Genomic DNA, 57047 nt, shown 5'->3' with positions numbered 1-57047 from the left:
TGATCGTGTTCCCGGCCCTCAACAGCATGGGCCTGCTGATCGGCACGGTGATCTTCATCGGCCTGATGACCTACGCGATCCGTGGCCTGTACTGGGCGATCCTCGACAACTGCGACATCCCGCTGCGCATCACCGGCCTGGCCATCGGCATCGTCTCGGTGGTGGGCTACATGCCCGACGCCTTCATTCCGCTGATCAACGGCTACCTCACCGAACAGTACCCGGGTGCGCTCGGCTACAAGCTCTACTTCGGCTACATCGCCGGCGTCGGCCTGATCGGCACCTGCGCCGCGCTGGCCCTGCGGGCCCGGATCAATCGCAAATCCTCGAACAAGGCAGGTGCCTGAGATGAAAATCGTCGCCCTTGAAACCCACATCGTCGCCGTACCGCCACCGCACATCGGCGGCATGTACTGGCTGTTCGTCAAGCTCAGGACCGCCTGCGGCATCGAAGGCGTCGGCGAGATCTACGCCGCCACCTTCGGCCCCAAGGCCATGCTGCCGATCATCGAGGACGTGTTCGAGCGCTACCTGCTCGACCAGGATCCGCACCACATCGAGCGCTTCTTCCGCCAGGCCTATTCGAGCGGTTTCACCCAGCGGCCCGACCTGACCATGATGGGCGTGGTCAGCGGCCTGGAAATGGCCTGCTGGGACATCATCGGCAAGGCCGCGAACAAACCGGTCTACGAACTGTTGGGCGGCAAGGTGCACGAGCGCCTGCGTTCCTACACCTACCTGTACCCGCTCAACAGCCGCGGCGAATACGACTACGACGACCCGGACCTGGCCGCCGAGTGCGCGGTGCAGAACATGCAGAAGGGCTTCACCGCCGTGAAGTTCGACCCGGCCGGCCCGTACACCGCGTACTCCGGGCACCAGATCTCGCTGGAGGTGCTGGAGCGCTGCGAAACCTTCTGCCGCAAGATCCGTGAGGCGGTGGGCAACCAGTGCGACCTGTTGTTCGGCACCCACGGGCAAATGGTGCCGTCTTCGGCGATCCGCCTGGCCAAGCGCCTGGAGAAGTACGACCCGCTGTGGTTCGAGGAACCGGTGCCGCCGGGCCAGGAAGAGGCCATGGCCCAGGTCGCGGCCAAGACCAGCATCCCGATCGCCACGGGCGAGCGCCTGACCACCAAGTACGAGTTCTTCAAGCTGCTGCAGGCCGGCGGGGCGTCGATCCTGCAGATGAACGTGGGGCGCTGCGGCGGCCTGCTCGAAGGCAAGAAGATCGCCAGCATGGCCGAAGCGCATTACGCGCAGATCGCGCCGCACCTGTACAACGGCCCGATCGGCGCGGCGGCGAGCTTCCAGTTGGCGGCCTGCACGCCGAACTTCCTGATCCAGGAAAGCATCGAGACCTGGGGCGGCTTCCATGCCGAAGTCCTGAAGAAGCCGTTGCAGTGGGAGGACGGCTACATCATCCCGTCCACCGAGCCGGGCCTGGGGGTGGAACTGGACATGGACGTGGTGCGCCGGCATTCGCCGTACACCGGAGAGCGCCTGCACCTGCAGATGGCCCCGACCCCGGCCGACGTGAAAGACACCTCGCCGGCCAAGGGCTGACAGGGCGGATGCGGTCCTGTGGGAGCCCACCTGTCGGCCCCCGCAGAGAACGCCATTGCCCATTCGATTTTCGTACAACGACTGACGCGGTAACCGTGCATGACATACGACTACATCATCGCTGGCGCAGGCGCCGCCGGCTGCGTGCTGGCCAACCGGCTCTCGGCCTCGGGCGAACACTCGGTGCTGCTGCTGGAGGCGGGCGGCAAGGACAGTTCGCCGTGGTTCAAGATCCCGGTCGGCTTCGCCAAAATGTATTACAACCCGACGTTCAACTGGATGTACTACAGCCAGCCGCAGAAACAGCTCGGCAACCGTGAGATCTACGCCCCGCGTGGCAAGGTGCAGGGCGGATCGGGTTCGATCAACGCGATGATCTACGTGCGCGGACAGGCCCATGACTTCGACGACTGGGCCGCCAACGGCAACGACGGCTGGGGCTTCAAGGACGTGCTGCCGTACTTTCGCAAGCTGGAGAACCATCCGCTGGGCGACAGCGAGTACCACGGCGGCAACGGCCCGATCAGCATCACCCCGATGGCGGGCCAGACCCACCCGATCTGCGACGTGTTCCTCAAGGGCTGCGATGAGCTGGGCTATCCGCGCAGCGACGACTTCAACGGGCCGACGTTCGAAGGCGCGGGCATCTACGACGTCAACACGCGCAACGGCCAGCGCTGCTCCAGCAGCTTCGCGCACCTGCATCCGGCGCTGGGCCGGCCGAACCTGAGCGTGGAGCATTACGCGCTGGTCGACCGCGTGCTGTTTGACGACAGCGCGCAGCGCGCCACCGGCATCGCCATCACCCAGCACGGCGTGACGCGCACGTTCACCGCACGCAAGGAAGTCATCCTGTGCGCCGGCGCCGTCGATACGCCGAAGATCCTGCAACTGTCCGGCGTGGCCGACCGCACCTTGCTGGCCAAGCACCGGATCCCGGTGGTCAAGCACCTGCCGGCGGTGGGGCGCAACCTGCAGGACCACCTGTGCGTGAGCTACTACTACAAGGCCAACATCCCGACGCTGAACGATGAACTCAGCTCGCTGTTCGGCCAGCTCAAGCTCGGCATCCGGTATTTGTTCACCCGCAAGGGCGCGCTGGCGATGAGCGTGAACCAGGCCGGCGGCTTCTTCCGCGGCAACGAGCGGCAGGCGCATCCGAACCTGCAGCTGTACTTCAACCCGCTGTCGTACCAGATCCCGAAGAACAACAAGGCCAGCCTCAAGCCCGAGCCGTATTCAGGCTTCCTGCTGTGCTTCAACCCGTGCCGGCCCACCAGCCGCGGGCACATCGAGATCGCCTCGAAGAACCCGCGTGACGCTGCGCTGATCGACCCGAACTACCTGAGCACGCAGAAGGACATCGACGAGGTGATCCAGGGCAGCCGCCTGATGCGCAAGATCATGGGCGCGCCTGCGCTCAAGGGCATCACGGTCGATGAAGTCCTGCCGGGGCCGGCGGTGGAGAGCGACGAGCAGATGCTGCAGTACTTCCGCGACAACTGCGGCTCGATATACCACTTGTGCGGCTCGTGCGCGATGGGGGCGGACGAGCAGGTCTCGGTGGTCGACAAGCGGCTCAAGGTGCATGGCCTGCAAGGGCTGCGGATCGTCGATGCGTCGGTGTTCCCCAACGTGACATCCGGCAACACCCACGCGGCGGTGCTGATGGTGGCGGAGAAGGGGGCGGACCTGATCCTGCAGGAGGCGTAAGGCCCGGTGCCTGCGCAATGAGATGTGACACTTGGCCCGGGGCGGTTTCGCTGCCTGGGCTAGGCTTCGGATGCCGGCTCCTTTGGGGGCCGGCATCGTCATTGAGGGAGGTCTGTTTTCTGTTTTGAGGAGCCGCGGATCATGGATGATCTGGTGAAGGAAGTGATTCCGTTGTTGCAGTACCTGATCCCCGGGTTCGTCTCGACCTGGGTGTTCTACACCCTCACGGCGTTCAGGCGGCCCGACACGTTCGGGCAGATCGTGCAGGCACTGATCTTCACGTTTGTGATCCATGGCGTGGTGATGGGGATTGGCGCCGTCTGCCGGTGGGTGGGGGCGTGGGGTTTTTCCGTAGGAAAATGGGACGGCGGGGCGCAGGCGTTCTGGGCGTTTGCCGTGTCGCTGGTGCTTGGGTTGTTCGCCTGTTGCCTGGCCACCAATGACCGATTGCACCGTTGGCTGCGCAGCAGAAACGTGACGAAACAATCTTCTTACCCGAGTGAATGGTTCAGGGCGTTCGTGCAGTTTGACCGGATCATCACCTTGCATCTGCATGACGAAAGGCGCGTCCTAGGCTGGCCCGTCGAGTGGCCGCCGGAGTCGAGCAGCGGGCAGTTCCTGATGCAATCACCCTGTTGGCTGAACGATGATGGCACTGAGGTACCTTTTGGCGCCGAGTTCTTGCTGATAGATTCCGCGAAAGTTAAGTGGGTTGAGTTCAACCCGAAATCAGAGGGTTCATCATGACCGCCAGAGCACCACAACCCATGCCGCCCCATATCGTGCGCCTGTTTTACGGACCGGACGGAAAAATGCTGGAGAAACCGCTGGTGAAGGGGCCGAAGGCGCCACCGCCGCTCAAGCGCTGATCAGTCCTGCCTGCACCTTTTCACCCCCAACCTTCCTTCACCGCCCGGCGAATGCCCTCCAGCAGCATCGCGAACGCCGGGTTGTCGTTGTTCTCCCGCCAGATCAGGTGCAGCTCGCTCTGCACCCCGTCACCCAGGTCGATCTCGCGGAACACCACATTCCTGAACACCACGCTGGTGGCGCAACGCGGCACCAGGGCCAGGCCCATGCCGGCGTTGACCAGCGCCAGGATGGTCAATGAAGACCCCAGCCATTGCACGTAGTCCGGGGCGACCCGGGCCGAGCGCAGGGTGCCGGTCAGCAGTTCGTTGAACGGCGGGTAGGCGGCGTGGGAGTACATCAGGAACGGCTGGCCGTCGAGGTCGCTGACTGACACCTCAGCCGCCTCCGCCAGGCGATGGCCGCTCGGCACGGCCAGCACGAACGGTTCGCGAACCAGGCATTCGGTGGCGTAGCCCGGCTCCAGCAGCGGCGCGCGGACGATGCCCAGGTCAATGCGCCGGGCCCGCAAGGCTTCGTGCTGCTGGTAGGTGTTCATTTCCGTCAGGTCGATTTTCACCTGGGGCTGGTTCAGCCGCGCCTCGGCGATGACCTTGGGCAGAAACTCATACACGGCGCTGCCGACGAAACTGATGTTGACCGAACCGATGTCGCCCTCGGCGAACCGCCGGGCGGTGACGGCCGCCTGCTGGGCGCGCTCCAGCAGGTTCTGCGCTTCGATGAAGAACGCTCGGCCGGCGGCGGTGAGCGCCACGCTGCGGGTGTTGCGGGTGAACAGTTCGACGCCCAGGTGATGCTCCAGCAGCTGGATCTGCCGGCTCAGCGGCGGCTGGGTCATGTTCAGCCGCTCGGCGGCGCGGCGGAAATTCAGTTCGGTGGCGACGGTGGTGAAGCAGCGCAGCTGGGTCAGTTCGAACATTGATCCAATCCGGGTATCAATCAAGTGCCAAGTTAGATTAGACGGGATCAATACCGGCGTCCATGATCGGGCTGTGCCTCAAGCTTCCCTAAAAAAACAATGATCGGGAGTCGCCCCTTGAATACCCTCCAGAGTCCGCCGGACATCACGGTCCTCGCCAGGGCCGCCGCCAAGGTCAAGCGCCATGTGCTGCCGCTGTTCGTGGTGATGTTCATCGTCAACTACATCGACCGGGTCAACATCGGCTTCGTGCGCAGCCACCTGGAAACCGACCTGGGCATCGGCGCGGCCGCCTACGGACTGGGCGCCGGGCTGTTCTTCATCGGCTACGCCCTGTTCGAAGTGCCGTCCAACATGCTCCTGCAGCGCTACGGCGCCCGCGCCTGGCTGACACGGATCATGTTCACCTGGGGCGCCGCCGCCATGGCGATGGCGTTCGTGCAGGGCGAGATCAGTTTCTACGTGCTGCGCTTCATTCTCGGCGCCGCCGAGGCCGGGTTCTTTCCGGGGATCATCTACTACTTCACCCAGTGGCTGCCGGCGTCCGAGCGGGGCAAGACCATGGCGGTGTTCCTCAGCGGCTCGGCGATCGCGTCGGTGATTTCCGGGCCGGTGTCCGGGGCGCTGCTGCACATCAGCGGGATGGGCCTGCACGGCTGGCAGTGGATGTTCCTGATCGAAGGCGCCGCGTCGGTGGTGCTCTGCGGGTTCGTCTGGTTCTGGCTGCAATCGCACCCGCGCCAGGCCCGGTGGCTGAGCGAAGAAGAGCGCGAAGCGCTGGTGGCGGCGATCGCCGACGAGCAGCGGGCCCGGGAAGCGGCCCAGGCGGTCAAGCCGTCGGTCTTCAAGCTGTTGGCGGACCGGCAGATCGCGCTGTTCTGCTTCATCTATTTCTCTATCGCCCTGACCATCTACGGCGCGACGTTCTGGCTGCCGAGCATGATCAAGAAGATGGGCAACCTCGGCGATTTCCAGGTCGGTCTGCTCAATTCGATCCCATGGATCATCTCCATCGCGGCGATGTACGGCTTTGCCGCGTTGGCCGGCAAATGGAAATTCCAGCAGGCCTGGGTGGCGTTGACCCTGGTGATCGCGGCGGTCGGCATGTTCATCTCTACCACCGGCGGACCGGTGTTCGCCTTCGTCGCCATCTGTTTTGCCGCCATCGGCTTCAAGGCGGCATCGGCGCTGTTCTGGCCGATTCCGCAGAGTTACCTGGATGCGCGCATCGCGGCGGCGGTGATCGCGCTGATCAACTCCATCGGCAACCTGGGCGGCTTCGTCGCGCCGACCGCCTTCGGTTTCCTCGAACAGACCACCGGTTCCATCGAGGGCGGCCTGTACGGCCTGGCCGCCACGTCGCTGGTGGCGGCGGTGGTGATCTTCTTCGCCCGCATGGCGCCTGGCGCCAAGGGCCAAACCCCGGCAAAGCCCGGCCGTGACACCGCCGTCGCAACGGCGGCGAAAACGGCTGCCAGCCACTGATCCCGATCCAGCAGGAGCGTTCCCTTGAAAATCACCCGCGTGACCGTCACCCCGATTGCCTTCCGGGATCCGCCGCTGCTCAACGCCAGCGGCATCCACGAACCCTTCGCGCTGCGTTCGATCATCGCGATCGAAAGCGACAACGGCTACATCGGCCTGGGCGAAAGCTACGGCGACGCCCCGGCGCTGGCGATCCAGCAGCAGTTGCAGGCGCAGCTGATCGGCCTTGACCCGTTCAACCTCAACCAGCTGCGCCGCATCGTGCAGGCCACCGTCGCCGCGAACAAACCCGCCAGCGTGGCCGGCGCCGAACTGGCCCCCGGCTCCCACGCCAGCAAAGCGGTGAGCAACGCCTATTCGGCATTCGAAGTGGCGTTTCTCGACCTGCAGGCGCGTTACCTGAACGTGCCGTTGGTGGATCTGTTGGGCGGTGCGTTGCGCGATGAGGTGCCGTTCAGCGCTTACCTGTTCTTCAAGTACGCGCAGCACGTGGATTCGCCCTACAGGCCGGACAACTGGGGCGAGGCGCTGAGCGAACAGCAGATCGTCGCCCAGGCGGCGCGGATGATCGAGGCCTACGGCTTCAAGAGCATCAAACTCAAGGCCGGCACCTTGCCGCCGGAGCATGAGGTGGCGTGCATCAAGGCGCTGAAGCAAGCGTTTCCCGGTTTGCCGCTGCGCATCGACCCCAACGGCAACTGGTCGCTGGAGACGTCCATCCGCATGGCCGAACTGCTCGGCGACGATCTGCAGTACTACGAGGATCCGACCCCGGGCCTCGGCGGCATGGCCGAGCTGCACAAGCGCACCGGCCTGCCGTTGGCGACCAACATGGTGGTCACCGATTTCGACGAGTTTCGCCGCAGCATCGAGCAGAACAGCGTGCAGATCGTGCTCGCCGACCACCATTACTGGGGCGGCCTGCGTGACACCCAGACCCTGGCGAAGATGTGCGACACCTTTGGCCTCGGCGTGTCGATGCACTCCAACTCGCACCTGGGCATCAGCCTCATGGCCATGGCCCATGTGGCCGCGTCGGTGCCGAACCTGGATTACGCCTGCGACACCCACTATCCATGGCAAGAGCCGGACGAAGAGGTGATCAAGGGCGGCAAGCTGCCGATCGTCGACGGCTGCGTGAAGATTACCCGCGCGGCGGGGCTGGGCGTCGAACTGGACTACGCGCAGTTGGGCAAGCTGCATGACCAGTACCTGACCTGCGGGATCCGCCAGCGTGACGATGTGCGCCAGATGCAGCGCTACAAGCCGGACTGGAAAGCGGTCAAGCCGAGGTTCTGAGGGCGCTGGCCCGGGCCTCTTCGCGGGCATATGCACGACGCGTATCCAATGTGGGAGCAACTGTCTCGCGCCGGTCCTGCGGTGCCAGGACTGACGCTATCACCAGCAGGCTGGCTCCCACAGAAGATCTCCCACAGAGGATCTCGGGTGAAGGCAGGGGTTGTGGTCACCGCACAATCCGGTGGGAGCGGGCTTGCCCGCGAACGCGGCTCCAGGGTCAGAGCGTTTGCACCAGCCAGTCCCGGAACGCCTTCAGCGACGGCAACGATTCGTTGCGCGCCGGGTACACCAGGTAATAGCTGCGGCGACTGGTGATCGGTTCGCCCAGTTGCAGCAGCTCACCGTTCTGCAGTTCGTCTTCCACCAGGATCCTGGGCACCAGGCCGACGCCGATGTTGGCGCGCACGGCCTGGATCAGGTGCGAGGTCATCTCGAAGCTCGGGCCGATGCGCATGCGGCGGTGGGGCAGGGCGTGGTGGCTGAACCATTCGGCCCAGGCCTGGGCGTTGCTGCTGACGTTGAGCAGCAGCTGGTCGGCGATCTGACGCTCGGCGGCCTGGCGTTCGGTTTCGCTCAGTTGGGCGCTGGCGATGGCCACCAGTTCCTCGGTGTGCAAGGGAAGGGCCGTCAGGCCCGGCCAGTCGCCGCCGCCGACGCAGATCGCCGCGTCGATCTCGCTGGTGTCGAAGTCGATGGCTTCGATGCGCGAATGCAGGTGCACGGTCATGCCGGGGTGGGCGGTGTAGAAGTCCTTGAGGCGCGGCAGCAGCCATTTCGAGCCGAAGGTCGGCAGCGTCGCCAGCCGCAGGCTATGGATGCCGGAGCCGAACGCCATGGCCTGCAGGGTGGCGCTGCGGATCTGGCCGAGGGCTTCGGCCAGTTCGCGCTGGTACATGCGCCCGACGTCGGTAAGGATCACCCGCCGGCCTTCGCGGGTGAACAGGCGCATGCCGAGCATCTTCTCCAGGATCTGCACCTGACGGCTGACTGCGCTCTGGGTCAGCGACAGCTCGTGGGCGGCGCGGGTATAGCTTTCGTGGCGGGCGGCGGCCTCAAAGGCCAGCAGCAACGACATCGAGGGAGTGAGGGTTCGCGGATTCATTCGTTTTAGTCATTAAAGTCGGGTCGAATTTACGTTTGTCGCAGACCGCCCCTGCAATGAACATGGGCACCATGAGATGGCGGAGCCTGACGCAATCATTCGTTGCCTACAAGTGTTTACCGCCGCAATGCCTTTTCGACCGAGACGCCCGACCCATGATTGCCCAGCTGTCGCCTGTTGCCGCCCTGAACGCCGATTACCAACGATTCCTTCAGGCCCTGAAGGATCAGGGCTTCAAGGGGGAAATCAGCGCCGACTACGCCAGCCGCGTAGTGCTGGCCACCGACAACTCGATCTACCAGCGCCTGCCCCAGGCGGCGGTGTTCCCCCGGGATGCCGACGACGTCGCGCTGCTGGCGCGCCTGATCGCCGAACCTGTCCATCGCCAGGTGGTGGTGACGCCCCGGGGCGGCGGCACCGGCACCAACGGCCAGTCGCTGACCGACGGCCTCGTCGTCGACCTGTCGCGGCACATGAACCGCATCCTTGAGATCAACGTGGAGCAGCGTTGGGTGCGGGTGCAGGCGGGCGTGGTGAAAGACCAGCTCAATGCCGCCCTCAAGGCCTCCGGGCTGTTTTTCGCCCCGGAACTGTCCACGTCCAACCGCGCCACGGTCGGCGGGATGATCAACACCGACGCCAGCGGCCAGGGCAGTTGCACCTACGGCAAGACCCGCGACCATGTGCTGGAACTGCACATGGTGTTGCGCGGCGGCGAGCGCCTGCACGGCCATCCGTTGGCTGAGCCGCAGTTGGCCGAGCAGTGCGCCCGCCAGGACCGCGTCGGCGAGGTCTACCGCTGCGCCCGGCAGATCATCGACGAGCAGGGCGAGTTGATCCGCGAACGCTTCCCCGACCTGAACCGTTGCCTGACCGGCTACGACCTGGCGCACCTGCGCGAGGCCGACGGGCGCTTCAACCTCAACAGCGTGCTGTGCGGCGCCGAGGGCTCGCTGGGGTTCGTGGTGGAAGCCAAGCTCAATGTGCTGCCGATCCCCAAGCACACGATGCTGGTGAACATCCGCTACGCCGGCTTCATGGAAGCCCTGCGCGATGCCCGGGCGCTGATGGCGCTCAAGCCGCTGTCGATCGAGACCGTGGACTCCAAAGTGCTGATGCTGGCGATGCAGGACATCGTCTGGCACGGCGTGGCCGAATACTTCCCGGAAAGCGCCGACCAGCCGACCCGGGGCATCAACCTGGTGGAGTTCTGCGGCGACGATCCGGACGACCTGCAACGCCGGGTCGAAGCCTTCCTCGGGCATCTGGGCAGCGACGCCACGGTGCAGCGCCTGGGGCACACGCTTGCGGTGGGCCAGGCGGCGGTGAACAAGGTCTACGGCATGCGCAAGCGGGCGGTGGGCCTGCTCGGCAACGTCGCCGGCGAAGCGCGGCCGCAGCCGTTCGTCGAGGACACCGCCGTGCCGCCGCAGCACCTGGCCGAGTACATCGGCGAACTGCGCGACCTGCTCGACAGCCACAAGCTGCAGTACGGCATGTTCGGCCATGTCGATGCCGGCGTGCTGCACGTGCGGCCGATCCTCGACATGAAGGATCCGCAGCAGGCGGCGCTGGTGCGCCCGGTGTCCGACGGCGTGGCCGCGCTGACCCAACGCTACGGCGGCCTCCTGTGGGGCGAGCACGGCAAAGGCCTGCGTTCGGAATACGCGCCGGCGTTCTTCGGCGAGCTGTACCCGGCGCTGCAAGCCCTGAAGGCGGCGTTCGACCCGTTCAACCAGTTCAACCCCGGCAAGATCGCGACCCCGGACATCCCCGGCGCCGCCTTGCTGAAGATCGACGAAGTGACCCTGCGCGGCGAGCTGGATCGGCAGATCGAGGAAAAGGTCTGGCAGGACTACGGCGCGGCGATGCACTGCAACGGCAACGGCGCCTGCTACAACTTCGATCCGGACGACGCTATGTGCCCGTCGTGGAAGGCCACCCGCCAGCGCTCGCAGTCGCCCAAGGGCCGGGCGTCGCTGATCCGCGAATGGCTGCGCCTGCAAGGTGAGGCGGGGGTCGATGTGCTGGCCGAAGGCACACGCCGGCCGCCGTTCTTCGCCAACCTGCTGCAGCGCTGGCGCAACGGCCGAAGCCCGGCGGCGGACTTCTCCCATGAGGTGTACGACGCCATGGCCGGGTGCCTGGCGTGCAAGTCCTGCGCGGGGCAGTGCCCGGTCAAGGTCAACGTGCCGGACTTCCGTTCGCGTTTCCTGGAGCTGTACCACACCCGTTACCTGCGGCCGCTGCGCGATTACCTGATCGCCTCGCTGGAGTACAGCATGCCGTTCCTGGCGCGGGTGCCGCTGATCTATAACGGGTTGATGGGGTCGGCGTTCAGCCGGCGGATGCTGGAGCGCGTCGGCGGCATGGTCGATGTGCCGCTGCTCAGCCGCTTCGATTTCCACGGGGCGATGCGTCGCTGGCACGTGCAGCCAGCCACGGTGCCGCTGCTGTCGGCGCTGACCCAGGCGCAGCGCGAACGCAGCGTGGTGCTGGTGCAGGATGCGTTCACCCGTTACTTCGAGGCGCCGTTGCTGGCGGACCTGGTCGAGCTGATTTCGCGCCTGGGCTATCAGGTCTACCTGGCGCCGTTCAGCGCCAACGGCAAGCCGCTGCATGTGCAGGGCTTCCTGTCGGCGTTCAACCGCGCGGCGCTGCGCAACGCCGGGCAATTGCGCGAGTTGGCCGATCTCGGCGTGCAGTTGGTGGGGCTGGATCCGGCCATGACCTTGGTCTATCGCCAGGAGTACCTCAAGGTGCCGGGGATGGAGCACTGCCCGGAAGTGGCGCTGGTGCAGGAGTGGCTGCTCAAGGTGATGCCGGAGCGCAGCGGTCTGCCGGCGGCGGAGGGCTTCCGCCTGCTGGCGCACTGCACCGAGAAGACCAACGCTCCGGCGGCGACCCGGCAATGGGAGCAGGTGTTCGAGCGCGTCGGCCTGAAACTGGCGACCCAGGCGACCGGCTGCTGCGGGATGTCCGGCACCTACGGCCACGAGGCGCGCAACCGCGGAACGTCGGCGGTGATCTACGAGCAGTCCTGGGCCCGGCAGGTCGAGGCACCGGCGGAGCGGGGCGAGGCGCTGGCCACCGGCTATTCGTGCCGCAGCCAGGTCAAGCGTCAGTCGGAGCGGGCGCTGCGCCATCCGTTGCAGGTGTTGCTGGAGCGTCTGCGCACCGTTTGAGGGCGGCTGGCCGTTCATCGAAAAATTAGTGTTATAAGGTAACGCAAATTCGGGGCCCTCCGCTGTCGGCCCCGGTCGGATTCTCTTTTCGATTGCGATACCGCCATGACTCTTGCCGCTTCCCCACCCGTTCCGCCTGTGACCGGCCGCCTGCTGTCCATCGATGCCCTCAGGGGCCTGGTCATCCTGTTCATGCTGCTGGATCACGTGCGCGAAACCTTTCTGCTGCACCGTCAGGTCAGCGATCCGATGGACATCGCCGCCACGGAGCCTGAACTGTTCTTCAGCCGCACCCTGGCGCACCTGTGCGCGCCGGTGTTCGTGCTGCTGACCGGGCTGTCGGCCTGGCTGTTCGGCGAAAGGCACGCGGGCAAAGCGGCGGTCAGCGCCTTTCTGTTCAAGCGCGGGCTGTTTCTGGTGGTGCTCGAATTCACCCTGGTGAACTTCGCCTGGACGTTCCAGCTGCCGCCGAGCGTGATTTACCTGCAAGTGATCTGGGCCATCGGCCTGAGCATGATCGCGCTGTCGCTGTTGGTCTGGCTGCCCCGTTGGTTGCTGCTGACGTTGAGCCTGGTGCTCATCGCCGGGCACAACCTGCTGGACGGCGTGCACTTCGCCAAGGAATCCGCGCTGCATGTGCCTTGGGCGATCCTGCACGACCGCGGCTGGATCGAACTGGGCGAAAGCCTGCGCCTGCGCACGTCCTATCCGCTGTTGCCGTGGATCGGCGTGATCGGCCTCGGTTACGCCTTGGGGCCCTGGTTCGCCCGTGACGCCGATGCGGCTGTGCGCAGGTCCTGCCTGCTGTTGGCCGGCATCGCGGGATTGCTGGGGTTCGCCGGGCTGCGCCTGCTCAACGGCTATGGCGAGAAGCCCTGGGCGTTCGGCGACAGCGCTGCGCAAACCCTGATGAGCTTTCTCAACATCACCAAATACCCGCCGTCGCTGCTGTTCATCGCGCTGACCGTGAGCATCGGGCTGTTGCTTTTGCGCGGCTTCGAACGCGCAGGGGAGCGGCGCTGGATCCGCTGGCTGACGGTGTTCGGTTCGGCGCCGATGTTTTTCTATCTGCTGCACCTGTATGCGCTGAAACTGCTGTACCTGATGGGCGTGGCGCTGTTCGGGCTCAACCAGGGCAGCCATTTCGGCTTTTCGTCCGTGGCGGCGGTCTGGCTGGCGGCGGTGGCGCTGGCGGTGGCGCTGTTTCCGGCGGTGCGCTGGTTTTCGCTGCTGAAGGCCCGGCGCAAGGACATCGCCTGGCTGAAGTACCTGTAGCCGCCTCAGCCGGCCTTGCCCGTGCGGGCGAAGTCGATGAAGGCCCGCAGCGGCGCCGGCACATGGCGTCGGCTGGGGTAGTACAGGTGCAGGCCGGGGTAGTGCGGGCACCAGTCGCCGAGCACCTGCACCAGACGTCCGGCGGCCAGATGCTCGCTGACCATGCCCTCGAACACATAGGCCAGCCCCGCGCCCTGCAGTGCCGGGCCGACCATCAGGCTGACGTCGCCCAAGGTCAGCGGGCCGTTGACTTCGATTTCCTGGGCGATGCCGCCGCGCTCGAACTCCCAGCGGTACAGCGTGCCGCTGGGGAAGCGGTGACGGATGCACGGCAGCCCGTGCAGGTCCTCAGGCTTGTGCGGTGTGGCATGGCGCTCGAAAAACGCCGGCGACCCGACCACCACCGAGCGCAGGGACGGGCCGATGGGCACTGAGACCATATCCGCCTCCAGCCGGTTGCCGAAGCGCACGCCGGCATCGAAGCCGCCCGCGACGATGTCCAGCAGGGCGTCGCTGTCGATGACTTCAAGGCGAATGTCCGGATAGGCCCGCAAAAAATCGCTGACGATGGGCAACAGCACCAGTTCGCAGGCCTGGCGCCCGGCGCTGATGCGCAAGGTGCCGGAGGGCGTGTCGCGGAACCGGTTGAGGTCCTCCAGCGCATCGTCGATGTCGCGGAACGCCGGTTGGAGCCGCGTCTGCAAACGTTCGCCGGCCTCGGTCAGGGCCACGCTGCGGGTGGTGCGGTTGAACAGGCGCACGCCGAGGCGGCTTTCCAGGGTGCGCAGCGCATGGCTCAGGGCCGAAGGGGTCAGCCCCAGTTCCACCGCTGCGCGGCTGAAGTTCAGGTGCCGGGCGATGCACAGGAACATCGACAGATCAGCGGTGGACGGTTGTTTCATTTGTGAGTGCCTTTCACAAAGCCATGCGAATTTGCTGGGATTATCACATCAGTAGCACGGCCTTACAGTTCGCTCAACTCATCGAGAAGGCCCGGCACGTTCGCCAAGGCCACTGACAGGAGGAGTTGATATGCGTACCTGGCTCATTACTGGCGCTTCCCGTGGTTTCGGCTCCCTGATCGCCGAACACGCCCTGCGTGCCGGCGACGCGGTGATCGCCACCGCCCGCAAGCCGCAAGACATCACCGACCGCCTCGGCGAGCACCCCCACCTGTTGGCGGTGCGGCTGGACGTCACCCGCGAGGACGAAGCCCATCAAGCGGTGGCGGAGGGCATCAAACGTTTCGGCCGCATCGACGTGCTGGTCAACAATGCCGGTTTCGGCGTGCTGGGGGCGGTGGAAGAAACCAGCGCCAGCGAAACCGAGCGGCTGTTCGCCACCAATGTGTTCGGCCTGCTCAACGTGACCCGCGCGGTGCTGCCGCACATGCGTGCCCAGCGCAGCGGGCGGGTGATCAACATCTCGTCCATCGGCGGCTACCAGGCTTACATGGGCTGGGGCGTGTACGGCTCCACCAAGTTCGCGGTGGAGGGCATCAGCGAAGCGCTGCATCAGGAACTGGCGCCGTTGGGCATCCATGCGACGGTGGTCGAACCGGGCTTCTTCCGCACCGATTTCCTGGACGAGCAATCGTTGATCAAGACCGCGCTGGTGCTGCCGGACTACGACGACACCGTGGGCAAGATGCGCACCTTCGCCGAAGCCGCCAACCATGCGCAGCCGGGGGATCCGGTGAAGTTCGCCGAAGCGATGCTGGCGCTGGCCGATGCCCCGAACCCGCCGCAGCGGCTGGCGCTGGGCAGCGACACGGTGGCGCGGATCGAGGCGAAGAACCGCCTGGTGGCGCAGGAGCTGGCCGAGTGGCACGCGTTGGCGCTGTCTACAGACTTCAAGGACTGAAGGGGTCCAACAGGTTTCTGTGGAATACAGGGATCCCTTGTGGGAGCCAGCCTGCTGGCGATGGCGGTGGCTCAGTCAACAGAGATGTTGGCAGTGCCGGCCTCATCGCTGGCAAGCCAGCTCCCACAGGTTTTGGCGGTGTACATGAATCTTGCGAACGCTTGGGATACTTGTGGGAGCTGGCTTGCCAGCGATGGCGGTAGGTCAGGCAACGGAGATGTCGGCTGAACTGGCCTCATCGCTTGCAGGCAAACTCCTACAGGTTTTGTGGTGTGCCTGGATCCTGCGGACATCGGGGATCCCTTGTGGGAGCCAGCCTGCTGGCGATGGCGGTGGCTCAGCCAACAGAGATGTCGGCAGTGCCGGCCTCATCGCTTGCAGGCAAGCTCCTTCAGGTTTTGGCGGTGTACATGAATCCTGCGGACACCTGCGATACCTGTGGGAGCTGGCTTGCCAGCGATAGCGGTGGCTCAGCCAGCAGAGATGTCGGCAGTGCCGGCCTCATCGCTTGCAGGCAAGCTCCTACAGGTTTTGTAGTGTGCCCGCGAAGAGGACCTCGCTGATCAGCGGCGATCCAACCATACGGTCTGCGCGTTGCAGAACTCGCGCACGCCGAAGTGCGACAGCTCACGGCCGAACCCGCTTTTCTTCACGCCGCCGAAGGTCACGCGGGGGTCGCTGGCGGAGTAGCCGTTGATGAACACGCCGCCGGTCTCCAGCTCACTGGTCAGTTGCTGGGCCAGTGGGACGTTGGCGGTGTAGATCGTCGCGGTCAGGCCGAACTCGCTGTCGGTGGCCAGGGCCACGGCGTGGGCGCAGTCGCGGGCGGTGATGATCGACGCCACCGGGCCGAACAGTTCCTGCCTGAACGAGGTCATGCGGTCGGTGACGTTGGCCAGCACGGTCGGCTCGTAGTAGTTGCCGGCCCCTGGGGCCTTGCCGCCGCCGAGCAGCAGGGTGGCGCCTTCTTCGAGGGTGGCGCGCACTTGCCCGTCGAGCTCGTCGCGCAGGTCGAAGCGGGCCATCGGACCGATGTAGGTGTCGGCCGCCAGCGGATCGCCCATCACCAGTTGGCGGGTGGCCTCGACGAACCGGCGGGTGAATTCCTCCACCACGCCTTCTTCGACGATCAGGCGTTTGGCTGCGGCGCACACTTGCCCGGAGTTCTGGTAGCGGCCGATCACGGCGGCCTGCACGGCTTCGTCGAGGTCGGCGTCGTTGAGCACGATGAACGGATCGGAGCCGCCGAGTTCCAGCACGCATTTCTTCAGCGCGGCACCGGCCTGGGCACCGATGGCCATGCCGGCGCGCACGCTGCCGGTGAGGGTGACGGCAGCGATGCGCGGGTCGGCGATGGCTTTGGAGACGCCTTCAGGGGTGACGTTGATGACTTCGAACACACCGTCGGCGAAACCGGCGCGGGTGAACGCATCACGCAGCAAGTAGGCGCTGCCCATCACGTTCGGCGCATGCTTGAGCACGTAGGTGTTGCCGGCGATCAGCGCCGGCACCGCGCCGCGCAGCACTTGCCAGATCGGGAAGTTCCACGGCATCACCGCCAGGATCGGGCCCAGCGGACGGTATTCGATGCGCGCCTTGCCGCCTTCGACCAGGGTCGGCTCGGCGTCGAGCATGGCCGGGCCGTGTTCGGCGTACCACTCGCAGAGCTTGGCGCATTTCTCGATTTCGCCGCGGGCCTGGGCGATTGGTTTGCCCATTTCCTGGGTGATCATGGTGGCCATGGCGTCGGCGTTGTCGCGCAGGGCGCAGGCCAGGGCGGTCAGGGCGCGGGAACGGTCCTGCAGCGGCTTGCGCTTCCACTTGCCGAAACCGAAGGCGGCGCGGGTCAGGGCGGCGTCGAGGGCGGCATCGGATTCGAACGCGTAGTGGCCGATCTGCTCGCCCGTGGCGGGGTTGACGGAAATGGCGTGGGTCAGGCTGGAAATCGGGCTCATGGCATCGTCCTGCGAGGTCAGTGGATGGGCCCAAGAGTAGGGTGGCATTCGTTTTCTGGAAACTGAATAATAAAGATCGTTTCTTTCACGACTGGAGAATGATCATGGATCTGGTGCAGCTGGAAATCTTCAAGGCCGTGGCCGAGCACGGCAGCATCAGCGCTGCGGCGGCGCAGATCCATCGGGTGCCGTCGAACCTGACAACCCGGATCAAACAGCTCGAAGAGGATCTGGGCGTCGAACTGTTCATCCGCGAGAAAAGCCGTCTGCGCCTGTCGCCGGCGGGCTGGAGTTTCCTGGAGTACGCCCGGCGCATCCTCGACCTGGTGCAGGAAGCCCGGGCCACCGTGGCGGGTGAGGAGCCCCGAGGTGCGTTCCCGCTGGGGTCGCTGGAGAGCACGGCGGCGGTGCGCATTCCCGGGTTGCTGGCGGCCTACAACCAGCAGTACGCCAAGGTCGATCTGGACCTGTCCACCGGACCGTCCGGGACGATGATCGATGGCGTGCTGGCCGGCCGGTTGGCGGCGGCATTCGTCGACGGCCCGGTGCTGCACCCGGCCCTGGAAGGCGTACCGGCCTTCGAAGAAGAGATGGTCGTGATCGCGCCGTTGCACCACGGGCCGATCCGGCGGGCGGCGGACGTCAACGGCGAGAGCATCTACGCCTTCCGCGCCAACTGCTCGTACCGCCACCACTTCGAGAAATGGTTCAGCACCGACGCCGCGGTGCCCGGCAAGATCTTCGAGATGGAGTCCTACCACGGCATGCTCGCCTGCGTCAGCGCCGGGGCCGGCCTGGCCTTGATGCCGTTGAGCATGCTGCAGAGCATGCCCGGTTCCGCGACGGTCAGCGTATGGCCGTTGGCCGCGGATTTCCGTTACCTGACCACCTGGCTGGTGTGGCGGCGGGGGACGGTGTCGCGCAGCCTGGCGATGTTCGTGAAGCTTCTGCAAGCGCAGGGCGGCGACGTCCCGCCGGGCGGGGCAGGCTAGAACAGAGGGCCGCCGGTCCACACCGGCGCGTTCTGGAACTTTTGTTGGCCAGCCACGGCGTTGTTGTACTGCTCGACCAGGTCGTAGGCGCCCAGGTCGATCATCTCGACCGAACTGCCGTCGATCACCGATTTGGTCATGGGCTGGATGACCAGGCCCTTCACCTCCGGCGGGCCCGGATTGATCATCGCATCGAGGATCTTGTTCACCATGGACTTCTTGGCGAATACGTCGGTGGTCGACGTGCTGGCCAGTTTGCCGTTCGTGCCCAGCAGGCCGATCAGGCAGTGGAACACCCACGCGGTGGACATCTGCCAGCCGTAGCTGGCTTCACCCAGTTCGGCATCCACGCTGCCCTTGCATTCGACGATGATGTATTGCTCGATGACCCCGCTGACCAGGTTGCGCTTGACCCAGATCTGGTCGATCCCGTTGGTCCGCCCTGACGACGACTTGCCCAGCTTCATCTGATAGTCCTCGCCCAGAACCGTGATCAGCAGTTTGGCGGCGGCGTATTCGCCGCGGGTTTCGCTGGCGAAATGCTGGGCGTTGGAGTTTTCGAGGTTCTGCAGGTGATTTTTGATCCTGTCTCCGGACCTTTGGTCATGCCTGGCGAATTTGTCTGACGCCCAGCCGTATTTTCCCAGCCAGTCGTAGACCTTGGCCTGTGCGGCAGGGTCGGAACCCAGCAGGTTCCAGTAGTTCAGCGCCGTTTGGTCGGGTTGGGCCTGGCACAACGCGAGCCTGCGCTCGACGACTTGCTGGGCGGCGTAGGTGGTGATGGCGTGGGTCGTTCCGAACGCGCTGGCGGCGTCCGGAATGAGTATGCTGCCGCCGGTGAACTGCCTGTCGCGCGCGACCGCTTCCTTGATCTTCACGGCGTCCAGCGTGTCGAGCAGCACCAGTTGGTCGGCCCGGTCAGGATTGCCGATGTCGGTCGTCAGGCCATGCCGGTTCTTGAACTGATTGAGGATGTACAGCCATTGCTTGCCGGAGATGTCGACCGATGAAGTGCCGATGCTACCCAGTGGCGTGAAGGGATAGACGCCGCCCGTGAGGGTCAGCGGCGGTGCGTTGTACTGGGGCTGGGGCGAGAAGTAGAGCGTGGTTTTTTTTCCGTCGCGCCGTTCCTTGGGCGCCAATTCCATGATCTTGGCGTTCAGCGCATCTGTCGGGTCGGTGTAGCTCGTCAAAGTGACCATCGCCGCATTCCCTTCCGGTGAGAGCGGATTTGACTCTAGCCAAGGCTGTCTTCAACGTCCAGGCGGCCCGGTGCCTTTCCATTTGGGTGCTCGCAATATAAAAATGTATATAGCGCATGGTGTGTGCGTTCCGGCAAAGGGAGTCAGCGATGGATATGGCATTGAGCGGCAAAGAAGCGGTAGGCGAACGGTTTGCGCTGGAGTCGATGGGGCAGGCGCAGCGCTTGACCTGGGAGGCGGTCGACCGGATCGCGCAGATCATCAGGCCCGGCATGCCGGAGTCCGAGGCGCTGGCGCAAGGCAAGCGGATCCTGGCGGACCTGGGCATGGAACGGATCTGGCACCCGCTGCTGATCCGCTTCGGCGCCAACACCCTCAAGACCTTCAAGCAGCGCTCCGACGGCGACCCGGTGCTGGGCGAGAACGACATCTTCTTCATCGACATGGGCGTGGTCTGGCAGGGCCACGAAGGCGATGCCGGGGCAACGTTCACCACCGGCTCCGATCCGCAGATGATCGCCTGCGCCGCGGCCGCCAAGGAGCTGTTCGACCGGGTCGAGGCCTACTGGCGCGAAGGCGTCGCCGGCACTGAGCTGTACCGGTACGCCGCCGATCAGGCACAGGCCATGGGCTGGACACTGAACCTGGACATCAAGGGGCATCGGGTCAGCGATTTTCCCCACGCGATCCATCGGGGCGGCGATCTGGGCCATTTCGATGGGGCACCAAGCCCCGGCGTGTGGATCCTGGAAATCCAGATCGCCCACCCCGAGCTGCCTTACGGAGCGTTCTATGAGGATCTGCTGATCTGATCCCTCTCCCTTCAGGACGCTTGTTTCCGGCGTTCGGCCTGACCGGATGCGAAAAAGCCCGATCCGACTCTGCGTCGGACCGGGCTTTTTCATGGCTGGGAATTAAAGGCCGCCGGCCAGCTTCGCCCCCGACAGCCGCCGACGGTACGCGCTGTCCCGCGTCGCCAGCCAGAAGTACAGCGGCGACGTCACCAGTAGCCCCACCAGCCACGACAGATCCGCGCCGTCGATGTGCACCGACACCGGGCCCACGTACAGCGGCGTGTTCATGAACGGGATCTGCACCGCGATGCCGATGGCGTAGGCCAGCAGCGCCTGGGGGTTGTAGCGGCCGTAGCGGCCGCCGTCGACCCGGAAGATCGAGCCGATGTCGTACTGGCCCTTGTGGATGGCGTAGAAGTCGATCAGGTTGATCGCCGTCCACGGCACCAGTACCACCAGCAGCACCAGCACCATGTCGACGAAGTGGCCGATGAAGTCCGCCGAGGCGCCGACGGCGGTGAAGCAGCAGGCCGACAGGACGATGACCGAAATCACCGCACGGCTGCGGGCGGTGGGGATCCAGCGCCAGGCGAAGGTCTGCACCAGGGTGATGATCGACAGCACCGCGCCGTACAGGTTGAGCGCGTTGTGGCTGATCACGCTGAGCAGGAACAGCACCAGCATCAGCGGGCCGATGGCGCCGGTGGCGAGTTTCACCGCGTCCATGGTGTCCATGCCGGCCGGCGTCGCCAGCACCGCGACGGCGCCGAACACGAACGACAGGCTGGAGCCCAGCGCCGACCCCAGGTAGGTGGTCCAGAACGTGGCGGCCACCGGCACGTCGGCCGGCAGGTAGCGCGAGTAGTCCGACACATAGGGCGCGAATGCGATCTGCCACAGCGCCGCCAGCGACACCGTGGCCAGCCAGCCGGACAGGTTGAAGCCGCCGCGGGTGAGGAAGTCGTCGGTCTGGATGTGGGTCAGGATGTAGCCGAAGCCGACCATGATGCCGATCCCCAGCACCCAGGTGCCGATGCGGTTGAGCACATGGATGAAGCGGTAGCCGATGATGCCGATGACGCCCGAGCCGAGGGCGCCGATCACGATGCCGACCGGCACCGGCACGCTGTCGGCCACGCCGTGCAGGGACTTGCCGGCCAGGACGATGTTGGAGGCGAAGAAGCCGATGTACATCACGCCGGCGATCACCACCACCAGCAAGGCGCCGAGGGAGCCGAACTGGGCGCGGCTCTGGATCATCTGCGGAATGCCCATCTGCGGGCCCTGGGCCGAGTGCAGCGCCATCAGCACGCCGCCCACCAGGTGGCCGACCAGGATGGCGACGATGCCCCACACCAGGTTCAGGTGGAACAGTTGCACACCGAGGGCGCCGGTGACGATGGGCAGCGGCGCGATGTTGCCGCCGAACCAGAGAGTGAACAGGTCGCGCACCTTTCCGTGGCGTTCCTGCGGCGGCACGTAGCCGATGGTGTGCTTTTCGATGAGCGGTGCGGCGTTTGTTGCTGAGGTGGCCATGACGAACTCCAAGGCAAGGACGAGTACGTGGACGTACTTCGGTGAGCGACGGCGCGGCCGGCGCATTTCTTGTCGGGTCGATCATGTGCAATGGCGCGGGGGAGATAAATTAGTAGATTTGTTGCTTCAGACCTTAAAAAAACTGGCCCCGCAGATCGGTTCACGAGGCTCTGGGCCGGGGCTTTCAGGCGCACAAGCGACAACGCAGCCGGCCCCGGGCGGAGGCGGCTGTCGCTTGTGCGTCACGCGGTTCAGCCGCGCAGGGAGGCCAGCATCCGTTGCAGCATCGCGTCGCAGGCGTCGAGCTGCGCGAGGCTGACGAACTCGTCCGGCTTGTGCCCCTGATCCATGCTGCCGGGGCCGCACACCACGGTGGGGATCCCGACCGCGTCGAACAGGCCGCCCTCGGTGCCGAACGCCACCGTGCCGAAGTCCCCAGAGCCGCAGAACGCGGCGATCAGTTGCGCGGCCTGGCTCTGCGCGTCGGTGGCCAGGCCCGGATAGGCCGACAGCTCGCTGAAGCGGATGTCGCTCTGCGCGCTGACCGCCCGCATGCGGGGCAGCACCTGCCGTTCGGCGTAGGCCTTGAGCTGCGAGGCGACCTCGGCCGGATCCTGCGAGGGCAGGGCACGGATCTCGAAATCGAAACGGCAGTCGGCGGGTACGATGTTCAGCGCCTTGCCGCCGCTGATCACCCCGGTCTGCACCGTGGAGAAGGGCGGGTCGAAACGCGGGTCGTGATGCTCAGGCGCCTTGAGCCTCTGGCCGATGCGCCCCAGTTCGCCGATCAGCTCGGCCGCGCACTCGATGGCGTTCACCCCCTGCGGCGCGTAGGCCGAATGGCAGGCGTGGCCGTGGACATCGCAGCGCATCGCCAGTTTGCCCTTGTGGCCGAGCACCGGTTTGAGCTCGGTGGGTTCGCCGATGATGCACAGCAGCGGTTTGACCGGGCGTTGCTCCAGCACCTTGAGCAGCGAGCGCACGCCGAGGCAGCCGACCTCTTCGTCGTAGGACAGGGCGATGTGCACCGGTTTGCTCAGCGGCGCCTCGACCAGCGACGGCACCAGCGCCAGCACGCAGGCGATGTAGCCTTTCATGTCAGCGGTACCGCGCCCGTAGAGCTTGCCGTCGCGACGGGTCAGCTCGAACGGCGGCACCGTCCAGGGCTGGCCGTCGGCGGGCACCACGTCGGTGTGCCCCGACAGTACGATCCCCGGTCGGTCACAAGGCCCGACCGTGGCGAACAGGTTGGCCTTGCTGCGCTCGTCGTTGTAGACCAGCTCGCAGGGCACGTCGAAGCGCGCCAGGTAATCGCGCACGAAGCCGATCAGTTGCAGGTTGGATTCGCGGCTGGTGGTGTCGAACTCCACCAGGGTCGCCAGCAGCTCGGCGCTGGCGCTCATCGGTCGTCTCCGGCCACGCCGTAGCCCGGCGCCTTCGCAGGATCCAGGGCGCGGTCGATGTAGTCCTGCAGCTGCGGGCGATAGGCCTCCCACAGGTTCTGCAACTGGCCGATGGGGTCTTCGTCGGCCCAGTCCACTCGCAGGTTGACGATGGGCCAGGTCAGTTCGCCGACCACAACGACCGCCGCCGAATGCACCGGACCCGCTTCGCCGCCCAGGGCCTGGCCGGCCTGCAGCGCGCCGATCAGCCGGTCGGCCAACTGGCCTTCGCCGTCCTCGAACGCCCGCACCATGGCTTCGATCACCGAGGGGCCGGCGAGCATGTTGCCGGCGGCCACGCATTGCTCGCCCGCCACGGCGTTGTGGGTGCCCAGGGTCTGCCCGCCGCTGAAGTGGGCGGTCTGGCCGAGGTGGTTGATCGCGGTGATCTGGCGGTACTGGCTGTAGCCGTTGCGGGTCAGCGCCTTGTCCAGCGCGGCGTCCGGCGTCAGCCCCTGTTCCATCAGCGCGAGGACTTCAGGGCCCAGGGACGGCAGGGTGATGTTCTGGGTCGATACCGCGCCCACGCCCGGCAGCAGCCAGGGGCAGCGGGCGCCGACGGCGATGCTCGACGAGCTGATGGCGATGCCGAACTGGCCGGTCTCCGGGCAGCGGGCGGCGATGGAAAATGTCATGTCTCTAACTCCTGTTCGACTTGAGAGCGGGGGGGCAGGCAAACCCGCTCCCGCAGGGTTCAGCGGTGGCGGTCTGTCGTCTTACTCGGGGATCACCGCCACCACGTCGATCTCCATCAGCCACTGCGGCTGCCCCAGCGCCGACACCACCAGCCCGGTGGAGATCGGGAACACGCCCTTGAGCCACTTGCCGACTTCCTGGTACACCGGCTCGCGGTAGCGCGGGTCGATCAGGTAGGTGGTGGTCTTGACGATGTGGCTGAGGTCGCTGCCAGCCTCTTCCAGCAGTTGCTTGACGTTGCGCATCGCTTGCTCGGCTTGGGCGCGCGGGTCGCCGAGGCCGATCAGGTTGCCGTCGAAGTCGGTGCCGACCTGGCCGCGCACGTACACGGTGTTGCCGGCGCGCACGGCCTGGCACAGGTCGTTGTCCAGGGTCTGGTTGGGGTAGGTGTCCTTGGTGTTGAACATGCGGATGCGGGTGTGGGTGGGCTGGGCCATGTGAAACTCCTGACGAAAAGGGGCCCGGCGCGACGGGCGCCGGGATGCGAAGGCAAGGTCAAGCGTCGACGGTGTCGGTGTTCTTGCGGGGGGCCGCCGCGCGCTGGTCGGCGTCGCGGTAGGCCAGGTACTTGCGCTGGGTGGCGATGTGGTCGGCCACGTGCTTGGCGTCGTGCCACACGCCCCAGATGAACGAAGAGCCGCGCCGGGACTGCCACGGCAGGCCGAGGAAATACACGCCCGGTTCGCTGGACACCCCGCGCTGGTGCTGCGGCTTGCCCTTGTCGTCGAACGCGCCGACCTTCAGCCACGAGTAGTCCACGGCGAACCCGGTGGCCCAGATGATCGAGGTGACGCCGGCGGCGGCCAGGTCCAGGTTCGCCAGCGGGTGCTTCACGCACTCGGGATCCGGATAGGTTTCCCGGGCCTCGGGCTCCGGCGGCAAATCCAGGCCGTTGCGTTCGATGTAGGCGTCGGCGGCGTCGAGCAGCGCCAGGTAGTTCTCGTCGCCGCGCTTGAGGTTGTCCGCCAGATCCTGCCTGAACGTCACCACGCCGTCCTTGAACGACTCGGTCACGCCCACCAGGGTCATGCCACGGTGGGCCAGGCCCCGGAAGTCGATGGTGCGCCCGCCGTGGGCGCCGCTTACGGCAATCGTCACGTGCTCGCGGCCCGGTTTCATGGCGGCCTGATCCCATTCGCCGAGCACGCCCAGCCACCAGCAGAAATCACGGTTGCGGTAGGCCCGGGGCGGGCGGTCGTGGGCGCCGACCGACAGGAACACCTGCCGGCCCGAACGCTGCAGCTCATCGGCGATCTGCACCCCCGAGGAACCTGCGCCGACCACCAGCACCGCGCCGTCCGGCAGTTGCTGCGGGTTGCGGTAGTCGGCCGAGTGGATCTGCTGCAGGCGTGGGTCCTGCGGGGCGATCGGCGGGATCACCGGCCGCTGGAACGGGCCGGTGGCGGCCACCACGCGGGCGGCCTCGATCACGCCCTCGGAGGTCTCGACGGTGAAGCCCGGACGCCCGACATTGCGCACCACGCTCTTGACCTCGACGCCGGTGCGGATCGGCGCGTTGAATTTTTTCGCATAGGCCTCGAAGTAATCCGCCACGCGATCCTTGTGGGCGAAACCGTCAGGATCCACATCGTCGAATTCCATCCCCGGAAAGCGGTCGTGCCAGGCCGGGCCGTTGGCCACCAGCGAGTCCCAGCGCCCGGTGCGCCAGCGTTCGGCGATGCGGCTGCGCTCCAGCACCAGGTGCGGGATGCCGAGCTTGCCCAGGTGTTCGCTCATGGCCACACCCGCTTGACCGGCACCGACGACAAGCGTGTCTGTTTTTATTGTTTCAGTGGTCATCTCTCATCCCTTTTCACGAGGCAATTGGATTCAGGCGGCGTGCGGCCTGCTCTCTGTGCTTGGGATCAGACTAGGGTCGGGGTGCCCATCGGTAAAATATTATTAAGCTGGGATCTGAGCATAAATTGCTGATGCAGCCGCTCGCCCGCCACGGCCCGAAACGCCGAAAGTGTTCGGTGATCGACCGTTCGACGGGCCGCCGATTGTCGCTGCCGCCACGCCGGCGTACTGTGGACGGCATCCGTGAAAACCTGACAAGAACGAGTGCCCTCCATGGACAGCCGCCTGCTGAGCGAGCGCAGCAGCGTGTTTCACCACGCTGACCCGTATGCCGTGTCCGACTACGTCAACCGGCACGTCGGTCAGCACCTCATCGGCCTCGCCAAGACCGCCCATCCCCAGGCCAGCCTCAACCACCGCAAGTTCGCCGACCTGGACCTGTGCCGCATCAGCTACGGCGGCAGCGTACGGGTCACCTCCCTGGCGCTGGAAACGGTCTACCACCTGCAAGTGCTGCTGCAGGGCAACTGCCTGTGGCGCGGGCACAAGCGCGAGCAGCATCTGGTGCCGGGCGAGCTGCTGCTGATCAACCCGGACGATCCGGTCGATCTCACGTATTCCGACGACTGCGAGAAATTCATCCTCAAGGTGCCGGTCAGCGTGCTGGAGTCGGTGTGCGACGAGCAGCGCTGGCTGCGTCCGTCCGGCGGCATCCGCTTCCGGCGCAACCATTACCGGCTCGACGACCTGGAAGGCTTCACGCCGTTGCTCGGCATGATCTGCCAGGAAGCCGAAGCCAGCGATCCGCTGCTGCGGGTGCAGGAGCACTATGTGCAGATTATCGGCAGCAAGCTGCTGTCGCTGCTCGACACCAATGTCAGCCGCGAATCCTTGAGCGCGCCGTCGGCCAGCCTGGAGCGGATCCTGGAGTTCATCGAACGCAACCTCAAGCAGAACCTGAGCGCCGAAAGCCTGGCCGCGCAGGCGTGCATGAGCCCGCGTTCGCTGTACGCGCTGTTCGAACGCCAGTTGGGCGTCACACCGATGCAGCACATCCGCCAGCGCAAGCTGGCGCGCATCCACGCCTGCCTCACCGACCCGAGCTGCCCGGTGCGCAACCTCACCGAACTGGCGCTCGACTACGGCTTCCTGCACCTGGGCCGCTTCTCCGACAGCTACCGCCAGCAGTTCGGCGAGCTGCCGTCCCACACCTTCAAGCGCCGCCACTGAGTCCCCGCACCCTCTGAAACACCTGCCGCGCCGTCCTGCGCAAAACGGATAGCGATGTGCAGGAATCGGCTATTGCGCCCGCCGTCGCCTCCCTAACCTGACCTGGACTGAACAATAACAATGGAGGCCCTGGCCATGTCCCTGGGAATCGACTACCTCACTGCCTTGCTCGAAGAAGACAAGGAGCAGGGTGCCTACCGCTGCAAGCGGGAGATGTTCACCGATCCGCGGCTGTTCGAGCTGGAAATGGCGCACATCTTCGAAGGCAACTGGATCTACCTGGCCCACGAAAGCCAGATCCCCCGCAACAACGATTACCTGACGCTCACCATGGGCCGTCAGCCGGTCTTCATCGCGCGCAACAAGGACGGCGTGCTCAACGCCTTCCTCAATGCCTGCAGCCACCGCGGCGCCATGCTCTGCCGGCACAAGTCCGGCAACCGCTCCAGCTACACCTGCCCGTTCCACGGCTGGACGTTCAACAACAGCGGCAAACTGCTCAAGGTCAAGGATCCCGCCGAGGCGGGCTACCCCGAAGGCTTCAACTGCGAAGGCTCCCACGACCTGACCCGGGTGGCGCGCTTCGAGTCCTACCGCGGCTTCTTGTTCGGCAGCCTCAACCCCGACGTGAAGCCCCTCGCCGAACACCTGGGCGAGTCGGCGCGGATCATCGACATGATCGTCGACCAGTCCCCCGAGGGCCTGGAAGTGCTGCGCGGCTCCAGCTCCTACATCTACGAGGGCAACTGGAAACTCACCGCCGAAAACGGCGCCGACGGCTACCACGTCAGCTCCGTGCACTGGAACTACGCCGCCACCCAGAACCAGCGCCAGCAGCGCGAGGCCGGCGAAGAGATCAAGACCATGAGCGCCGGCAGATGGGCGAAGAAGGGCGGTGGCTTCTACTCCTTCGACCACGGCCACCTGCTGCTCTGGACCCGCTGGGCCAACCCCGAGGACCGTCCGGCCTACGAGCGCCGCGACGAACTGGCCCGGGACTTCGGCCAGGCCCGCGCCGACTGGATGATCGAGAATTCGCGCAACCTGTGCCTGTACCCCAACGTGTACCTGATGGATCAGTTCAGTTCGCAGATCCGCATCGCCCGGCCGATCGCCGTGGACAAGACCGAGATCACCATCTACTGCATCGCCCCCAAAGGCGAGAGCGCCGAGGCTCGGGCCAAGCGCATCCGCCAGTACGAGGACTTCTTCAACGTCAGCGGCATGGCCACCCCGGACGACCTGGAAGAGTTCCGTTCCTGCCAGACCGGCTACGGCGCCGGGCGCGGCTGGAACGACATGTCACGCGGGGCGGCCCATTGGGTCGACGGCGCGGATGCCGCCGCCGAAGAGATCGGCCTCAAGCCGCTGCTGTCCGGGGTGCGCACCGAGGATGAAGGCCTGTTCGTGCTGCAGCACAAGTATTGGCAGGAAACGATGCTCAAGGCCGTGTCCGCCGAACCGCAGCTGATCCCTGTGGAGGCCGTGCCATGAACAGCCTCTACGACACCGTGCGCGATTTCCTCTACCGCGAGGTCCGTTATCTGGACGACGCCGAGTGGGACCGTTGGCTTGAGCTCTACGCCGCCGACGCCAGCTTCTGGATGCCGGCCTGGGACGACAACGACACGCTCACCCAAGACCCGCAGAGCGAGATCTCGCTGATCTGGTACGGCAACCGCGGCGGCCTCGAAGACCGGGTGTTCCGGATCAAGACCGAGCGCTCCAGCGCCACCGTTCCCGACACCCGCACCTCCCACAACCTGAGCAACATCGAGATCGTCGAGCAGGGCGAAGGCCAGTGCCGGGTGCGCTTCAACTGGCACACCCTGAGCTTTCGCTACCAGGTCACCGACAGCTATTTCGGCACCAGTTTCTACACCCTCGACCTGCGCGGCGAGCAGCCGCTGATCAAGGCCAAGAAGGTCGTGCTGAAAAACGATTACGTCCGTCAGGTCATCGACATCTACCACATCTGACCGAGACGGCGCGGGCCTTGGCCGTTGGCCGGACCGGCGCCGTGAGCGAGGTGCAACATGGGTTTTCGCATCGCATTGAATTTCGAGGACGGGGTGACCCGCTTCATCGAGGCCGACGGCCAGGAAACCGTCGCCGACGCGGCGTACCGCCAGGGCATCAACATTCCGCTGGACTGCCGCGACGGCGCTTGCGGCACCTGCAAGTGCTTCGCCGAATCCGGGCGTTACGCCCTGGGCGACAACTTCATCGAGGACGCCTTGAGCGAGGACGAACTCGCCCAGGGCTACGTGCTCACCTGCCAGATGCGCGCCGAGAGCGATTGCGTGGTGCGGGTGCCGGTCGGCTCCCAGGTCTGCAAGACCGGGCAGGCCAGCTTTGAGGCGGCGATCAGCGATGTGCGCCAGCTCTCCGAGAGCACCATCGCCTTGTCGGTCAAGGGCGAGTCCCTGAGCCGGCTGGCGTTCCTGCCGGGCCAGTACGTCAACCTGCAAGTGCCGGGCAGCGACCAGAGCCGGGCCTATTCCTTCAGCTCGTTGCCGAAGGACGGTGAAGTCAGCTTCCTGATCCGCAATGTGCCCGGCGGTCTGATGAGCCGCTTTCTCACCGGGCTGGCCAAGGCCGGCGACAGCATGACCCTGGCAGGCCCGCTGGGCAGTTTTTACCTGCGCGAGATCAAGCGGCCGCTGCTGCTGTTGGCCGGCGGCACGGGGCTGGCGCCGTTCACGGCGATGCTGGAGCGGATCGCCGAGGAGGGCAGCGCCTACCCGGTGCACCTGATCTACGGCGTCACCCATGACTTCGACCTGGTCGAGCTCGACCGCCTCGACGCCTTCGCCGCGCGCATTCCCGGCTTCAGCTACGGCGCCTGCGTGGCCAGCCCCGAGAGCCGGCACCCGCTCAAGGGCTACGTCACCCAGCACATCCAACCGCGCCACCTCAACGATGGCGACGTCGACGTGTACCTGTGCGGCCCGCCGCCGATGGTCGAGGCGGTCAGCCAACACATCCGCGAGCAGGGCATCACCCCGGCCAATTTCTACTACGAGAAGTTCGCCGCCGCGGCGGCCTGAGCCCTGCGCCGAACCTGAGCCTGATGCTGGAGAACACCATGAACAACAGATTCGCCGACAAAGTCGCGCTGGTCACCGGCGCCGCGCAAGGCATCGGTCGCCGGGTGTGCGAGCGCTTGCTGGAGGAGGGCGCCCGGGTGGTGGCCGTCGACCGTTCGGAGTTGGTCCATGAATTGCAGGGCGGGCACGTCCTGACGCTGACCGCCGACCTTGAGCAATACGCCGATTGCGCCCGGGCGATGGCCGCCGCCATCGATGCCTTCGGGCGTCTCGACATCCTGGTCAACAACGTCGGCGGCACGATTTGGGCCAAGCCGTTCGAGCACTACGAAACCGCGCAGATCGAAGCCGAAGTGCGCCGCTCGCTGTTCCCGACCCTGTGGTGCTGCCACGCGGCGTTGCCCCACATGCTCAAGCAGGGGAGGGGCGCCATCGTCAACGTGTCGTCGATCGCCACCCGCAGCGTGAACCGCGTGCCCTACGGCGCGGCCAAAGGCGGCATCAATGCGCTCACCGCGTGCCTGGCGTTCGAGAACGCCGAGCGCGGCATCCGCGTCAACGCCACCGCCCCCGGCGGCACCGAGGCGCCGCCGCGGCGCATCCCGCGCAACGCCGCGCAGCAGTCGGCGCAGGAGCAGGCCTGGTATCAGGAGATCGTCGCGCAGACCCTCGACAGCAGCCTGATGAAACGCTACGGCACCCTCGACGAACAGGTCGGCGCGATCCTGTTCCTCGCCTCCGACGAGGCCTCTTACATCACCGGCGTGACCCTGCCGGTCGGTGGCGGCGACCTCGGTTGAACACGTTGAAACGGACATTGAAATGAACCCAATCCTGATCGAAAGCCTGACGGCGGTGATCGTCGACCTGCCGACCATCCGCCCGCACAAACTGGCGATGCATACGATGCAGAACCAGACCCTGGTGATCCTGCGCCTGCGTTGCAGCGACGGCATCGAGGGCATCGGCGAGGCCACCACCATCGGCGGCCTGGCCTACGGCAACGAGAGCCCGGAAAGCATCAAGGCCAACATCGACGCGCACCTGGCGCCGGCCCTGACCGGCCTGGACGCCTGCAACATCAACGCCGCCATGCAGACCCTGGACAAAGTCGCCAAGGGCAACACCTTCGCCAAGTCCGGCATCGAAAGCGCCTTGCTCGACGCCCAGGGCAAGCGCTTGGGCCTGCCGGTCAGCGAACTGCTCGGCGGCCGGGTGCGCGACAGCCTGGAAGTGGCCTGGACACTGGCCAGCGGCGACACCGCCCGGGACATCGCCGAAGCCGAGCAGATGCTGGAGGCGCGCCGGCACCGCATCTTCAAGCTGAAGATCGGCGCCAACCCGCTGGAGCAGGACCTGGCCCATGCGGTGGCGATCAAACGGGCCCTGGGCGACCGCGCCAGCGTGCGGGTCGATGTCAACCAGTACTGGGACGAGTCCCAGGCGATCCGTGGCTGCCGGGTGCTCGGCGACAACGGCATCGACCTGATCGAACAGCCGATCTCGCGGGTCAACCGCGCAGGCCAGGTGCGCCTCAACCAGCGCAGCCCGGCGCCGGTCATGGCCGACGAATCCATCGAAAGCGTCGAGGACGCCTTCAGCCTCGCCGCAGACGGCGCAGCCAGCGTGTTCGCCTTGAAGATCGCCAAGAACGGTGGTCCCCGCGCGGTGTTGCGCACCGCGCAGATCGCCGAGGCCTGCGGCATCGCCCTGTACGGCGGCACCATGCTCGAAGGTTCGGTTGGCACCCTGGCCTCGGCCCACGCGTTCCTCACCCTGCGGCAGCTGACCTGGGGCACCGAGCTGTTCGGCCCGTTGCTGCTGACCGAAGACATCGTCACCGAAGCGCCGCAGTACCGCGATTTCCACCTGCACATTCCCCGCACGCCGGGCCTGGGCCTGACGCTGGACGAAGCGCGCCTGGCGCGGTTCCGCCGTGCCTGAACCGAAGGAGAGAGCACCATGCTGTTCCACGTAAAGATGACCGTGAAACTGCCCGCCGACATGGATCCGGCCGTCGCCGCGCGGCTCAAGGCCGACGAAAAGGAACTGGCTCAGCGCCTGCAGCGCGAAGGCCTGTGGCGGCACCTGTGGCGCATCGCCGGGCACTACGCCAACTACAGCGTATTCGACGTGCCCAGCGTCGAGGCGCTGCACGACACCCTGATGCGCCTGCCGCTGTTCCCTTACATGGACATCGAGATCGACGGGCTCTGCCGCCATCCGTCGTCGATCCACGAGGACGACCGCTGACCCTGTGCACACCAGTTCCCCCCTGTGGGAGCGGGCTTGCCCGCGATTGCGGTGGACCTGTAACGAATACTTCGACTGACACGCCGCCATCGCGGGCAGCCCGCTCCCACAGGGGACGGTGCACTGCTCCGGGACTTTTGCGACCCGCACAACAACAAAATGAGGTGAACCCCATGACCGTGAAGATTGCCCACACCGCCGAGCTGCAAGCGTTCTTCGAAGAGGCCGCCGGCTTCTCCAACGACCTTGGCAGCACCCGTTTGAAGACCATCGTCCTGCGCGTGCTCCAGGACGCCGCCCGGCTGATCGAAGACCTGGACATCACCGACGCCGAATTCTGGAAAGCCGTCGACTACCTCAACCGCCTCGGCGAACGCTCCGAGGCCGGGCTGCTGGTGGCGGGGCTCGGCATCGAGCATTTCCTCGACCTGCTGCAAGACGCCAAGGACGCCCAGGCCGGCCAGACCGGCGGCACGCCGCGCACCATCGAAGGGCCGCTGTACGTGGCGGGTGCGCCGCTGTGCGAAGGCACCTGCCGGATGGACGACGGCAGCGAGGAGGGCAGCGCCACGGTGATGTTCCTCGAAGGCCGGGTGTTCGACCTGCACGGCGAGCCGCTGGCCGGCGCCACCGTCGACCTGTGGCACGCCAATACCCGAGGCACCTACTCGTTCTTCGACCCGAGTCAGTCCGAGTTCAACCTGCGCCGACGCATCGTCACCGACGCCCAGGGCCGCTACCGCGCCCGCAGCATCGTGCCGTCGGGCTACGGCTGCGATCCCCGAGGCCCGACCCAGGAATGCCTGAACCTGCTGGGCCGCCACGGCCAGCGCCCGGCCCATGTGCATTTCTTCATTTCGGCGCCGGGCCACCGGCACCTCACCACCCAGATCAACCTCGCCGGGGACCGCTACCTGTGGGACGACTTCGCCTACGCCACCCGCGAAGGCCTGGTCGGTGAAGTGACGTTCCGCGAGGACGGCGCCCGGGGCGTGGCGGGGCGTTACGCCGAGCTGAACTTCGACTTCCGGTTGCAGCCGGCCACCGATGCGGCGGCCGAACGGCGCAGCGCCCGTCCGCGGGCGTTGCAGGAAGCCTGATCGCGTTCGATGCGGCGCTAGGTTCGCGCCCGTCCGACAGGTAGCATGGGTGCATCCATGTCACAGAGCGGACCGCAAATTGATCGAGCGTCGCCACTTCAGCGGAGGCATGAAAGGCAAGAACCTCCGCTACCTCAACGAAAACCCGGACGGGCCGGTCTCCCGGCTCCGCACGGGTTTTCTGTTGCTGGAGCATTTCTCCCTGCCGGCGTTCACCCAGACGCTGGACACGATCGTCACCACCAACCTGCTGCGCCCCGGCCTGTTTTCGTCCCGCACGTTCGGCCTGAGCGACGGCGAAGTGATCAGCGACCTGGGCCTGGTGATCCGCCCGGACGAGCGTCTGGACGCCTCGTCGATCCAGGCGCTGGACCTGTTGGTGATCTGCGGCGGCTACCGCACCGAACTCAAGGCCGGCGAAGAACTCATCCAGCTGATCAAGTCCGCCGCCGCCCAGGGGGTGGTGCTGGCCGGGCTGTGGAACGGCGCGTGGTTCCTCGGCAAGGCCGGGGTGCTGGACGGCTACCGCTGCGCCATCCACCCGGAACACCGCCCGGCGCTGGCGGAAATCAGCAAGGCGACCCAGGTCAGCAGCGAACCCTACGTGATCGACCGCGACCGCCTCACGGCCTCCAGCCCCTCCGGCGCGTTCCACATGGCGCTGGACTGGATCAAAGGCTTGCACGGCAAGGCGCTGGTCGAGGGCATCGAAGACATCCTCGCGTTCGAGGAATCCCGTTACCGGCGGATCAAGCCGAGCGAGAACATCTGCGTCAGCGCGCCCCTGCGCGAAGTGGTCAAGCTGATGGACGCCAACCTGGAGGAACCGCTGGAGCTGGAGCAACTGGCGGCCTACGCGGGACGCTCGCGGCGCCAGCTCGAACGCCTGTTCAAGGAGCAACTGGGCACCACCCCGCAGCGCTATTACCTGGAGCTGCGCATCACCGAGGCCCGGCGTCTGCTGCAGCACACGGAGCTGTCGCAGATGGAAGTGCTGGTGGCCTGCGGCTTCGTGTCGCCGAGCCATTTCAGCAAATGCTACAGCGCGTTCTTCGGCTACCGGCCGTCCAAGGAAAAGCGCCTGGTCAAATAGGCAAAAAAAGGCCGGGAGCACCCGGCCGAAAAGGAAGGAAAACGGATCAGTCGCAGACCGCACTCAGCGGTTGAGGAACGCCAGCAGGTCTTCGTTCAGCGCTTGGGCGTGGGTCACCGCAAAGCCGTGGGGCGCGCCGGCATAGACTTTCAGTTCGGCGCCCTTGATCTGCTCGGCGGCCAGTTTGCCGGTGGTCTCGAACGGCACGATCTGGTCGTCGTCGCCGTGGATCACCAGGGTCGGCACATCGATCTTGGCCATGTCCGGACGGAAGTCGGTTTCCGAGAACGCGGTGACGCAATCCACGGTGCCTTTGAGCGAGGCCAGCAACGCGATGTTGAGGGTCTGGGTCAGCACGCCGTCGGAGACCGTCTGGCCCTTGTTGGTGCCGTAGAACGGCGCGGCGAAATCGGCGATGAACTGCGCACGGTCCTTCAGCAGGCCGGCCTTGATCCCGTCGAACACCGGCTTGCCGACGCCGGCGGCGAAGTCAGGCTTCTGGCCGAACAGCGGCGTCACCGCGCCGAGCAGCACCAGCCCGGACACCCGCGCGCTGCCATGGCGGGCGAGGTAGCGGCTGACGTCGCCGCCACCCATGGAGAAGCCGACCAGGGTCACGTCACGCAGGTCCAGGTGGTTGATCAACTGCGCGATGTCGTCGGCGAAGGTGTCGTAGTCGTAGCCGTTCCACGGCTGGTCGGACCGGCCGAAGCCACGGCGGTCGAACGCGATCGTGCGGTAGCCGCGGCTGCTCAGGTACTCCATCTGGTATTCCCACATGTCGGCGTCCAGCGGCCAGCCATGGCTGAACAGGACGGGCCGGCCGCTGCCCCAGTCCTTGTAGTAGATCTCGGTGCCGTCTTGGGTCAGGAACGTGCTCATGGAAACTCCTTGTGTTCGAGGGGAGGGGATGAAGGCAGCGATCACTATCCACGCAAAGCGCGGCGGCTTCTTGTACGCAGGTGCTAAGTTTTCGGCGGGTGGGCTACAGGGCGGAAAATTCGCCGTCTCCGGGGGGCGGTTTTTCCCGTCCTATCTGGGAAACATCCTGCGTCCCTGTCGGAGTCGGACGATTTCGCCGATACCGTTCGTCGGCGACACTGAGGCGGTGAATCGATTAATTGACGCCAGAATAGTGGCTCCCTATGATGCGCCACCATTTTGATATCATTCTCCGTCTCGAGGGATCGAACATGTACCCACCCGCCCTCGCGGCGAGACTGGGCGTAGCTTTGCTGTGCCTTTCTCCACTTGCTTTCGCTGCCCCCACCCCCGGCGACACCGACCTGATCCGCGACCGCCAGAACCGCCTGCTCGAAGAACAGCAGCGGCGCCTGGAGGAGCTCAAGGACCTGCCGGGCAAGTCGGCCGAGCCGGCCAAGCCTGCCGCGCCCGCCGACACCCGCTGCTTTCAGATCGACGACATCGAGCTCAAGGGCGCCGACAGCCTGTCCGAGGGCGAGAAGGCCGGGTTGCTCAAGCCTTACATCGGGCAGTGCCTGGGCGTGCCGCAGCTCAACGAGCTGCTCAAGGTCATCACCGACCGCTACATCGAGAAGGGCCTGGTGACCAGTCGCGCCTACCTGCCGCAGCAGGATCTGTCCGGCGGGCACCTTAAGGTGCTGGTGGTCGAGGGCCGCCTCGAAGGCCTGAAGGGCGCCGAGAGCAGTGGGCTCTCGGAGCGCGAGCTGGCCATGGCGTTTCCCGGCAAGAGCGGCGAGCTGGTCAACCTGCGCGAGATCGAGCAGATGGTCGACCAGCTCAACCGCCTGCCGTCCAACCAGGCGAAGATGGAGCTGGCGCCGGGCAAGAACGTCGGCGGCAGCGAGGTGCTGGTCACCAACACGCCGCAGAAGCCGTGGCGGGCGGGGTTGTCGCGCAGCAACGAGGGCCAGCGCAGCACCGGCGAGCAGCAGTGGGGCACCACCTTCGACTGGGACAGCCCCCTGGGCCTGGCCGATCAGCTGTCGCTGCGCGGCGGCCACGACGCGATGACCGACCACCAGCACACCTCCAACAACGCCATGCTGTCCTACAGCGTGCCGTGGGGCTGGTGGAACTTCAGCTACACCTACAGCCAGAGCGAGTACCGCTCGCAGATCGCCGCCAACGGCTACAACTTCAAGCAGACCGGCGACAGCGAAAACCATCAGTTGCACGCCGAGCGGGTGATCCAGCGCGATTCGGTGAGCAAGACCTCCCTCAGCGGCGGCCTGTCTTACCTGCGCAGCAACAACTTCATCGAAGACAGCAAGCTGCGCCTGAGCAGCAACCGCATCAGCGAGGCGCAGCTGGGCTTCAACCACGGCCGGCGGATCGGCGGCGCCTTCGTCAACTTCGACGCGGGCGTGCAGCAGGGCATCGGCGCCTTCGACGCCCAGGGCCGCCACGACCCGGGCCCCGGCGAGCCGGACGCCCGCTACCGCAAGTACACCGCGACCCTGAGCTACCTGCAGCCGTTCAAGCTGTGGGGCGAGTCCTTGAGCTTCAGCAGCCTGATGACCGGCCAGCGCAGCGAAGACGTGCTGTTCAGCCCGCAGCGCACCAGCCTCGGCGGGCTGTCGTCGATCCGCGGCTATAAGGATCAGTCGCTGTCCGGCGACAGCGGCGGCTACTGGCGCAACGACCTGCGCTGGACGCGGCCGGTCGACGTCGAATGGCTGCGCCCGGTGTTCGCCGAATACGGCACCAGCCTCGGCTACGACCAGGGCGTGATCCGGCGCGACCGCTACAACGGCGACCAGCACGGCCGCATGTCGAGCAACTCGCTGGAGCTGTTCGCCCGTGGCCAGCACGTCGCCGCGACGGTGACCTTCGCCCATTCCCTGGAACGCCCGGACGCGCTGCCCGAGCGCGAAGCGCCGATCTGGTTCCGCCTGGACTTCTTCATCTGATATTTGCCTGACCCCGAGACTCCAATATGAACATTCGTCAACCGGCCTTCCTGGCCGGTCAGCCTACTGCTGCCGTCAATCCGCGCGAGCGCTTCCTGGGCATGCCCAAGCGCGGGCTGGCGTTCCTGCTGGCGAACGTCATGTTCTGGCAGCCGTTGTGGGCGCAGGCGGACGGGATCGTGGTGGCCAACCCCGGCACCGGGCTGGACCGGGCCGGCAACGGCGTGCCGATCGTCAACATCGCGACGCCCAACGGCACGGGGCTGTCGCACAACCAGTTCAACGACTACAACGTCGGCGCCCAGGGGGTGATCCTCAACAACGCGGCCACCCAGACCGCCGCCACCCAACTGGGCGGCCACATCATCGGCAACCCGAACCTGAAGAACAGCGGCTCGGCCCAGACCATCCTCAACGAAGTGGTCGGCGGCAGCCCGAGCCAGCTGCGCGGCTACACCGAGGTGGCGGGTCAGTCGGCGCGGGTGATTGTGGCCAACCCCTACGGCATCACCTGCAGCGGCTGCGGCTTCATCAACGCACCGCGGGTCACGCTGACCACCGGCAAGCCGGTGCTGGACAACGGGCGCCTCGACCGCTTCCAGGTCGACCAGGGCAGCGTCGCCATCGAAGGCGAGGGCCTGAACGCGAGCAACGTCGACCGCTTCGAGATCATCACCCGCAGCGCGAAGAGCAGACTTCGACGCCAGTTCAGCTGAATGCCGGCGGCAACATCACCCTCGATGCGAAAAACGACCTGACGCTGGTTGGAACCCAGGTCACTGCCGAGCGGGATATCACGCTCAAGGCCGCCAACGATCTCAATATTCTGTCGGCACAAAACGCTCACAGCAGTTCCAATGACCGTCGCAGTTGGGGAGCCGAAGGCGGGATCATGCTCGGTCAGGACGGATTCGGCATTTATGGTTCGGCGAACATCGGCATCGGCGATCTCAATCGCGAGGGGGTCGAACAACAGGAGGCCTACCTTTACGCCGGCAACAAACTGACCTTCGAAAGCAAGCGCGATACCACCATCGCAGGTGCGACCTTGCGCGGTGATGAGGTCACTGGCGTCGTTGGTCGCAACCTGGCTGTATCGTCAGTACCCAACACCGGGAAGGTCAGTGGGCAAGAGTTCGACTTGAGCGTTACCGGTTCGTTTGGCGGTGCAAGTGGTTCGGTGGGTTATGGCAAAACCACCGGGAAAACCAATTGGGTCGAAAACCAGACTGTCATCAGCGGCAAGAGCAAGGTCGATATCCGCACAGAGGATCACACCCAACTCGACGGCTCGGTCATCACCGCCGACAACGGCAATCTGAAGCTCGATACCGGAACTCTCGGTTTCCGCAACATCACCGGCAAGGACAACGAGCACAGTTACTACCTGAACGTCAGCGGCAGCTATAGCTCCAATGGCAACGCCCAGACCGACAAGCCGAACAAAGGCATGGAAGGCGATGAAAAAAACAGCTGGGCAGTGGAGGGGTACAAGTACGACAAGGATCGTGAGCAGACTCTGAACGCGACGGTGGGCACCGGCCAGATCACCGTCCGCAACGATAAGGTCACAGGGCAGGACTCTACGGCGGGTCTCAATCGTGACGTGAAAAAGGCGTACGAGATTACCAAGGATGAGGAACATCGTACGGATCTGTATGTGAGCAGCAGCTCTATCGATGCGATCAGACACCCGTTCGACACGCTGGATAAATGGGAAAAAAACGCCACCCATTTCACGGAAAACATGCGCAAGCAGGCCAAGGCCAGCGTCAACTTCCTGAACAACCTCAATCAGGCGATCGATGCGCAACTGGTCGATATCAACGACGTTTCCCCAACGCTGCGTAAGGACCTGGGGGATGAGCAGGCGCTTGCGATCACCAAGAACTTTGTTCGACAAGGACTCAGTCCGGATCAGATCGATGCCTTGCCTGAAAATGTCCTGACGGAGCTTGCGGAGTTTGCGAAAGAGGCTGCGGATTACGAAAGTCGGGTCAAGAGCTGCAAAGAAGACAATACGTGCCCGAACATTGCCGTGTCCGAGATGCCGGATGATCCGAACGTAATCAATTTGCCGGCGACCGAGATCGAGGCGCAGCTGGCCACGCGTGGGCAAGTCGCTCTGGACAAAGTGGTGGGACTGATCCGGCTTACCAAAAACTTTTCATCGGAGAAAGTTGAAGCTACGGCCATCGCCATACAAGCGGTCATGGGGCCGATGAAGTTCCTGCTTGCCATGACGGCCAACGGTCTGCTCAACGCCGCTTATGGCGACAAGATCGATGAGTTGAAAGATGCGGCTGCGATTGCGTTGGCGGCACAAATTGTGAAAGGCGACGAGGAGGTTCTGAAGAAGGACAACGACTACGCGAAAGAGCAGCATAGACAGGGCAATCCCGACTACGAGTTTGAGGGTGACAATTATGTGGTCGCGACGCGTTTTCTGATTGACGCCGTATTGGGTGAGTTCAAGGCGCTCGGCATCAAGAGCGGTGGGCGAATCCTCCAGATCGTGGACAAAAAAGGCCCTCTGGACGGAACTCCCCGTCGAGAGATGAGCAAAGAAACTCTGGACGCGCTGGAGAAAAAGTTTGGCGCGGACCTGGCGAAGCAGGCGGGCGGTCTTTCGCCTGAAACGACAGCCTTGGCCCTTTCCAATCTCTCACGTGTGGATCATTCGGCACGACACTTGATTGACGCGGGCATCATCACCGCCAATGCCGGTTCGAAAGCCGCGAGGGAAAGTTTCAGGGAAATCGCGGAAAACGTATTGACCAACCCGACAAAGACCTTCGATCACGTCATGTCCCAGGGTGGGCAGGCGGTGAAGGGGTACTACGGGAAGATCGATGGCAAGGATGTGGTAATTTACGTTGCGAAAGAGCCGAAAGGAAAGATCAAGGTAGGTGATCTCGTGACGGCTATTCAGCCAACACCTCAGCAAATGGTGAATTTTGGATTATGAAAACGGCTGAATGTCTCGGAATTTTCTGGAGCAGCAAGGATCCGGCTACCGGCAATGTTTGTCAGGATGAAGTCAGTGGCCTGATATTTTATGGTTACTGGTCACAAGGCTTTTCGTCTGAATTCGCCAACCGGTTGGCGGCATTCGAGGCCATCTGGCAGGGGCGGGCGCAGTTCAATCCACGGTTATGGGAGGATGCCTCCCTGAGCGATCTTTCGGTGGAGGTCAGGATTCTCGCCTGGCCTTCCGACAGCGAGTGGCCTTCGCTGATTGAGCGCTCGCTGGCGTGGTTCGTCAGTCTGGGCGCCACCATCGCGTGGTGCGGAACGGAATACAGCAGCCCGTCAATTGAAGTGTTCAGCCTTGATGACGATCAATGGGCCGGGAGTGTGTATGCCGCCTACAGCAACGCAACCGGACTGCTCCTGGGCTCCGGTTTGTCCGCCGATTACAGGGAGCTCGAAGCGGTCGAGCTGAATCATGCCTACAAAGCAGCGTTCGGGCTTGTCTGAAAAGCGCCTTTCGTCTGGTTCTTTGAGTAGTCCGGGCTACTTGGGGTAGAGCGGCGGCAACCCGCTGTCGCCCACCGAAAAAGAAAGGGGACGAATCTATTTAATGCCAGTACCTTGCCTGCCGACAAGGTGGAGCAGATGAAGACGGTTGCCATCGGTGCGCAGGCGATAGTGGGGCCGATGAAGTTTGCACTGAACCTGGCTGCCAACGGCATCATGAATCTGGCCGCTGGCGAGCAGATTGAGGAGTACAAATCAAAAGCGGCCTTCAATCTGACCGTGTTTTTTACCGGGAGAAACACAGAAGAAGACATTAAAGCCCTGGACGCGAGCAATGAGCTTGCGAAGATCGAACACGCCAAAGGGAACAAGGACTACCCTCTCGATGGCGATGGACAGGTTGTCGCTTCACGGTTTTTGATTGATGCTGTGTTGGGTGAATTCAAGTCGATTGGCGCCAAGGCTGGCGGTCGGGTAGTGGAAGTCACCAGGAAAAAGAGTCCAAAAGGCATACAGAAGATTCCTGGCTTTGGAGAGATAGATGATTTCATTGCATCACAATCGACTAACCTTAACAAAAAGCTTGGAGCAAAAATTGGTGAAGGTCGGTTACCCTATGAAAGAAGTAGGGCTGGGGTAGAGCAGGCTAAAGCGACAGTTAAAGAAACTTTGGAGAACGCCACCTCTGTGAGTCCACTGATCCCCAGCTCAACTGTTCGAGGAGGTTACGATCTAATTCATGTATACAGCTCCAAGACGAATAGCACCGTAAGTCTGCGAGTGTTGCCGGGCGGAAAGTATGAATTTGATACATTGATTCCAGAAAAGTCATCCAAATTCTAATATAGGGAGCGAAATCCTGTGCTGATTAATGAATTGTTGCGTGATGTCAGGTTTCGCTCGTTTTTTATGAGTGGAAGTTTGGTTTGTGAGTTTTTAGTATTGTTTTTTAAGGTTTCTATTTCTGGGTGGGTGTCTCTAACGATTAGCGAAGGAGTATTAAAGTTTGTAGCGTTGGATTCAGATCCGGAATTGCTGGAATTGTCGGAAATAAATGATGATTTTGCGTACCCTATTAAGTCGTTTAATGGGTTGGATAAGTTTCTGGGGTTGAAGATTTTGGCGGTGTATGAATACAGGTTGAACGGTGTCGATGAAGGTTGCATTGGAGTGTATTTGGATTTTGGCGACTGCGGGTTTAGTGTGGTTGAGTCTGATGGCTGTCTGTCAGTTATAGATGGCGCTGTTCAATTTTTAAGTGATAATGTTTTGCTGTGTAAAATTGGAGTTTAGTTGGTGGTAAAGGGTTTGGTTCTGACCCAGCATCGCCTCCTGTTCGGTCTGATATTTAAAAAATCATACTGATTGGTAAAAGGCTAAGCAAGCAAGGAAGTGTAAATGGCTAGAAAATAGAATGAAGGAGGGGTGAGTCTATTTAATGTGATGAGCAATTAAATAGATCTATCCCTTTATTAGTCTTCAACGTTCACAGGGCAATCTTCCGCGTCGTTGACTGTAGAGTGGGTGAAAAACCAACTGTGAAAATCAGGTTTTCAGGAGAGTAGTCGTGGCTGTTTTGAAAGTTGAAGATAAAGCTTTGAATTCTTTTATTGATAGACTGTCAGGTGTCATAAACTTTAATAAAGACTTGCCGATGAATATTTTTGTTGGTGGTGGATTTCTGTTTTGGTTTTTTGAGAGACCATTGCTCTGCTTTTTTGAAATCTTTTCGGGATTGGTATCGAATAGCGTTTCCAGCTTTAAGTCAGATGTGTTTATAAAGTTTTCAGGAGGTGAGCGATTAGGTAACTCTTGTTTTTCCTTCGATGGAAGCGATTTAGAGAAAGATGTTCGTTGGTTGAGTAAACAGTTTGAAAGTTTTTTTGATGGGACGGTTGGTTATCCAATAGTTCTATGCGATAGCGCGTGCAAATGGGTTGCCTTTGAAAGCGCATATGAGGAATTTGGCATTCTTGCTGTGAAAAAATCAGAGCTTCAAGAGGGGTTTTACGAGTATTTAAACTCAAATTTTATCTCCATGGATGAGTTGGCTAAGCTGGCATCCGGTTGCACCGCGGAAGGTATAATCGCAAAGGCTCTGATTTCTTCATATTCTAGCTAGTCGGTCCAAAAGAGATAGCGGTAGCGAGTACCGGGCCGAAGGTACCGAAAAAATTGCAACCATTCACTAATCCACCTCAAGGGCCGGTAATTCCAGTGGGGTGGATAGGTCGTCCAGGTAGGACTCCCGGGAGCACCATTTATTATCCGCCAGGCACTGATCCAAGCGCTCTTGGGAGCACCTATATTTCAGGTTCGACCCTTGTTCCTGGTTTAGAAAATGGATATTGGATTTCAGTGAAAAATGGGCAGCCGATAAACCCAGAAACTTTCTGTAGCGAGGCTATATGATCTGCCCAAGGTGTCAGCAGGATTACATTTCTCATGCAAAAATAAAAGCGACCGGGGTTTGTGTTTTTATTTGTCCGGAGTGCGATGCAGTTTGGTTTGCGCGAGAAGATATTGGTATCAAACCTTTTTTGGATTATGGAGCTTATATGGAGAGTGCTGGGCTTTCCGTATTGTGGGATGAGTTGGAGATTATGGTGGAAAGAATATAGTGGTGGGTGAACGGGATGGCGAGCTTGTTGTAACTTTAGCTTTTTGGTGGGAAACAAAAATGTCACGTTCAAAAGAGTTTCATGATGCATAGATCTGCTCCCGTTCTTTTTGTACCCTTTGTTCGTTAACCCACCCAAAATCTGAATCGCCGACCTTGACCAGAGCAAACGGAACTCTCTCATTGCATCATTCGAACTACCCCCGCCTAAAGGTATTCCTGGCCTTTCTTCTGTGCCCGTTGATCCCTGGCTTCATGGCCGGGATCGTCAAGACCGTTGCGGCGGTTGCCCATCTGGCCATGAACCCGAGGTTGATCGGCGAAGTGGGGCCGGAGTTGATGTTGATGCCGTTCCTCGCGCCCGTGCTGGCGTTGTTGATTTTCATCGTGCCGTTTCTGCTGTTCTCTTCGGCAATTGCGGGGCTGAAAGTGACGAGAACGGTGCGGGCCTGTGCGACGGTTGCGTTGGTGGGGGCCTGTGTCGCCACGTTGTGGGTCGTTCCGTTTGTGGTCGCCGTTTTCCGGGATGACCCACGGGGGGATGGTCTGGAATATGCCTTGGAGTTGGCCGTGCTGTTTGCTGTCTCGACGGCCACGTGCTGGCTGACCGCACGTTTCTTTTTGCCGGAGCCGGTCAGTCTTGAGGCCGATTCCGGTTCGGGTGTCGATGGATCACAGCGCCACTGATTCAGAATCCCAACGCAAACGCCCCGAACAATGTCGGGACGTTTTCATTAATGTTGAGGCTGTAGAGAAAGGGGCATATCTATTTGAAGTGGGAAGCAATTTAATCGATGTGTCCACGTTCTTAATAAGCCTTGATTGTCGAGGATGTTCATGAAGCTCAAGTTTTATCATCAGCCAGGCGGAACCTATCCTGAAGTCGGGCAGATATTCCATGCGGTAGCTGAAGTGGTTTCAATGGATAAAGAGGCGTCGCGCTACGAGCTCTATGTCTGCAGTGTTCTCGGTGCGATCGCTCAGATCCGAAAGGATTGCGATCGATTGCTGACTGCCATTGAGTCGGTAGAGACAGGCGAGCAGGAGTCCGTCAGCGATGGTGGCAATGATGTTCTGTTGAACATTGATGCGAGCGCTGTGCAAGTCGATATTCTGGTCAACGATGACTGGGTGGGTCAGCCTGAGGGCAGGTTTACTCTTCAGGAGTGGCGTAAAGTGCTCGAAGGATGGAAATATCTTTTGGAGCTACCTGAAGGTTCCGCGCAAGTTGTGATGGTCGAGTTGCCATAGGCAAACGGTTGACCGCGCGCTTCTTTTGCCTGAGCCGGTCAGTCTTGAGGTCGATTCCGGTCAGCGCGCCGATTGATTTCGGCGGCGCTGATTCAGGCCCCCAACGCAAACGCCCCGAACGATGTCGGGGCGTTTTCATGTGTCGGGTTCAATAGCCGGGGTGGTTAGCGAAACGCCGGCACCACGTGTTTGATGAACAGCTCCAGCGACTTCTTCTTCTCCGCATGGGACAGGCTGTTGTCGCACCAGAAGCTGAACTCGTCCACGCCCAGTTCCTGGTAGTACTTGATCCGCGGAATGATTTCTTCCGGCGTGCCGATCATTGCGGTCTTGTGCAGGCTCTCCAGTTCGAATTCCGGGCGGCCGGCGAATTTTTCTTCCGGGCTGGGGGCGAGGAAGCCGTTGACCGGGACTTCCTTGTTGCCGAACCACGCGTCGAACGTGCGGTAGAAGCGTGAGATGGCCTTGGCGCCGACTTTCCAGCCGTCGGGATCGTCAGCGGTGTGCACGTGGGTGTGGCGCAGCACCATCAGTTGCGGGCGTGGCACGCCGGGGTTGTTGTCCAGGGCGGTTTGGAACTTGTTCTTCAGGTCGACGACTTCTTCGTCCCCCTTCATCAGTGGCGTGACCATCACGTTGCAGCCGTTGGCCACGGCGAAGTTGTGGGAGTCCGGGTCGCGGGCGGCGATCCACATCGGCGGGTTGGGCTTCTGCACCGGCTTCGGCACGCTGGTGGAGGTCGGGAATTTCCAGATGTCGCCGTTGTGGGCGTAGTCGCCCTGCCACAGGGCGCGCACCACCGGAACCATTTCCCGCAGGGCCTGGCCGCCGGCCGATGCGGGCATGCCGCCGGCCATGCGGTCGAACTCCACCTGATAAGCGCCGCGGGCCAGGCCGACTTCCATCCGGCCGTTGCTGATTACGTCAAGCAAGGCGCATTCGCCGGCCACCCGCAGCGGGTGCCAGAACGGCGCGATGATGGTGCCGGCGCCCAGGTGGATGGTGGTGGTCTTGGCCGCCAGGTACGCCAGCAGCGGCATCGGGCTCGGCGAGATGGTGTATTCCATGGCGTGGTGTTCGCCGATCCACACGGTGCTGAAACCGCCGGCCTCCGCCATCAGGGTCAGTTCGGTCAGGTCTTCGAACAGTTGGCGGTGGCTGACGCTTTCGTCCCAGCGTTCCATGTGTACGAACAGGGAAAATTTCATGACGCTACCTCGGATCTCTTGTTGTTGGCCGGTCGCTGTCGGGCCTGTTTAACGGCAACCGGTTGGGGTCAGGCGAAAACGGGCAGGGCGCCCATCTTGCCGTGGCAATACACCAGCGGTCCTGCGTCTTGCTCGGGCACGATCAGGTTCTTCACCGCGCCGACCATGATGGCGTGGTCGCCGCCCTCGTATTCGCGCCACAACTCACATTCGATGATAGCCGTGGCGTTGGCCAGGATCGGGTTGCCCAGCTCGCTCAGCGTCCATTCGATGCCCTGGGCCTTGTCCTTGCCTTTGCGGGCGAACGCGTAGGCCTCGCTCTGCTGGCCGCCGGACAGCACGTGGATGGCGAAGCGTTTGTTCTTGATCAGGACAGGGTAGGAGTCGGAGCTGTAGTTGGGGCAGAACAGCACCAGGGCGGGATCCATCGACAGCGAGCTGAAGGCGCTGGCGGTCAGGCCGACGATCTGGCCGTCGTCATCCAGGGTGGTGATGACGGTTACGCCGGACGGAAACGAACCCATGACTTGTTTGTAGAGGGCGGCATCGATCATTGGACGATCCTCGGATGGGGTGACGCGGTTTTTATGTGTTTGTGGGTCTGATGGTATACCGTAATACATCGTTTGCAAGCGCTTTTTTGATGAAACGATAAACGCGGCGCTTTCGTCGGAAACTCAGGGTTTACGGGGCTTTTCCGTAGCCGCAGGGGTTTGGGATCAGGGAGGATGGCGGATCAGATGGCGCGCCGAACAGCGGATCAGTCTTGTGTAAATGTTGGAATACCATAATATGGTGTTCGCTCAGGGTGGGCGGCGAATCCCTCCTGGTTTGGCTTCATACAAAGATAAAAACAGACAAGCTCGAGTTCATGCATATGTCCCAGATGTCCCGGCAAGATCCGTTGATCGAGAATCACACGGTCGACTACGTCCCACTCGCGGAACGCCACGGGAAGGCCCGCGACCTGTTCACCCTGTGGTTCAGCACCAACATCGCGCCGCTGCCCATCGTCACCGGCGCCATGGTGGTTCAGGTGTTTCACTTGGATCTGTTCTGGGGGCTGCTGGCGATTGCGCTGGGGCACCTGATCGGCGGCCTGGTGATCGCCCTGGCGTCGGCCCAGGGGCCGCGCATGGGCATTCCGCAGATGGTGCAGAGCCGCGGCCAGTTCGGCCGTTATGGCGCGCTGCTGATCGTGTTCTTCGCGGCGGTCATCTACATCGGTTTCTTCATTTCCAACATCGTGCTGGCCGGCAAGTCCATCGTCGGCATCGCGCCGTCGGTGCCGGCGCCGCTGAGCATCCTGATCGGGGCCCTCGGCGCCACGGCCATCGGCGTGATCGGCTACAACTTCATCCATACCCTCAACCGCATCGGTACGTGGGTGATGGGCAGCGCGCTGCTGGCCGGGTTCCTCTACATCTTCGCCCATGACCTGCCGGCGGACTTCTTCACCCGCGGCAGCTTCAACCTGTCCGGCTGGCTGGCCACGGTGTCGCTGGGGATCATCTGGCAGATCAGCTTCTCGCCGTACGTGTCCGACTATTCGCGTTACCTGCCGGCGGACATCGGCATCGCCAAGCCGTTCTTCGCCACCTACCTGGGGGCGACGCTGGGCACGATCCTGTCGTTTGCCTTCGGTGCGGTGGCCGTGCTGGCGGCGCCGGAAGGCACCGAAGCGATGGCGGCGGTCAAGCTCTCCACCGGTTGGCTGGGGCCGATCCTGATGGTGCTGTTCCTGCTCAACATCATCAGCCACAACGCCTTGAATCTGTACGGCGCGGTGCTGTCGATCATCACCTCGATCCAGACCTTCGCCAGCCAATGGACGCCGAGCGTCAAGGTGCGGGTGGCGCTGTCGAGCGTGGTGCTGGCGGGCTGCTGTGTGGTGGCGCTGGGCGCGTCGGCGGACTTCATTTCCCAGTTCATCGGCCTGATTCTCGCGCTGCTGTTGGTGCTGGTGCCGTGGGCGTCGATCAACCTGATCGACTTCTACCTGATCAAGCGCGGCCGCTACGACATCGCGTCGATCTTCCGCGCCGACGGCGGCCTCTACGGGCGCTTCAACCTGCACGCGATCATCGCCTACTTCATCGGCATCCTGGTGCAGCTGCCGTTCGCCAACACGTCGCTGTACGTCGGGCCCTACGCCAATCTGGTGGAGGGCGCGGACCTGTCGTGGCTGGTGGGCCTGGCCGTGACGTGCCCGCTGTACTACTGCCTGGCGACCCGCAGCCAGCCGCAGCGCAGTGGGGCTGCGCAGTTCAGCTACACCGACTGATCCGCAAGCGCCTCACCCGCAATGCCCGGCCCTTCGCCGGGCATTGTCGTTTCCGCACTGCGGCGGTCACTCAAATTGGCCGTTTCGATCCCCTTTTGGCCAACCGGCCACTGTGCCCGGCCAGCGCCGTCGGCAAGAATCGGACGCAACCGACAAGAACAACAGGATGCCGCAACACCTTGCCCTTGGCTGACGATCAGCCGCTGCCGTGTACAGAACAACAAAACCATCGAACTCACGCCGCTTCAGGGGAAACAACCATGGTCACGATCAAACGCATGCTGGGCGCCACCGTGTGCGGGCTGACGCTGCTGGCCAGCGCCGTCCAGGCCGAACAGCGCGAATTGCGGGTCTACAACTGGGCGGACTACATCCTGCCGTCCGTGCCCAAGGATTTCGCTGCCAACAGCGGGATCAAAGTGACCTGGGACACCTTCGACACCAACGAATCCCTGGAGGCGAAACTGCTGACCGGCAACTCCGGCTACGACCTGGTGGTGCCGTCGAACCAGTTCCTCGACACCCAGATCAAGGCCGGTGTGTTCCAGAAGCTCGATAAGTCCAAATTGCCGAACTGGCAACACCAGGACCCGGCGCTGCTCAAGCTGCTGGACGCCAACGACCCGGGCAACCAGTACGGCGTGCCCTACATGTACGGCACGGTGCTGATCGGCTTCAACCCGGCCAAGGTCAAGGCCGCGCTGGGCGAGAACGCGCCGGTGGACAGTTGGGACCTGGTGTTCAAGCCCGAGAACATGGAGAAGCTCAAGTCCTGCGGCGTGGCGATGCTCGATTCGCCGTCGGAGATCCTGCCGCTGGCCCTGCATTACTTGGGGCTGGATCCGAACAGCCAGAACCCGGACGACTACGAAAAGGCTAAGGCGCTGATGCTGAAGGTTCGGCCGTATGTCACCTACTTCAACTCGGCGAAGTACATGACCGACATCGCCAACGGCGACATCTGCGTGGCCATCGGCTACTCGGGCAGCTTCTATCAGTTCGGCAACCGGGCGAAGGAGGCGGGCAACGGCGTGGTGGTCGACTGGCGCCTGCCGAAGGAGGGCGCGCCGATCTGGTTCGACACGTTCGCCATTCCGAAGAGTGCGCAGAACGTGGCCGAGGCCCATGAGTTCCTGAACAACCTGCTCGATCCCAAGGTGATCGCGCCGATCAGCGATTTCCTCGGCTACCCGAACGCCAACAAGGATTCGATGGCCCTGATCAACAAGGACATCACCGAAAACCCCAACCTGACGCCGACCCCGGCGGCGTTGGCGAAGCTCTACGTGGTGCAGCCGCTGCCGCAGAAACTGGAGCGGGTGCGCACGCGGGTGTGGACGAGCATCAAGTCCGACAAGTAAGAGCGGGGCGTGTGTGTGGTGAGGGAGCAAACGCCCTCACCACAACGCAAATCACCGGGCATCCGGCTCGGCGGCAGCCTTGCTCCGGCTGACGATCAGGCTCAAGACCACCGACAGCAGAATCACCCCGCCCACCACCGCCAGCGACCATTCCACCGGCATGTGGAACCACGGCATGAGCGTCATCTTGCCGCCGATGAACACCAGCACCAGCGCCAAACCGTACTTGAGCAGATGGAAGCGGTCGGCCATGTCCGCCAGCAGGAAATACAGCGCCCGCAGGCCCATGATCGCGAAGATGTTCGAGGTGAACACGATGAACGGGTCGGTGGTGACGGCGAAGATCGCCGGGATGCTGTCGACCGCGAACATCAGGTCGCTGGCCTCGATCAGCACCAGCACCAGGAACATCGGCGTGGCCCAGCGCACGCCGTTCCGCACCACGAAAAAGCGCTCGCCGTGAAACCCGTCGGTGATGCGCAGATGCCCGCGCACCCAGCGCAGCAGCGGGTTCTTGTCCAGGTCCGGCTGGTGCTCGGCGAACATCAGCATCTTGATCCCGGTGACGATCAGGAACGCGCCGAACACATACAAGAGCCAGGCGAACTGCGACACCAGCCACACGCCGGCGAAGATCATTGCCGCGCGCATCACGATGGCCCCGAGCACGCCGTACAGCAGCACCCGACGCTGCAGCTCCGGCGGCACGGCGAAGTAGCCGAAGATCATCACGAACACGAACATGTTGTCGATCGACAGCGATTGCTCGATCAGGTAACCGGTGAGGAACTCCAGGGTTTTGACCTTGGCGATTTCAGGGCCGAACTCGCCGTTCAGGTACCACCAGAGCAGCCCGGCGAAGGCCAGCGCCAGCGCGCACCAGGCGATCACCCAGCCTGACGCTTCGCGCACCGACACCCGATGGGCCTTGCGCCCGCCGAACACGAACAGGTCCAGGGCCAGCATGGCGAGGACGAAGACAATGAAGGCGCCCCACATCCAGGGCTCGCCGATGTTGATGGGTTGCATGCCGTTCTCCCTGTCTTTATGTTTTTCGGGGTGGACGGGGCCATGCTAGTGGGAGCCTTCCGACAAAGAAAAATCGTTTATTTCGTGGGTATTGTTCGTAAATAGCGAAGTGTCGGAATACAACACTTCTTTGCTAATCTCGCTGTCGAGTCAGTCCACCACTCCGGGAGCCAAGATCATCGACACGCCAGATCCTCAAGCCGTCTGCAGCCCGATCACCAGCGCCGCCATATTCATCGTGGCGACCCTCAACGCCGAGGCTGAGGCCGCCGAGACCGTTCGCGGTTGGTGCGCCGACGTCGCGGGGCTGACGCGCTCGGTCGGCAAGCGCGTTCCCTCGGGCAACCTGTCTTGCGTCTGCGGGTTTTCCTCCAACGCCTGGGATCTTTTGTTCGGCGATCCGCGCCCGGCGTCCTTGCACGGTTTTCGTGAGTTCGGTGTAGAAGGGCGGCGTGCCGTTTCCACGCCGGGCGACCTGCTGCTGCACATTCGGGCCGACCAGATGGATCTGTGTTTCGAGCTGGCGACGCAGTTGATGTCCGCGCTGGACGGCGCCGTGACGGTGACCGACGAAGTGCAGGGTTTCCGTTATTTCGATATGCGCAGCATCATCGGGTTTGTCGATGGCACGGAAAACCCGGTCGGCCGCAAAGCCGAGCATTTCGCCCTCGTGGGCGATGAAGATCAGGCGTTCAGCGGTGGCAGTTATGTGCTGGTGCAGAAGTACCTGCACAACATGAAGGCGTGGAACGAGTTGTCGGTCGAGGCCCAGGAGCGGGTGATCGGCCGCACCAAACTGTCCGATATCGAGCTGGACGATTCGGTCAAGCCGAGCAATTCCCACAGCGCGCTGACGACAATCACCCAGGATGGCGAAGAGGTGAAGATCCTGCGCGACAACATGCCGTTCGGTCGGCCGGGCGCGGGGGAGTTCGGTACTTACTTCATCGGCTACGCGCGCTCGCCGGAGCCGCTGGAGCTGATGCTGGAAAACATGTTCGTCGGCAAGCCGCCCGGCAACTACGATCGGTTGCTGGACTTCAGCACGGCGGTCACCGGCAGTCTGTTCTTTGTGCCTTCGGCGGATCTGCTGGAGGCGTTGGCGGAGCGATAAAAAAAGGCGGGATCGAATGATCCCGCCTTTTTTCTTACTTGCCGGTCGCCAGGGCTGGCGTACGCGGCGGCACCAGACGTTTCGAGCCGGTTGCCTCAAACGCCGCCGCCAGGCGCAGCAGCGTCGAGTCGTCGTAGGCGCGGCCGGCGAAGGTCAGGCCCACCGGCATGCCGATGTCCGCCATGACGCCCATCGGCACGGTCACGGTCGGCACGCCGAGGTGACGGATGGCGAGGTTGCCGTTGGCGACCCAGATGCCGTTGCTCCAGGCGATGTCCGCCGACGCCGGGTTGACGTCCGCGTCCGCCGGGCCGACGTCGGCGTTGGTCGGGAACAGCACGGCGTCGAGGCCGAGGCGGTCCATCCAGTCTTCAAGGTCGAGCTTGCGGGTCTGCTCCAGGCCGCGCAGGCCGTCGGGCAGGGTCGGGATCTGGTCCCACGGCTTGATGCCGCGCTCGGCCATGCGCACGTATTCGTCCATGCCGGCGGCGAGGTCGCCTTCGCGGTTGGGCAGGGTGCCCGGATCGTGCGGGAAGATCTTCGGCCCGTCGACGTCCGCCAGGCGGTTGAGTTTCGGATCGCCGTTGGCCCGCAGGAAATCATCGAACGCCCAGGCCGACAGATCCCACAGCTCGTCGTGCATGAACTCCTTGGACACGATCCCGCGGTTGAACACGGTCGGCGCGCCCGGGCGGTCGCCTTCGCAATTGGACACCAGCGGGAAGTCCACCTCGATCACCTCGGCGCCGGCGGCTTCCAGCGCCTTGCGCGCCTGGTTCCACAGGTCGATCACCGAAGGACGGGTGTTGATGCGTTGGCCGGTCGGGCCGCCGATGCCGGGCGCTTCGCTGGTGCCGGCCTCGGCGTCGGCGTTGATGTACATGCGCGGCACGCCCAGGCGCTTGCCGGCCAGGGCCGCAGTGCCGACGGCCAGTTCGGCGTAGGAGGCCGGACGCACCGACGCCACGCTCGGGATCGGCACCCACGGCTGCAGACGCCACAGGTCGCCGCGGGTGTCGGTGTCTTCGGCCACCACCACGTCGAGCACTTCAAGCAGGTCGGCCATGGTGCGGGCGTAGGGCACGACCACGTCCATGGTCGGCGTCAGCGGCCAGTTGCCGCGCACCGAAATCACCCCGCGCGACGGCGTGTAGGCGCACAGGCCGTTGTTGGAGGCCGGACCGCGGCCGCTCGACCAGGTTTCCTCGGCCAGGCCGAACGCCGAGTAGCTGGCGGCGGTGGCGGTGCCGGCGCCGTTCGACGAGCCGGAGGCGAAGGGGGCGGTCAGGTATTTGGCGTTGTAAGGGCTCTCGGCACGGCCGTAGACCCCGCGCTGCATCCCACCGTTGGCCATCGGCGGCATGTTGGTCTTGCCCAGGCAGATCGCCCCGGCGGCGCGCAGGCGTTCGATGGTGAACGCATCGCGGTGGGCGACCAGGTCGGCGAAGGCCGGGCTGCCGGACGCAGCGGTCAGGCCCTTGACCAGGTAGCTGTCCTTGGCGGTGTAGGGGATGCCGTCCAGCGGGCCGAGGGTCTTGCCGGCGGCGCGGCGGGCGTCGGAGGCCTCTGCTTCCTTCAGGGCTTCAGGGTTGCGCACCACCACGGCGTTGAGGGCGGTGGCGGTCTGCGGGCCGTCGTAGGCGTCGATCCGCGCGAGATAAGCCTGCACCAGCTCGACCGCGGTGGTCTGGCCCGATTCCAGGGCTGCGCGCAATTGGGCAATGGAAACTTCAGTGACTTCGATCATGCTGTTACCGCCGACAGGTTCTCAGATGGGTTGTTCGTCATGGTTATCGTGGCACGGTGTCAAGAATCCTTGATGAGCGAGACTCTACCCTGAAGTGATGCGGATGGGGTATTCAAATTCGATAAATATCGGCATTTATCATCGAAAAAATTCACCGGGCGTCTCTCCGAACTGTTGCCGGAACGCGGCGATGAAGGCCGAAGTTGAATCATAGCCGCAGGCCAGCGCCACATCGGTGACCCGTTCGCCCCGTTCCAGCGGCGTCAGGGCGCCGAGCAGGCGCAGGCGCTGGCGCCAGGCCCGGAAGGTCAGGCCGGTGTCGCGCAGGAACAGGCGGCTGAGGGTCTTTTCGGTGACGCCGAACCGGTCGCTCCAGTGCTGCAGCGTGGTCGACTGATCGGGATGCTGCTCAAGGCTGCGGTAGATCTGCTGCAAGCGGCTGTCCTGGGGCAGTGGCAGCATCAGGTCGATTTGCGGGGCTTCGGCCAACTGGTCGAGGATCACCTGAGCGAGCCGGCCGTGGGGGCCGTCCAGGTCGTACTCCACCGGCACGCCGCTGAAGGTGCGGATCAGCTCGCGCAGCAAGTCGTTCACGGCCAGCACATGACACCGTTGCGCCGCCCGGCCTGCGACGCTGCAATCGATGTACAGGCTGCGCATTTCCGTGTGCGGCGAACTGAACACCCGATGCGGCACGCCGGCCGGGATCCACACCGCCCGCTCCGGCGGGGCGACGAAGCGCCCGGCGGCGGTCTGCACTTCCAGCACGCCCTGGATCGCGTAAGACAACTGCACCCACGGGTGGCTGTGGCGGCGGGTGAGGGCGCGGTTGGGCAGCGATTCGGTGCGGCCGTAGAGCGGTCGCGGCAGGCTGGGCAGTCCGGGAATGCTGCGTCTGACGCTTTTGTCGTGTCCTTTAGGCGGCATCTGTGGGCTCTTCGGCGTTAGTCGGTCATTGCCGATCACGTTAGAGTCGCCTTCACGTACTGGCAACCCCCGGAAGACCGCTTATGACCCGCCCACGCTTGTTACCCGACAACTTCACCCTGACCCTGATCGGCGTGGTGCTGCTGGCCAGTTTCCTGCCCGCCAGCGGCCAGGTCGCGGTCGGCTTCGGCTGGCTGACCAACATCGCCATCGCGCTGCTGTTCTTTCTGCATGGCGCCAAGCTTTCGCGGGAGTCGATCATCGCCGGCGCCGGCCACTGGCGCCTGCATTTGCTGGTGTTCGGCCTGACGTTCGTGCTGTTCCCGCTGCTGGGCCTAGCGCTCAAGCCGCTGCTGTCGCCGCTGATCGGCGACAACCTGTACATGGGCATGCTCTATCTGTGCGCGCTGCCGGCCACGGTGCAATCGGCGATTGCGTTCACTTCGCTGGCCCGGGGCAACATTCCGGCGGCGATCTGCAGTGCGGCGGCCTCCAGCCTGTTCGGGATCTTCCTGACGCCGCTTTTGGTGACGCTACTGTTGAACGTCCATGGTGACGGCGGTTCGACCCTCGATGCCATCGTGAAGATCAGCGTGCAGCTGCTGTTGCCGTTCATCGCCGGACAGATCGCCCGGCGCTGGATCGGCGCCTGGGTCGGGCGCAACAAGCATTGGCTCAAGTTCGTCGATCAGGGTTCGATCCTGCTGGTGGTCTACGGCGCCTTCAGCGAGGCGGTGAACGAAGGCATCTGGCATCAGATCCCGGTGCTGGACCTGTTCGGGCTGGTGGTGGTGTGCTGCATCCTGCTGGCGCTGGTGCTGCAGGCGTCCACGGTGCTGGGCAAGGCGTTCGGCTTCAGCCAGGAAGACCGCATCACCATTCTGTTCTGCGGTTCGAAGAAGAGCCTGGCAACCGGTGTGCCGATGGCTCAGGTGCTGTTCGCCGGCAGCACGATCGGCGTGCTGATCCTGCCGCTGATGCTGTTTCATCAGATTCAGTTGATGGTGTGTGCGGTGCTGGCGCAGCGATATGCCAAACGGCCGGAGTCGATTCCTGAACTGATGGCTCAGGTGGATCCATAAGGGAGTTGGCTAAGCAAGGGAGGGTGAAACGAGGAAGAAAATGGCAGGGGCGGCTGGATTCGAACCAACGCATGGCAGGATCAAAACCTGCTGCCTTACCGCTTGGCGACGCCCCTGTATTCGGTTGGCCTGTCTGGCTTCCCGGAAAGTGCGCGAAATTTAACAACATTTTTTCCGTCTGGGAAGCCCCGAACGAAATAATTTTCTTGGAAAACAGCCTGTTATCTTTTTTGCGCCGCCCGTGACGGCTCATTTCGCCGCTTTTCCTACAGCGTCCCCGAGTATTTCACCGCCGCAGCGGCACGGGAGGGGACGTTCAGCGTGCGCAGCAACGAAGACACATGAATGCGCACGGTAAACGGAGATATATCGAGTTCACGGGCGATTTCCTTGTTCGTCTTGCCTTGGGCGATCAGCCGCAGCACTTCCTGCTGACGGGCGGTCAACGCCGTGCCGGATTCCAGCGGCAACAGGCCCGAAGGCGCAAACCTGACCAGCACTTCACCCTCGCGGATGGCCAGGATCGCCTGGCCGATCTCGTCCGGGGCGATGTTCTTGCCGATGAACCCGTCGATCCCGGCGGCCATCACTTCGCCGATCAGCGTTTCGTCGTCCACCATCGACACCACGATCAATGTGGTGCGCGGCCATTGCAGGCGCAGTTGCGCCAATTGGTCGAGGCTGGTCAGGCCGGGAAAGCGCAGGTCGAGGATCAGTGTGTCCGGCTCGTCGCCTGACCGGAGCAAGCGCTGCACGGCCTCGAAATCGCCGGCCTCGTCGACGGCGGCCTCGGGCAACAGGCGCTGGACGGTGCGCAGCAGCGCTTCGCGAAACAGCGGGTGATCGTCGGCTATGATGATTCGGCAAGCCATGGCTGCACCCTCCCTGGGTCTGGCGTTCCGTTGGCTTGCACCTTAGCACCGGGCAAAGGCGTTGCCTGTTGGTTCGTGCTGGATCTGACGACTGCCGCACAAGGACGTTCCCATGAAGTTCGAAAAGAACACCGAGCTCGACCAGGCCAACCTGCGCATCATTCTGGCGAGCGTGGCCCTGGCCTACATCAGCGTGCTGGGCTTTCTGCCGGGGCAGCGGGTGGACACCTACCTGCCGATCATCGCCTACATCAGCGTGTTCCTGCTGGCGTCGGCGGTGCTGCGCCAGGCCATTGTGCGTTGGCCCGGGCATTATCCGGCGCGGCGGATCTTCGGCATGGTCAACGACTACACCGGCACCTCGTTCGGGCTGGTGATGGGGGGCGCCACCGCGTTGCCGCTGTATGCGGTGATGGTCTGGGTCAACCTGGGCAACGGCATGCGCTACGGTTCGCGTTACCTGGCGATTGCCACGGCGCTGGCGTTGGCGGCGCTGGTCGTGGTGTACAGCCTGACGCCGGTGTGGCAGGCGCAGCCGTTCATGGTGCTGATGCTGATGATCACCAGCACGGTGATTCCGTTCTATGCGCACCTGCTGCTGGAACGCACGCGCAAGGCGTCGGAAGAGGCGGTCGCGGCCAATCTGGAGAAGTCGCGGTTCCTGGCCCAGGCCAGCCACGACCTGCGCCAGCCGATCCACTCCATCGGCCTGTTCACCGCGTGCCTGCGCGAGTCCCGCCTGGGTGACGAAGAGCGCC

At 63.7% G+C, this 57047-nt stretch carries 51 protein-coding genes, 1 tRNA gene and 1 pseudogene (2 of these 53 only partly in view); 35 read left to right on the top strand and 18 right to left on the bottom strand.

What is annotated here, in order from left to right; all coding sequences use genetic code 11:
• The 5 genes from CAG41_RS18835 to CAG41_RS28880 form a co-directional block, all read left to right on the top strand.
• A protein-coding gene (locus CAG41_RS18835) for a nitrate/nitrite transporter (protein WP_085656736.1) crosses the window boundary here: on the top strand, positions 1 to 347 show its 3' end. 970 nt of this gene lie to the left of the window's left edge; only the last 347 of its 1317 coding nucleotides appear in the window; the start codon falls outside the window, past its left edge; its stop codon occupies positions 345 to 347.
• Between the two features lies 1 nt (position 348).
• The gene (locus CAG41_RS18830; protein ID WP_085586444.1) at positions 349 to 1566 is read left to right on the top strand and encodes a mandelate racemase/muconate lactonizing enzyme family protein; all 1218 of its coding nucleotides are present in this window, start codon (positions 349 to 351) and stop codon (positions 1564 to 1566) included.
• A 99-nt stretch (positions 1567 to 1665) separates the two neighbouring features.
• A complete protein-coding gene (locus tag CAG41_RS18825; RefSeq protein ID WP_085707316.1) occupies positions 1666 to 3279 on the top strand; it encodes a GMC family oxidoreductase in 1614 nt (537 codons plus the stop codon).
• Between the two features lie 141 nt (positions 3280 to 3420).
• Positions 3421 to 4026 (top strand): DUF6338 family protein, encoded by a 606-nt coding sequence (locus CAG41_RS18820; RefSeq protein WP_085656738.1) that lies wholly within the window; start codon positions 3421 to 3423, stop codon positions 4024 to 4026.
• A complete protein-coding gene (locus CAG41_RS28880) occupies positions 4023 to 4148 on the top strand; it encodes a hypothetical protein (RefSeq protein ID WP_256582617.1) in 126 nt (41 codons plus the stop codon). Before CAG41_RS18820 ends, CAG41_RS28880 begins: the two co-directional genes overlap by 4 nt.
• A 20-nt stretch (positions 4149 to 4168) precedes the next feature.
• Here CAG41_RS28880 and CAG41_RS18815 read toward each other — a convergent pair whose 3' ends face one another.
• A complete protein-coding gene (locus CAG41_RS18815) occupies positions 4169 to 5068 on the bottom strand; it encodes a LysR substrate-binding domain-containing protein (RefSeq protein WP_085633269.1) in 900 nt (299 codons plus the stop codon).
• Positions 5069 to 5185: 117 nt separating this feature from the next.
• Between CAG41_RS18815 and CAG41_RS18810 the strand changes: the two genes are divergently transcribed.
• Positions 5186 to 6553: an MFS transporter gene (locus CAG41_RS18810; RefSeq protein ID WP_085586453.1), complete on the top strand. Its 1368-nt coding sequence runs from the start codon at positions 5186 to 5188 to the stop codon at positions 6551 to 6553.
• A gap of 24 nt (positions 6554 to 6577) precedes the next feature.
• Positions 6578 to 7852 (top strand): glucarate dehydratase family protein, encoded by a 1275-nt coding sequence (locus CAG41_RS18805; protein ID WP_085707315.1) that lies wholly within the window; start codon positions 6578 to 6580, stop codon positions 7850 to 7852.
• Positions 7853 to 8069: 217 nt separating this feature from the next.
• Here the strand turns inward: CAG41_RS18805 and CAG41_RS18800 are convergent, their stop codons facing one another.
• Positions 8070 to 8954 carry a LysR substrate-binding domain-containing protein gene (locus CAG41_RS18800; RefSeq protein ID WP_085586457.1) on the bottom strand — a complete coding sequence of 295 codons (885 nt, stop codon included), beginning with the start codon at positions 8952 to 8954 and terminating at the stop codon, positions 8070 to 8072.
• Positions 8955 to 9109: 155 nt separating this feature from the next.
• Here CAG41_RS18800 and CAG41_RS18795 point away from each other — a divergent pair, with 155 nt between their 5' ends.
• On the top strand, positions 9110 to 12139 hold the full coding sequence (locus CAG41_RS18795; RefSeq protein WP_085707314.1) for an FAD-binding and (Fe-S)-binding domain-containing protein: 3030 nt from the start codon (positions 9110 to 9112) through the stop codon (positions 12137 to 12139).
• Between the two features lie 105 nt (positions 12140 to 12244).
• Positions 12245 to 13414, top strand: coding sequence for a DUF1624 domain-containing protein (locus tag CAG41_RS18790; RefSeq protein WP_085707313.1), 1170 nt, complete (start codon positions 12245 to 12247; stop codon positions 13412 to 13414).
• A 5-nt stretch (positions 13415 to 13419) separates the two neighbouring features.
• Here CAG41_RS18790 and CAG41_RS18785 read toward each other — a convergent pair whose 3' ends face one another.
• A complete protein-coding gene (locus tag CAG41_RS18785) occupies positions 13420 to 14316 on the bottom strand; it encodes a LysR family transcriptional regulator (protein ID WP_085586463.1) in 897 nt (298 codons plus the stop codon).
• A gap of 130 nt (positions 14317 to 14446) precedes the next feature.
• On the opposite strand from CAG41_RS18785, the gene CAG41_RS18780 reads away from it, so the two are divergent.
• Complete coding sequence (locus CAG41_RS18780; protein WP_085633280.1) at positions 14447 to 15277, top strand: oxidoreductase; 831 nt, start codon at positions 14447 to 14449, stop codon at positions 15275 to 15277.
• A 563-nt stretch (positions 15278 to 15840) separates the two neighbouring features.
• Here the strand turns inward: CAG41_RS18780 and CAG41_RS18775 are convergent.
• Complete coding sequence (locus CAG41_RS18775) at positions 15841 to 17232, bottom strand: aldehyde dehydrogenase family protein (RefSeq protein WP_085707312.1); 1392 nt, start codon at positions 17230 to 17232, stop codon at positions 15841 to 15843.
• Between the two features lie 104 nt (positions 17233 to 17336).
• Between CAG41_RS18775 and CAG41_RS18770 the strand changes: the two genes are divergently transcribed.
• Positions 17337 to 18224 (top strand): LysR family transcriptional regulator, encoded by an 888-nt coding sequence (locus CAG41_RS18770; RefSeq protein ID WP_085633356.1) that lies wholly within the window; start codon positions 17337 to 17339, stop codon positions 18222 to 18224.
• On the opposite strand, the gene CAG41_RS18765 is transcribed toward CAG41_RS18770, so the two are convergent.
• Positions 18221 to 19426, bottom strand: coding sequence for a hypothetical protein (locus tag CAG41_RS18765; protein ID WP_085586471.1), 1206 nt, complete (start codon positions 19424 to 19426; stop codon positions 18221 to 18223). The two genes, CAG41_RS18770 and CAG41_RS18765, sit on opposite strands and share 4 nt — an antisense overlap.
• Before the next feature lie 149 nt (positions 19427 to 19575).
• Here CAG41_RS18765 and CAG41_RS18760 point away from each other — a divergent pair, with 149 nt between their 5' ends.
• Positions 19576 to 20238 (top strand): M24 family metallopeptidase, encoded by a 663-nt coding sequence (locus CAG41_RS18760; protein ID WP_085640576.1) that lies wholly within the window; start codon positions 19576 to 19578, stop codon positions 20236 to 20238.
• Between the two features lie 102 nt (positions 20239 to 20340).
• On the opposite strand, the gene CAG41_RS18755 is transcribed toward CAG41_RS18760, so the two are convergent.
• The 5 genes from CAG41_RS18755 to CAG41_RS18735 all read right to left on the bottom strand — a co-directional run bounded on the left by CAG41_RS18755 (position 20341) and on the right by CAG41_RS18735 (position 25694).
• Positions 20341 to 21756, bottom strand: a complete 1416-nt coding sequence (locus CAG41_RS18755) for a cytosine permease (protein WP_085640575.1) — start codon at positions 21754 to 21756, stop codon at positions 20341 to 20343.
• A 251-nt stretch (positions 21757 to 22007) separates the two neighbouring features.
• Positions 22008 to 23159, bottom strand: a complete 1152-nt coding sequence (argE, locus tag CAG41_RS18750; RefSeq protein ID WP_085707311.1) for an acetylornithine deacetylase — start codon at positions 23157 to 23159, stop codon at positions 22008 to 22010.
• Positions 23156 to 23833 carry a DUF1028 domain-containing protein gene (locus CAG41_RS18745; RefSeq protein WP_085586480.1) on the bottom strand — a complete coding sequence of 226 codons (678 nt, stop codon included), beginning with the start codon at positions 23831 to 23833 and terminating at the stop codon, positions 23156 to 23158. Before CAG41_RS18745 ends, argE begins: the two co-directional genes overlap by 4 nt.
• An 81-nt stretch (positions 23834 to 23914) precedes the next feature.
• Positions 23915 to 24331: a RidA family protein gene (locus CAG41_RS18740; protein WP_085586482.1), complete on the bottom strand. Its 417-nt coding sequence runs from the start codon at positions 24329 to 24331 to the stop codon at positions 23915 to 23917.
• 58 nt (positions 24332 to 24389) lie between these two features.
• Positions 24390 to 25694, bottom strand: coding sequence for an NAD(P)/FAD-dependent oxidoreductase (locus tag CAG41_RS18735; protein ID WP_085586484.1), 1305 nt, complete (start codon positions 25692 to 25694; stop codon positions 24390 to 24392).
• A 273-nt stretch (positions 25695 to 25967) separates the two neighbouring features.
• Here CAG41_RS18735 and CAG41_RS18730 point away from each other — a divergent pair, with 273 nt between their 5' ends.
• The 9 genes from CAG41_RS18730 (at position 25968) to CAG41_RS18690 (ending at position 34420) form a co-directional block, all read left to right on the top strand.
• Positions 25968 to 26924: an AraC family transcriptional regulator gene (locus tag CAG41_RS18730; RefSeq protein WP_085707310.1), complete on the top strand. Its 957-nt coding sequence runs from the start codon at positions 25968 to 25970 to the stop codon at positions 26922 to 26924.
• A gap of 135 nt (positions 26925 to 27059) precedes the next feature.
• Positions 27060 to 28418 (top strand): benzoate 1,2-dioxygenase large subunit, encoded by a 1359-nt coding sequence (gene benA / locus CAG41_RS18725; RefSeq protein WP_085707326.1) that lies wholly within the window; start codon positions 27060 to 27062, stop codon positions 28416 to 28418.
• A complete protein-coding gene (benB, locus tag CAG41_RS18720; protein ID WP_085586488.1) occupies positions 28415 to 28903 on the top strand; it encodes a benzoate 1,2-dioxygenase small subunit in 489 nt (162 codons plus the stop codon). Before benA ends, benB begins: the two co-directional genes overlap by 4 nt.
• Positions 28904 to 28960: 57 nt before the next feature.
• Positions 28961 to 29974, top strand: a complete 1014-nt coding sequence (benC, locus tag CAG41_RS18715) for a benzoate 1,2-dioxygenase electron transfer component BenC (RefSeq protein ID WP_085586490.1) — start codon at positions 28961 to 28963, stop codon at positions 29972 to 29974.
• A 38-nt stretch (positions 29975 to 30012) separates the two neighbouring features.
• Positions 30013 to 30774, top strand: coding sequence for a 1,6-dihydroxycyclohexa-2,4-diene-1-carboxylate dehydrogenase (locus CAG41_RS18710; protein ID WP_085586512.1), 762 nt, complete (start codon positions 30013 to 30015; stop codon positions 30772 to 30774).
• A gap of 22 nt (positions 30775 to 30796) precedes the next feature.
• Positions 30797 to 31918: a muconate cycloisomerase family protein gene (locus CAG41_RS18705; protein WP_085707309.1), complete on the top strand. Its 1122-nt coding sequence runs from the start codon at positions 30797 to 30799 to the stop codon at positions 31916 to 31918.
• Between the two features lie 18 nt (positions 31919 to 31936).
• Positions 31937 to 32227 (top strand): muconolactone Delta-isomerase, encoded by a 291-nt coding sequence (catC, locus tag CAG41_RS18700; protein WP_085586494.1) that lies wholly within the window; start codon positions 31937 to 31939, stop codon positions 32225 to 32227.
• A 173-nt stretch (positions 32228 to 32400) separates the two neighbouring features.
• The gene (gene catA / locus CAG41_RS18695; RefSeq protein ID WP_085707308.1) at positions 32401 to 33327 is read left to right on the top strand and encodes a catechol 1,2-dioxygenase; all 927 of its coding nucleotides are present in this window, start codon (positions 32401 to 32403) and stop codon (positions 33325 to 33327) included.
• A 109-nt stretch (positions 33328 to 33436) separates the two neighbouring features.
• Complete coding sequence (locus CAG41_RS18690; protein WP_085586498.1) at positions 33437 to 34420, top strand: GlxA family transcriptional regulator; 984 nt, start codon at positions 33437 to 33439, stop codon at positions 34418 to 34420.
• 63 nt (positions 34421 to 34483) lie between these two features.
• On the opposite strand, the gene CAG41_RS18685 is transcribed toward CAG41_RS18690, so the two are convergent.
• A complete protein-coding gene (locus tag CAG41_RS18685) occupies positions 34484 to 35302 on the bottom strand; it encodes an alpha/beta fold hydrolase (RefSeq protein WP_085586500.1) in 819 nt (272 codons plus the stop codon).
• Between the two features lie 311 nt (positions 35303 to 35613).
• Between CAG41_RS18685 and CAG41_RS18680 the strand changes: the two genes are divergently transcribed.
• The 9 genes and pseudogenes from CAG41_RS18680 (at position 35614) to CAG41_RS18635 (ending at position 44665) form a co-directional block, all read left to right on the top strand.
• Positions 35614 to 37314 carry a ShlB/FhaC/HecB family hemolysin secretion/activation protein gene (locus CAG41_RS18680; protein ID WP_085707307.1) on the top strand — a complete coding sequence of 567 codons (1701 nt, stop codon included), beginning with the start codon at positions 35614 to 35616 and terminating at the stop codon, positions 37312 to 37314.
• Between the two features lie 26 nt (positions 37315 to 37340).
• A pseudogene (locus tag CAG41_RS28365) lies at positions 37341 to 38003 on the top strand (filamentous hemagglutinin N-terminal domain-containing protein); the annotation flags it as partial.
• A gap of 23 nt (positions 38004 to 38026) precedes the next feature.
• Positions 38027 to 40282 (top strand): hemagglutinin repeat-containing protein, encoded by a 2256-nt coding sequence (locus CAG41_RS18675; protein ID WP_139834983.1) that lies wholly within the window; start codon positions 38027 to 38029, stop codon positions 40280 to 40282.
• Positions 40279 to 40794 (top strand): hypothetical protein, encoded by a 516-nt coding sequence (locus tag CAG41_RS18670; protein WP_085633308.1) that lies wholly within the window; start codon positions 40279 to 40281, stop codon positions 40792 to 40794. Before CAG41_RS18675 ends, CAG41_RS18670 begins: the two co-directional genes overlap by 4 nt.
• A 138-nt stretch (positions 40795 to 40932) precedes the next feature.
• Positions 40933 to 41637, top strand: coding sequence for a hypothetical protein (locus CAG41_RS18665; protein ID WP_139834244.1), 705 nt, complete (start codon positions 40933 to 40935; stop codon positions 41635 to 41637).
• An 18-nt stretch (positions 41638 to 41655) separates the two neighbouring features.
• Entirely contained in the window at positions 41656 to 42087 is a 432-nt protein-coding gene (locus CAG41_RS18660) for a hypothetical protein (RefSeq protein ID WP_085656754.1), read from the top strand.
• 274 nt (positions 42088 to 42361) lie between these two features.
• Positions 42362 to 42916 (top strand): hypothetical protein, encoded by a 555-nt coding sequence (locus tag CAG41_RS18655; RefSeq protein WP_085656755.1) that lies wholly within the window; start codon positions 42362 to 42364, stop codon positions 42914 to 42916.
• A 681-nt stretch (positions 42917 to 43597) separates the two neighbouring features.
• A complete protein-coding gene (locus CAG41_RS18640) occupies positions 43598 to 44101 on the top strand; it encodes a hypothetical protein (protein WP_085707306.1) in 504 nt (167 codons plus the stop codon).
• Positions 44102 to 44251: 150 nt separating this feature from the next.
• Entirely contained in the window at positions 44252 to 44665 is a 414-nt protein-coding gene (locus CAG41_RS18635) for a hypothetical protein (RefSeq protein WP_085707325.1), read from the top strand.
• A 164-nt stretch (positions 44666 to 44829) separates the two neighbouring features.
• On the opposite strand, the gene CAG41_RS18630 is transcribed toward CAG41_RS18635, so the two are convergent.
• Together CAG41_RS18630 and CAG41_RS18625 are read right to left on the bottom strand one after the other, a co-directional pair.
• Complete coding sequence (locus CAG41_RS18630; protein WP_085707305.1) at positions 44830 to 45873, bottom strand: LLM class flavin-dependent oxidoreductase; 1044 nt, start codon at positions 45871 to 45873, stop codon at positions 44830 to 44832.
• 68 nt (positions 45874 to 45941) lie between these two features.
• Positions 45942 to 46427: a flavin reductase family protein gene (locus CAG41_RS18625; protein WP_085707304.1), complete on the bottom strand. Its 486-nt coding sequence runs from the start codon at positions 46425 to 46427 to the stop codon at positions 45942 to 45944.
• 323 nt (positions 46428 to 46750) lie between these two features.
• Between CAG41_RS18625 and CAG41_RS18620 the strand changes: the two genes are divergently transcribed.
• Both CAG41_RS18620 and CAG41_RS18615 read left to right on the top strand, forming a co-directional pair.
• Entirely contained in the window at positions 46751 to 48157 is a 1407-nt protein-coding gene (locus CAG41_RS18620) for a cytosine permease (RefSeq protein WP_085633328.1), read from the top strand.
• Between the two features lie 260 nt (positions 48158 to 48417).
• Positions 48418 to 49518 (top strand): polyamine ABC transporter substrate-binding protein, encoded by a 1101-nt coding sequence (locus CAG41_RS18615; protein ID WP_085586833.1) that lies wholly within the window; start codon positions 48418 to 48420, stop codon positions 49516 to 49518.
• 51 nt (positions 49519 to 49569) lie between these two features.
• Here the strand turns inward: CAG41_RS18615 and CAG41_RS18610 are convergent, their stop codons facing one another.
• Positions 49570 to 50547 carry a TerC family protein gene (locus CAG41_RS18610; RefSeq protein WP_085633330.1) on the bottom strand — a complete coding sequence of 326 codons (978 nt, stop codon included), beginning with the start codon at positions 50545 to 50547 and terminating at the stop codon, positions 49570 to 49572.
• Between the two features lie 130 nt (positions 50548 to 50677).
• On the opposite strand from CAG41_RS18610, the gene CAG41_RS18605 reads away from it, so the two are divergent.
• A complete protein-coding gene (locus CAG41_RS18605; RefSeq protein WP_371917482.1) occupies positions 50678 to 51661 on the top strand; it encodes a Dyp-type peroxidase in 984 nt (327 codons plus the stop codon).
• 34 nt (positions 51662 to 51695) lie between these two features.
• On the opposite strand, the gene CAG41_RS18600 is transcribed toward CAG41_RS18605, so the two are convergent.
• Entirely contained in the window at positions 51696 to 53408 is a 1713-nt protein-coding gene (locus CAG41_RS18600) for an amidase (RefSeq protein WP_085707303.1), read from the bottom strand.
• A gap of 138 nt (positions 53409 to 53546) precedes the next feature.
• Complete coding sequence (locus CAG41_RS18595; RefSeq protein WP_085586830.1) at positions 53547 to 54335, bottom strand: helix-turn-helix domain-containing protein; 789 nt, start codon at positions 54333 to 54335, stop codon at positions 53547 to 53549.
• Between the two features lie 83 nt (positions 54336 to 54418).
• Between CAG41_RS18595 and CAG41_RS18590 the strand changes: the two genes are divergently transcribed.
• Positions 54419 to 55417 (top strand): bile acid:sodium symporter family protein, encoded by a 999-nt coding sequence (locus tag CAG41_RS18590; protein WP_085707302.1) that lies wholly within the window; start codon positions 54419 to 54421, stop codon positions 55415 to 55417.
• Positions 55418 to 55458: 41 nt separating this feature from the next.
• Here CAG41_RS18590 and CAG41_RS18585 read toward each other — a convergent pair.
• Together CAG41_RS18585 and CAG41_RS18580 are read right to left on the bottom strand one after the other, a co-directional pair.
• Positions 55459 to 55533 (bottom strand) — tRNA-Gln (locus CAG41_RS18585).
• A gap of 150 nt (positions 55534 to 55683) precedes the next feature.
• Complete coding sequence (locus CAG41_RS18580) at positions 55684 to 56289, bottom strand: response regulator transcription factor (protein WP_085586828.1); 606 nt, start codon at positions 56287 to 56289, stop codon at positions 55684 to 55686.
• Positions 56290 to 56401: 112 nt separating this feature from the next.
• On the opposite strand from CAG41_RS18580, the gene CAG41_RS18575 reads away from it, so the two are divergent.
• Positions 56402 to 57047: the 5' portion of a hybrid sensor histidine kinase/response regulator gene (locus CAG41_RS18575; protein WP_085707301.1), read on the top strand. 995 nt of this gene lie beyond the right edge of the window; the window shows 646 of its 1641 coding nt (coding positions 1-646); it begins with the start codon at positions 56402 to 56404; its stop codon lies beyond the right edge, outside the window.

Source organism: Pseudomonas sp. B35(2017) (genome assembly GCF_002113645.1).
Taxonomy (GTDB): domain Bacteria; phylum Pseudomonadota; class Gammaproteobacteria; order Pseudomonadales; family Pseudomonadaceae; genus Aquipseudomonas; species Aquipseudomonas ekonensis.
Note: the sequence above shows the minus strand (reverse complement) of the source record. Positions and strands in the feature narration are given on the sequence as shown.

Bases quoted from the DNA above. Each gene is read 5' to 3' on its own strand.
- CAG41_RS18800 (WP_085586457.1), bottom strand. From the start codon at position 8,954: ATGAATCCGCGAACCCTCACTCCCTCGATGTCGTTGCTGCTGGCCTTT.
- CAG41_RS18590 (WP_085707302.1), top strand. From the start codon at position 54,419: ATGACCCGCCCACGCTTGTTACCCGACAACTTCACCCTGACCCTGATC.
- CAG41_RS18690 (WP_085586498.1), top strand. From the start codon at position 33,437: ATGAAAGGCAAGAACCTCCGCTACCTCAACGAAAACCCGGACGGGCCG.
- CAG41_RS18580 (WP_085586828.1), bottom strand. From the start codon at position 56,289: ATGGCTTGCCGAATCATCATAGCCGACGATCACCCGCTGTTTCGCGAA.
- benC (WP_085586490.1), top strand. From the start codon at position 28,961: ATGGGTTTTCGCATCGCATTGAATTTCGAGGACGGGGTGACCCGCTTC.
- CAG41_RS18825 (WP_085707316.1), top strand. From the start codon at position 1,666: ATGACATACGACTACATCATCGCTGGCGCAGGCGCCGCCGGCTGCGTG.
- CAG41_RS18620 (WP_085633328.1), top strand. From the start codon at position 46,751: ATGTCCCAGATGTCCCGGCAAGATCCGTTGATCGAGAATCACACGGTC.
- CAG41_RS18600 (WP_085707303.1), bottom strand. From the start codon at position 53,408: ATGATCGAAGTCACTGAAGTTTCCATTGCCCAATTGCGCGCAGCCCTG.
- CAG41_RS18665 (WP_139834244.1), top strand. From the start codon at position 40,933: ATGAAGACGGTTGCCATCGGTGCGCAGGCGATAGTGGGGCCGATGAAG.
- CAG41_RS18630 (WP_085707305.1), bottom strand. From the start codon at position 45,873: ATGAAATTTTCCCTGTTCGTACACATGGAACGCTGGGACGAAAGCGTC.
- CAG41_RS18680 (WP_085707307.1), top strand. From the start codon at position 35,614: ATGTACCCACCCGCCCTCGCGGCGAGACTGGGCGTAGCTTTGCTGTGC.
- CAG41_RS18765 (WP_085586471.1), bottom strand. From the start codon at position 19,426: ATGGTCACTTTGACGAGCTACACCGACCCGACAGATGCGCTGAACGCC.
- CAG41_RS18770 (WP_085633356.1), top strand. From the start codon at position 17,337: ATGGATCTGGTGCAGCTGGAAATCTTCAAGGCCGTGGCCGAGCACGGC.
- CAG41_RS18830 (WP_085586444.1), top strand. From the start codon at position 349: ATGAAAATCGTCGCCCTTGAAACCCACATCGTCGCCGTACCGCCACCG.
- CAG41_RS18730 (WP_085707310.1), top strand. From the start codon at position 25,968: ATGGACAGCCGCCTGCTGAGCGAGCGCAGCAGCGTGTTTCACCACGCT.
- CAG41_RS28880 (WP_256582617.1), top strand. From the start codon at position 4,023: ATGACCGCCAGAGCACCACAACCCATGCCGCCCCATATCGTGCGCCTG.
- CAG41_RS18815 (WP_085633269.1), bottom strand. From the start codon at position 5,068: ATGTTCGAACTGACCCAGCTGCGCTGCTTCACCACCGTCGCCACCGAA.
- CAG41_RS18610 (WP_085633330.1), bottom strand. From the start codon at position 50,547: ATGCAACCCATCAACATCGGCGAGCCCTGGATGTGGGGCGCCTTCATT.
- CAG41_RS18635 (WP_085707325.1), top strand. From the start codon at position 44,252: ATGAAGCTCAAGTTTTATCATCAGCCAGGCGGAACCTATCCTGAAGTC.
- catA (WP_085707308.1), top strand. From the start codon at position 32,401: ATGACCGTGAAGATTGCCCACACCGCCGAGCTGCAAGCGTTCTTCGAA.
- benB (WP_085586488.1), top strand. From the start codon at position 28,415: ATGAACAGCCTCTACGACACCGTGCGCGATTTCCTCTACCGCGAGGTC.
- CAG41_RS18615 (WP_085586833.1), top strand. From the start codon at position 48,418: ATGGTCACGATCAAACGCATGCTGGGCGCCACCGTGTGCGGGCTGACG.
- CAG41_RS18760 (WP_085640576.1), top strand. From the start codon at position 19,576: ATGGATATGGCATTGAGCGGCAAAGAAGCGGTAGGCGAACGGTTTGCG.
- benA (WP_085707326.1), top strand. From the start codon at position 27,060: ATGTCCCTGGGAATCGACTACCTCACTGCCTTGCTCGAAGAAGACAAG.
- CAG41_RS18790 (WP_085707313.1), top strand. From the start codon at position 12,245: ATGACTCTTGCCGCTTCCCCACCCGTTCCGCCTGTGACCGGCCGCCTG.
- CAG41_RS18780 (WP_085633280.1), top strand. From the start codon at position 14,447: ATGCGTACCTGGCTCATTACTGGCGCTTCCCGTGGTTTCGGCTCCCTG.
- CAG41_RS18685 (WP_085586500.1), bottom strand. From the start codon at position 35,302: ATGAGCACGTTCCTGACCCAAGACGGCACCGAGATCTACTACAAGGAC.
- CAG41_RS18755 (WP_085640575.1), bottom strand. From the start codon at position 21,756: ATGGCCACCTCAGCAACAAACGCCGCACCGCTCATCGAAAAGCACACC.
- CAG41_RS18710 (WP_085586512.1), top strand. From the start codon at position 30,013: ATGAACAACAGATTCGCCGACAAAGTCGCGCTGGTCACCGGCGCCGCG.
- CAG41_RS18595 (WP_085586830.1), bottom strand. From the start codon at position 54,335: ATGCCGCCTAAAGGACACGACAAAAGCGTCAGACGCAGCATTCCCGGA.
- CAG41_RS18820 (WP_085656738.1), top strand. From the start codon at position 3,421: ATGGATGATCTGGTGAAGGAAGTGATTCCGTTGTTGCAGTACCTGATC.
- CAG41_RS18705 (WP_085707309.1), top strand. From the start codon at position 30,797: ATGAACCCAATCCTGATCGAAAGCCTGACGGCGGTGATCGTCGACCTG.
- CAG41_RS18740 (WP_085586482.1), bottom strand. From the start codon at position 24,331: ATGGCCCAGCCCACCCACACCCGCATCCGCATGTTCAACACCAAGGAC.
- CAG41_RS18775 (WP_085707312.1), bottom strand. From the start codon at position 17,232: ATGAGCCCGATTTCCAGCCTGACCCACGCCATTTCCGTCAACCCCGCC.
- argE (WP_085707311.1), bottom strand. From the start codon at position 23,159: ATGAGCGCCAGCGCCGAGCTGCTGGCGACCCTGGTGGAGTTCGACACC.
- CAG41_RS18625 (WP_085707304.1), bottom strand. From the start codon at position 46,427: ATGATCGATGCCGCCCTCTACAAACAAGTCATGGGTTCGTTTCCGTCC.
- CAG41_RS18670 (WP_085633308.1), top strand. From the start codon at position 40,279: ATGAAAACGGCTGAATGTCTCGGAATTTTCTGGAGCAGCAAGGATCCG.
- catC (WP_085586494.1), top strand. From the start codon at position 31,937: ATGCTGTTCCACGTAAAGATGACCGTGAAACTGCCCGCCGACATGGAT.
- CAG41_RS18785 (WP_085586463.1), bottom strand. From the start codon at position 14,316: ATGAAACAACCGTCCACCGCTGATCTGTCGATGTTCCTGTGCATCGCC.
- CAG41_RS18795 (WP_085707314.1), top strand. From the start codon at position 9,110: ATGATTGCCCAGCTGTCGCCTGTTGCCGCCCTGAACGCCGATTACCAA.
- CAG41_RS18735 (WP_085586484.1), bottom strand. From the start codon at position 25,694: ATGACCACTGAAACAATAAAAACAGACACGCTTGTCGTCGGTGCCGGT.
- CAG41_RS18745 (WP_085586480.1), bottom strand. From the start codon at position 23,833: ATGACATTTTCCATCGCCGCCCGCTGCCCGGAGACCGGCCAGTTCGGC.